Annotated in this window: 58 protein-coding genes (1 of these 58 cut by a window edge); 10 read left to right on the top strand and 48 right to left on the bottom strand. The window is 53.2% G+C overall.

The genetic code is table 11. The features are described from left to right. On the bottom strand, positions 1-301 hold the start of the coding sequence (locus EVJ21_RS00290; protein WP_131489697.1) for an AAA family ATPase. The gene continues 2,711 nt to the left of window position 1, outside the view; only the first 301 of its 3,012 coding nucleotides appear in the window; it begins with the start codon at positions 299-301; its stop codon lies off the left edge, out of view. Continuing rightward, positions 298-1,404 carry an exonuclease SbcCD subunit D gene (locus EVJ21_RS00285; protein ID WP_131489696.1) on the bottom strand — a complete coding sequence of 369 codons (1,107 nt, stop codon included), beginning with the start codon at positions 1,402-1,404 and terminating at the stop codon, positions 298-300. The genes EVJ21_RS00290 and EVJ21_RS00285 overlap by 4 nt, the downstream gene beginning before the upstream one ends. A 105-nt stretch (positions 1,405-1,509) precedes the next feature. Here EVJ21_RS00285 and EVJ21_RS00280 point away from each other — a divergent pair, with 105 nt between their 5' ends. Genes EVJ21_RS00280 through EVJ21_RS00270 form a run of 3 tightly spaced genes read left to right on the top strand, consistent with a single transcriptional unit; the run spans position 1,510 to position 4,391 of the window. Continuing rightward, a complete protein-coding gene (locus tag EVJ21_RS00280; RefSeq protein ID WP_131463615.1) occupies positions 1,510-3,243 on the top strand; it encodes an ABC transporter ATP-binding protein in 1,734 nt (577 codons plus the stop codon). Continuing rightward, positions 3,240-4,112, top strand: coding sequence for an NAD(P)-dependent oxidoreductase (locus EVJ21_RS00275; RefSeq protein ID WP_070327165.1), 873 nt, complete (start codon positions 3,240-3,242; stop codon positions 4,110-4,112). The genes EVJ21_RS00280 and EVJ21_RS00275 overlap by 4 nt, the downstream gene beginning before the upstream one ends. Positions 4,113-4,154: 42 nt before the next feature. Next, positions 4,155-4,391, top strand: coding sequence for a DUF2188 domain-containing protein (locus EVJ21_RS00270; protein WP_070327164.1), 237 nt, complete (start codon positions 4,155-4,157; stop codon positions 4,389-4,391). Positions 4,392-4,413: 22 nt separating this feature from the next. Here the strand turns inward: EVJ21_RS00270 and EVJ21_RS00265 are convergent, their stop codons facing one another. The 12 genes from EVJ21_RS00265 to EVJ21_RS00210 form a co-directional block, all read right to left on the bottom strand. Continuing rightward, the gene (locus EVJ21_RS00265) at positions 4,414-5,061 is read right to left on the bottom strand and encodes a DUF975 family protein (RefSeq protein WP_070327163.1); all 648 of its coding nucleotides are present in this window, start codon (positions 5,059-5,061) and stop codon (positions 4,414-4,416) included. Positions 5,062-5,120: 59 nt separating this feature from the next. Continuing rightward, positions 5,121-5,783, bottom strand: a complete 663-nt coding sequence (locus EVJ21_RS00260; protein ID WP_131489695.1) for a copper homeostasis protein CutC — start codon at positions 5,781-5,783, stop codon at positions 5,121-5,123. 18 nt (positions 5,784-5,801) lie between these two features. Continuing rightward, on the bottom strand, positions 5,802-6,572 hold the full coding sequence (locus EVJ21_RS00255) for a DeoR/GlpR family DNA-binding transcription regulator (RefSeq protein ID WP_131439717.1): 771 nt from the start codon (positions 6,570-6,572) through the stop codon (positions 5,802-5,804). Positions 6,573-6,797: 225 nt separating this feature from the next. Then, complete coding sequence (plsY, locus tag EVJ21_RS00250) at positions 6,798-7,412, bottom strand: glycerol-3-phosphate 1-O-acyltransferase PlsY (RefSeq protein ID WP_370251742.1); 615 nt, start codon at positions 7,410-7,412, stop codon at positions 6,798-6,800. A gap of 11 nt (positions 7,413-7,423) precedes the next feature. Further along, positions 7,424-8,308, bottom strand: coding sequence for a M15 family metallopeptidase (locus EVJ21_RS00245; RefSeq protein WP_236636538.1), 885 nt, complete (start codon positions 8,306-8,308; stop codon positions 7,424-7,426). A gap of 76 nt (positions 8,309-8,384) precedes the next feature. Then, positions 8,385-8,804 carry an acyl-CoA thioesterase gene (locus EVJ21_RS00240; RefSeq protein WP_071397620.1) on the bottom strand — a complete coding sequence of 140 codons (420 nt, stop codon included), beginning with the start codon at positions 8,802-8,804 and terminating at the stop codon, positions 8,385-8,387. 30 nt (positions 8,805-8,834) lie between these two features. Beyond that, positions 8,835-11,096, bottom strand: a complete 2,262-nt coding sequence (locus tag EVJ21_RS00235; protein ID WP_131489693.1) for an AAA family ATPase — start codon at positions 11,094-11,096, stop codon at positions 8,835-8,837. A gap of 57 nt (positions 11,097-11,153) precedes the next feature. Next, complete coding sequence (locus EVJ21_RS00230; protein ID WP_071397622.1) at positions 11,154-11,843, bottom strand: hypothetical protein; 690 nt, start codon at positions 11,841-11,843, stop codon at positions 11,154-11,156. Positions 11,844-11,946: 103 nt separating this feature from the next. Next, positions 11,947-13,512, bottom strand: a complete 1,566-nt coding sequence (locus EVJ21_RS00225; protein WP_131489692.1) for a BCCT family transporter — start codon at positions 13,510-13,512, stop codon at positions 11,947-11,949. Positions 13,513-13,639: 127 nt separating this feature from the next. Then, a complete protein-coding gene (locus EVJ21_RS00220; protein ID WP_131463629.1) occupies positions 13,640-14,128 on the bottom strand; it encodes a DUF3939 domain-containing protein in 489 nt (162 codons plus the stop codon). Between the two features lie 106 nt (positions 14,129-14,234). Beyond that, positions 14,235-16,949 (bottom strand): aconitate hydratase AcnA, encoded by a 2,715-nt coding sequence (gene acnA, locus EVJ21_RS00215; RefSeq protein WP_131489691.1) that lies wholly within the window; start codon positions 16,947-16,949, stop codon positions 14,235-14,237. A gap of 201 nt (positions 16,950-17,150) precedes the next feature. Further along, positions 17,151-18,746 carry a peptide chain release factor 3 gene (locus EVJ21_RS00210; protein ID WP_131458805.1) on the bottom strand — a complete coding sequence of 532 codons (1,596 nt, stop codon included), beginning with the start codon at positions 18,744-18,746 and terminating at the stop codon, positions 17,151-17,153. A 180-nt stretch (positions 18,747-18,926) separates the two neighbouring features. Between EVJ21_RS00210 and EVJ21_RS00205 the strand changes: the two genes are divergently transcribed. Beyond that, positions 18,927-19,358 (top strand): DUF2621 family protein, encoded by a 432-nt coding sequence (locus EVJ21_RS00205; RefSeq protein WP_070327153.1) that lies wholly within the window; start codon positions 18,927-18,929, stop codon positions 19,356-19,358. A gap of 45 nt (positions 19,359-19,403) precedes the next feature. Here the strand turns inward: EVJ21_RS00205 and EVJ21_RS00200 are convergent, their stop codons facing one another. Together EVJ21_RS00200 and EVJ21_RS00195 are read right to left on the bottom strand one after the other, a co-directional pair. Further along, the gene (locus EVJ21_RS00200; protein ID WP_174545499.1) at positions 19,404-19,862 is read right to left on the bottom strand and encodes a CcdC family protein; all 459 of its coding nucleotides are present in this window, start codon (positions 19,860-19,862) and stop codon (positions 19,404-19,406) included. Between the two features lie 13 nt (positions 19,863-19,875). Continuing rightward, positions 19,876-20,574, bottom strand: a complete 699-nt coding sequence (locus tag EVJ21_RS00195; protein WP_016510637.1) for a cytochrome c biogenesis CcdA family protein — start codon at positions 20,572-20,574, stop codon at positions 19,876-19,878. Positions 20,575-20,763: 189 nt separating this feature from the next. On the opposite strand from EVJ21_RS00195, the gene EVJ21_RS00190 reads away from it, so the two are divergent. After that, a complete protein-coding gene (locus EVJ21_RS00190; RefSeq protein WP_070327150.1) occupies positions 20,764-20,943 on the top strand; it encodes an aspartyl-phosphate phosphatase Spo0E family protein in 180 nt (59 codons plus the stop codon). An 80-nt stretch (positions 20,944-21,023) separates the two neighbouring features. Here EVJ21_RS00190 and EVJ21_RS00185 read toward each other — a convergent pair whose 3' ends face one another. The 7 genes from EVJ21_RS00185 to EVJ21_RS00155 all read right to left on the bottom strand — a co-directional run bounded on the left by EVJ21_RS00185 (position 21,024) and on the right by EVJ21_RS00155 (position 28,457). Beyond that, positions 21,024-22,787: an ABC transporter ATP-binding protein gene (locus EVJ21_RS00185; RefSeq protein WP_131463633.1), complete on the bottom strand. Its 1,764-nt coding sequence runs from the start codon at positions 22,785-22,787 to the stop codon at positions 21,024-21,026. Next, positions 22,777-24,531, bottom strand: a complete 1,755-nt coding sequence (locus EVJ21_RS00180; RefSeq protein WP_070327148.1) for an ABC transporter transmembrane domain-containing protein — start codon at positions 24,529-24,531, stop codon at positions 22,777-22,779. Before EVJ21_RS00180 ends, EVJ21_RS00185 begins: the two co-directional genes overlap by 11 nt. Before the next feature lie 123 nt (positions 24,532-24,654). Then, positions 24,655-24,888 (bottom strand): YneF family protein, encoded by a 234-nt coding sequence (locus tag EVJ21_RS00175; RefSeq protein ID WP_070327147.1) that lies wholly within the window; start codon positions 24,886-24,888, stop codon positions 24,655-24,657. Between the two features lie 129 nt (positions 24,889-25,017). Further along, complete coding sequence (gene tkt, locus EVJ21_RS00170) at positions 25,018-27,009, bottom strand: transketolase (protein WP_070327146.1); 1,992 nt, start codon at positions 27,007-27,009, stop codon at positions 25,018-25,020. Between the two features lie 199 nt (positions 27,010-27,208). After that, complete coding sequence (locus tag EVJ21_RS00165; RefSeq protein WP_070327145.1) at positions 27,209-27,442, bottom strand: DUF896 domain-containing protein; 234 nt, start codon at positions 27,440-27,442, stop codon at positions 27,209-27,211. A 60-nt stretch (positions 27,443-27,502) separates the two neighbouring features. Then, positions 27,503-28,147: a YneB family resolvase-like protein gene (locus EVJ21_RS00160; RefSeq protein ID WP_035386380.1), complete on the bottom strand. Its 645-nt coding sequence runs from the start codon at positions 28,145-28,147 to the stop codon at positions 27,503-27,505. Positions 28,148-28,220: 73 nt separating this feature from the next. Beyond that, the gene (locus EVJ21_RS00155) at positions 28,221-28,457 is read right to left on the bottom strand and encodes a hypothetical protein (RefSeq protein WP_070327144.1); all 237 of its coding nucleotides are present in this window, start codon (positions 28,455-28,457) and stop codon (positions 28,221-28,223) included. A 200-nt stretch (positions 28,458-28,657) separates the two neighbouring features. Between EVJ21_RS00155 and lexA the strand changes: the two genes are divergently transcribed. Both lexA and EVJ21_RS00145 read left to right on the top strand, forming a co-directional pair. After that, positions 28,658-29,278, top strand: coding sequence for a transcriptional repressor LexA (gene lexA / locus EVJ21_RS00150; protein WP_070327143.1), 621 nt, complete (start codon positions 28,658-28,660; stop codon positions 29,276-29,278). After that, positions 29,278-29,718 carry a metal-binding protein gene (locus EVJ21_RS00145; protein ID WP_131463638.1) on the top strand — a complete coding sequence of 147 codons (441 nt, stop codon included), beginning with the start codon at positions 29,278-29,280 and terminating at the stop codon, positions 29,716-29,718. The genes lexA and EVJ21_RS00145 overlap by 1 nt, the downstream gene beginning before the upstream one ends. A gap of 103 nt (positions 29,719-29,821) precedes the next feature. On the opposite strand, the gene glnA is transcribed toward EVJ21_RS00145, so the two are convergent. From glnA to hflX, 4 genes are all read right to left on the bottom strand, one after another. Beyond that, a complete protein-coding gene (gene glnA, locus EVJ21_RS00140; protein ID WP_131489690.1) occupies positions 29,822-31,162 on the bottom strand; it encodes a type I glutamate--ammonia ligase in 1,341 nt (446 codons plus the stop codon). Between the two features lie 45 nt (positions 31,163-31,207). Further along, positions 31,208-31,612 carry a MerR family transcriptional regulator gene (locus EVJ21_RS00135; RefSeq protein ID WP_131463640.1) on the bottom strand — a complete coding sequence of 135 codons (405 nt, stop codon included), beginning with the start codon at positions 31,610-31,612 and terminating at the stop codon, positions 31,208-31,210. A 93-nt stretch (positions 31,613-31,705) separates the two neighbouring features. Beyond that, on the bottom strand, positions 31,706-33,001 hold the full coding sequence (locus tag EVJ21_RS00130) for a methionine gamma-lyase family protein (RefSeq protein WP_131439743.1): 1,296 nt from the start codon (positions 32,999-33,001) through the stop codon (positions 31,706-31,708). A gap of 3 nt (positions 33,002-33,004) precedes the next feature. Then, positions 33,005-34,249: a GTPase HflX gene (gene hflX / locus EVJ21_RS00125; protein WP_070327140.1), complete on the bottom strand. Its 1,245-nt coding sequence runs from the start codon at positions 34,247-34,249 to the stop codon at positions 33,005-33,007. Positions 34,250-34,353: 104 nt separating this feature from the next. Here hflX and EVJ21_RS00120 point away from each other — a divergent pair, with 104 nt between their 5' ends. Further along, entirely contained in the window at positions 34,354-35,349 is a 996-nt protein-coding gene (locus EVJ21_RS00120; protein WP_070327139.1) for a tyrosine-type recombinase/integrase, read from the top strand. Between the two features lie 38 nt (positions 35,350-35,387). Here the strand turns inward: EVJ21_RS00120 and EVJ21_RS00115 are convergent, their stop codons facing one another. Further along, positions 35,388-35,936, bottom strand: a complete 549-nt coding sequence (locus EVJ21_RS00115; protein WP_131463642.1) for a GNAT family N-acetyltransferase — start codon at positions 35,934-35,936, stop codon at positions 35,388-35,390. Positions 35,937-36,083: 147 nt separating this feature from the next. Here EVJ21_RS00115 and EVJ21_RS00110 point away from each other — a divergent pair, with 147 nt between their 5' ends. Beyond that, positions 36,084-37,241, top strand: a complete 1,158-nt coding sequence (locus EVJ21_RS00110) for an MFS transporter (RefSeq protein ID WP_131463644.1) — start codon at positions 36,084-36,086, stop codon at positions 37,239-37,241. A gap of 64 nt (positions 37,242-37,305) precedes the next feature. Here EVJ21_RS00110 and EVJ21_RS00105 read toward each other — a convergent pair whose 3' ends face one another. Next, positions 37,306-37,833: a hypothetical protein gene (locus EVJ21_RS00105; RefSeq protein WP_131489689.1), complete on the bottom strand. Its 528-nt coding sequence runs from the start codon at positions 37,831-37,833 to the stop codon at positions 37,306-37,308. Next, a complete protein-coding gene (locus EVJ21_RS00100; protein ID WP_131489688.1) occupies positions 37,823-38,638 on the bottom strand; it encodes a hypothetical protein in 816 nt (271 codons plus the stop codon). The genes EVJ21_RS00105 and EVJ21_RS00100 overlap by 11 nt, the downstream gene beginning before the upstream one ends. An 87-nt stretch (positions 38,639-38,725) precedes the next feature. Here EVJ21_RS00100 and EVJ21_RS00095 point away from each other — a divergent pair, with 87 nt between their 5' ends. Further along, positions 38,726-39,274 (top strand): DUF4256 domain-containing protein, encoded by a 549-nt coding sequence (locus EVJ21_RS00095; RefSeq protein ID WP_131489687.1) that lies wholly within the window; start codon positions 38,726-38,728, stop codon positions 39,272-39,274. A gap of 24 nt (positions 39,275-39,298) precedes the next feature. Here EVJ21_RS00095 and EVJ21_RS00090 read toward each other — a convergent pair whose 3' ends face one another. The 18 genes from EVJ21_RS00090 to EVJ21_RS00005 all read right to left on the bottom strand — a co-directional run bounded on the left by EVJ21_RS00090 (position 39,299) and on the right by EVJ21_RS00005 (position 56,662). Next, positions 39,299-39,781, bottom strand: coding sequence for a hypothetical protein (locus EVJ21_RS00090; protein WP_131489686.1), 483 nt, complete (start codon positions 39,779-39,781; stop codon positions 39,299-39,301). After that, positions 39,781-40,026: a hypothetical protein gene (locus EVJ21_RS00085; protein WP_131463654.1), complete on the bottom strand. Its 246-nt coding sequence runs from the start codon at positions 40,024-40,026 to the stop codon at positions 39,781-39,783. The genes EVJ21_RS00090 and EVJ21_RS00085 overlap by 1 nt, the downstream gene beginning before the upstream one ends. Before the next feature lie 290 nt (positions 40,027-40,316). Continuing rightward, positions 40,317-41,498 carry a glycine C-acetyltransferase gene (locus tag EVJ21_RS00080; protein ID WP_070327133.1) on the bottom strand — a complete coding sequence of 394 codons (1,182 nt, stop codon included), beginning with the start codon at positions 41,496-41,498 and terminating at the stop codon, positions 40,317-40,319. A gap of 15 nt (positions 41,499-41,513) precedes the next feature. Next, the gene (gene tdh, locus EVJ21_RS00075) at positions 41,514-42,590 is read right to left on the bottom strand and encodes an L-threonine 3-dehydrogenase (RefSeq protein WP_070327132.1); all 1,077 of its coding nucleotides are present in this window, start codon (positions 42,588-42,590) and stop codon (positions 41,514-41,516) included. A 169-nt stretch (positions 42,591-42,759) separates the two neighbouring features. Next, positions 42,760-43,020: a stage V sporulation protein S gene (locus EVJ21_RS00070; RefSeq protein WP_016509762.1), complete on the bottom strand. Its 261-nt coding sequence runs from the start codon at positions 43,018-43,020 to the stop codon at positions 42,760-42,762. 26 nt (positions 43,021-43,046) lie between these two features. Then, positions 43,047-43,841, bottom strand: coding sequence for a TIGR00282 family metallophosphoesterase (locus tag EVJ21_RS00065; RefSeq protein WP_035386387.1), 795 nt, complete (start codon positions 43,839-43,841; stop codon positions 43,047-43,049). 48 nt (positions 43,842-43,889) lie between these two features. Next, on the bottom strand, positions 43,890-45,452 hold the full coding sequence (gene rny / locus EVJ21_RS00060; protein WP_370246299.1) for a ribonuclease Y: 1,563 nt from the start codon (positions 45,450-45,452) through the stop codon (positions 43,890-43,892). A 189-nt stretch (positions 45,453-45,641) separates the two neighbouring features. Beyond that, a complete protein-coding gene (gene recA, locus EVJ21_RS00055) occupies positions 45,642-46,691 on the bottom strand; it encodes a recombinase RecA (protein ID WP_070327130.1) in 1,050 nt (349 codons plus the stop codon). A 76-nt stretch (positions 46,692-46,767) separates the two neighbouring features. Beyond that, complete coding sequence (locus EVJ21_RS00050; protein ID WP_131489685.1) at positions 46,768-47,994, bottom strand: competence/damage-inducible protein A; 1,227 nt, start codon at positions 47,992-47,994, stop codon at positions 46,768-46,770. Positions 47,995-48,056: 62 nt separating this feature from the next. Then, the gene (gene pgsA / locus EVJ21_RS00045) at positions 48,057-48,635 is read right to left on the bottom strand and encodes a CDP-diacylglycerol--glycerol-3-phosphate 3-phosphatidyltransferase (protein WP_035386389.1); all 579 of its coding nucleotides are present in this window, start codon (positions 48,633-48,635) and stop codon (positions 48,057-48,059) included. Between the two features lie 29 nt (positions 48,636-48,664). Beyond that, the gene (locus EVJ21_RS00040; protein WP_233589550.1) at positions 48,665-49,519 is read right to left on the bottom strand and encodes a helix-turn-helix domain-containing protein; all 855 of its coding nucleotides are present in this window, start codon (positions 49,517-49,519) and stop codon (positions 48,665-48,667) included. Between the two features lie 48 nt (positions 49,520-49,567). Next, a complete protein-coding gene (locus EVJ21_RS00035) occupies positions 49,568-50,344 on the bottom strand; it encodes a YmfK family protein (RefSeq protein ID WP_071397654.1) in 777 nt (258 codons plus the stop codon). Between the two features lie 99 nt (positions 50,345-50,443). Next, positions 50,444-51,139, bottom strand: a complete 696-nt coding sequence (ymfI, locus tag EVJ21_RS00030; protein WP_131489684.1) for an elongation factor P 5-aminopentanone reductase — start codon at positions 51,137-51,139, stop codon at positions 50,444-50,446. Next, a complete protein-coding gene (gene yfmH, locus EVJ21_RS00025; RefSeq protein WP_131489683.1) occupies positions 51,136-52,395 on the bottom strand; it encodes an EF-P 5-aminopentanol modification-associated protein YfmH in 1,260 nt (419 codons plus the stop codon). The genes ymfI and yfmH overlap by 4 nt, the downstream gene beginning before the upstream one ends. Beyond that, positions 52,392-53,630 carry an EF-P 5-aminopentanol modification-associated protein YfmF gene (yfmF, locus tag EVJ21_RS00020; RefSeq protein ID WP_131463662.1) on the bottom strand — a complete coding sequence of 413 codons (1,239 nt, stop codon included), beginning with the start codon at positions 53,628-53,630 and terminating at the stop codon, positions 52,392-52,394. Before yfmF ends, yfmH begins: the two co-directional genes overlap by 4 nt. A gap of 7 nt (positions 53,631-53,637) precedes the next feature. Further along, positions 53,638-54,189 (bottom strand): cob(I)yrinic acid a,c-diamide adenosyltransferase, encoded by a 552-nt coding sequence (locus tag EVJ21_RS00015; RefSeq protein WP_131439764.1) that lies wholly within the window; start codon positions 54,187-54,189, stop codon positions 53,638-53,640. A gap of 53 nt (positions 54,190-54,242) precedes the next feature. Further along, positions 54,243-55,946: a HAMP domain-containing sensor histidine kinase gene (locus tag EVJ21_RS00010; protein ID WP_071397658.1), complete on the bottom strand. Its 1,704-nt coding sequence runs from the start codon at positions 55,944-55,946 to the stop codon at positions 54,243-54,245. After that, on the bottom strand, positions 55,946-56,662 hold the full coding sequence (locus EVJ21_RS00005) for a response regulator transcription factor (RefSeq protein WP_070327120.1): 717 nt from the start codon (positions 56,660-56,662) through the stop codon (positions 55,946-55,948). Before EVJ21_RS00005 ends, EVJ21_RS00010 begins: the two co-directional genes overlap by 1 nt. Positions 56,663-56,935: the final 273 nt, after the last annotated feature.

The following is a 56,935-nucleotide window of genomic DNA, read 5'->3' as shown; positions in this document are numbered from 1 at the left end:
GGTGCGGTTGTTGGGGCTGGCGGACGATCCGGTACCGCTCCTCACGAATCGTGAATGAGAAATCGATCTCCGTCTTTCGTTCCGGTTCGGCGTATTGGCTTCTAAAATCGCTGGCGTTCCGGAGGGCACCGCTCGCCCGTCCATACAAGGCGAACGTCATCGCGTCAAAAATCGTCGTCTTGCCGGCGCCGGTTCGTCCACTGATGACGAACATCGAGCGCCCTTCAAGCTGTGTGAAGTCGATCTGTTCCGTCTCGGCATAAGGACCGAATGCGGTGATCGTCAATCGTTCAGGTCTCATATCGGTCCATCTCCTTCCACGAATCGTCGTACCGTCTCATCGGCGTCTCGGCCATGGACAGCTTTAAAAAACTCCATATAGACGTCCTCGATTGACTGCCGTTCGAGCGTCTCACGCTCGAAGCGGGACGTCTCGTCTTGGCGGCGCAACAGTTCAAGCTCGAGATGCAAAATGTTCGGATAGACGGTCCGCAGTTTCGCCATCGGGTCGAATAACGCAGACTCGTCGGTCAAGACGATTTTCAAGTAATCATCCGTTTTCTCGTCTTGATAGAACACCGGATCGAGTAGTTCATTCAACGTGCCCGTCAAGATGCGCAAGTCGCGTCTTGCTTGAAGCGGACGACGGCGGCGCGTCCATCCTCCGTCCCATTCGATGACGTCGACCGATTTCACGTGGTTCGCCTCAGAGAATGAATATTTCATGAGCGAACCGCTATAGGCGATCTTATCATTGCGGAGCGCGTCGCGGTTATGGAGATGGCCGAGCGCCGTATAACCGAACGGTTCGTATAGTCCTTTGGCGACTTGTCCGGCCGTGCCGACCGACAGTTGCCGCTCAGAGTCGGTCTCGAGACCGCCGGCGACGAAGCTGTGGCCGATCCCGACCGCTCGGGCATCGATGGAACCGAACGATTCGACGACGGCCGTGAGCGCGTCGTGATGGGTCCGAATCGTCTCGTCTTGCAGCGTGTAGCGGATCCGGGCCGGTTCTAAAAACGGCATCAAGTAAAACGGGATGCCCGCGACGATGATCGGTCCCGCACCCGGCTCATATTTCCCGACGATATGGAGCCCGACTTTCGTCAACAGTTTCGAACTATATTGGAGCCGTTCGGCCGAATCGTGGTTGCCGGCGATTGCGAGCACGGGGATGTTCCGCTCGAGCACGAGCGCTTTCCACATCTCATCGAGCAAATCGACTGCTTCAACCGGGGGAACGGACCGGTCGTACAAGTCGCCTGCGACGACGATTGCGTCCGGCTTCTCTTCGTCGACAATTTGTAAAAACGATTCAAATAAAATGATGCGTTGATCTTCTGTCATGTGGCGGCCGTGTACGATTTTTCCTAAATGCCAATCGGCCGTATGTATCCATTTCATTCGTTCTCACCTCTTTTTCCATTCTAGCATTTTTCACCGCAACGATTCGACGTCTTGACACTTGTTTTCGAAACAGCGACAGTTAATAGGAAAGGGGGACGTTCGATGGAGTCCACAACTACTTGGCAAGCTTTCCTTCGCTTGTTCCGAGTCGCAAAACCGCCGAAACAATTGTTTATCGGTGCCGTATTGATTTCTTTAGTCCAAGCGATGGCGGCCCTCGCCATCCCGCTCATTTTGCAACGTGTCGTCGACAATTGGAGCGAGGCCGTGCTCGACGCCCGGCTCGTCGCCATTTTTGTCGTCGCTTTTCTCGTCCAAGTCGTCTCGAGCGCCATTTCCATCTATTGGCTACATATCGTCGGACAACGCGTCGTCGCCAATCTCCGGACGACGTTATGGGAGCACCTCGTCGCGTTGCCGATCCCGTTCTATGACGGTGTCAAATCGGGGGACCTCGTCTCACGCCTGAACAACGATACGACGACGCTGCAACAGCTGTTGTCGGAACAGAGCGTCCGCCTGCTCACTTCGTTCGTGTCGGTCATCGGGGCCGTCGGTATCTTGTTCACGCTCGACTGGCAGATGACGCTCGTCATCTTGTTCTCGGTCCCGACGACGCTCGTGATCGTCATCCCGCTCGGCCGCAAACTTCGAACGATCGCCAAGAAGACGCAACACGAACTTGGCGGGTTGTCTGGATTTTTCGCCGAGCTGCTCGGTGAGATCCGGCTCGTCAAATCACAGGCGACCGAACGTGAGGAAGTCGCCGAAGGGAGCCGGCGGATTGAACGCTTGTTCGATTACGGTGTGAAAGAAGGACGGATCCAAGCGATCTTGATCCCGCTCTTGAACGTCACACTGACGGCGATGCTGATCGCCATCCTCGGTTTCGGGGCGTACCGTGTCTCGACCGGGGCGTTATCGACCGGGGCGCTGCTCGCTTTCATGCTCTACTTGTTCCAAATCATCACCCCGCTCATCACGATGACAGAATTTATCACCCGCCTGCAAAAGGCTCGCGGCGCGACCGAGCGCATCTCTGAACTGCTCGCGGTCGAACCGGAACGTTACGCCGCTGCCACGGAACACATCCAACAGTCGACACTGACGTTCGAGGACGTCACGTTCCGCTATGATGAGCAACCGGTCATCGACGCCATCTCGATGACCGTTCCGTTCGGGGCGACGACCGCGATCGTCGGACGGAGCGGTGCCGGCAAGACGACGCTGTTCGCGCTCGTCGAACAGTTTTACGTTCCATCGTCGGGGCGCATCCTTTATGGCGACCGCGACATCGATTCGTACGGCCGCGACAATTGGCGGCAAGTCATCGGCTACGTCGCCCAAGACTCGCCCGTCCTCTCGGGAACGGTCCGCCAGAACATCTTGTACGGCCTGAAGCGTGACGCGACCGAGACCGAGATTAAAAACGCCTGTGAGATGGCGAACGCTTGGTCGTTCATCGAGGTGATGCCGAACGGGCTCGAGACCGAGATCGGTGAACGCGGTGTCCGTTTATCGGGTGGCCAACGGCAACGGCTCGCCATCGCCCGGGCGCTGCTCCGCGACCCCCAAATCTTGTTGCTCGATGAAGCGACGTCGAGCCTTGATTCAGAGTCCGAGCGTGTCGTCCAAGAGGCGCTCGACCGGCTCATGCGAGGACGGACGACGCTCGTCATCGCCCACCGCCTCTCGACCGTCCAACACGCCGATCAAATTATCGTCCTCGAGAACGGAGGAATCAGCGGACTCGGTACGCACAAGACGCTGCTTCAAGATAACGAATTATATGAACGGCTCGTTAAACAGCAACTACTAGGAGGAAATCAACCATGAAGACAATCGGATTTATCGGACTCGGCGTCATGGGTCAATCGATGGTCAGAAACTTAATGAAGGCAGGCTATACCGTCCAAGCGTACACGCGGACGAAAGACAAGGCCGCCGACCTGCTCGCGGAAGGTGTGACGTGGTGTGACTCCATCGAAGCGGCGTGTCAAAACGCCGATGCGGTCATCACGATCGTCGGCTATCCGTCAGACGTCGAAAGCATCTATTTCGGTAAAGGGATGATTCTCGACTCCGCCGAACCCGGCACACTCGTCATCGACATGACGACGTCGTCACCGAAGCTCGCCGAACGAATCGCTGAGGCCGCGATCGACCGCAGCCTACTCCCGCTCGACGCCCCGGTCACGGGCGGCGATGTCGGCGCCAAGAACGGGACGCTATCGATTCTCGTCGGCGGTGGCGAATTCGCGTTCACGAAAGCAATGCCGCTGTTTGAAGCGATGGGGCAAGCGATCGAACGGATGGGATACGCCGGGAGCGGCCAGTACGCCAAACTCGCCAACCAGATCGCGATCGCCGGCATCATGATGGGCAACGCCGAACTGCTCGCCTTCACGAAGCGTGCCGGGCTCGACCCCGATCAATTGCGCCAGACGATCCGTGGCGGCGCGGCCGGCAGTTGGACGCTCGAAAACCTGGTACCTCGCATGATCGTCGAAGATTATTCCCCAGGCTTCTTCATCAAACACTTCATCAAGGACATGGCGCTCGCCCTCGAGAGCGCGCAAGAGTTAGGTGTCAAACTGCCGAGCCTCGAGCTCGCATACCGACTCTATTCGATTTTAGAAGAGAACGGATATGGTGAGAACGGGACGCAGGCGCTCATCGAATACTACATGCACCAGGACGTTTGAATCGACGTTGTTGTGGAATTAGTAGTACAGAAGGGAGTGATCATGATGCCTTGGAATATGAAAGATTATCCAGAGTCACTGAAAAACTTCGACCCGCTCGTCAAAAAGAAAGCGATCGATATCGCCAATGCCCTCATAGCTCAAGGGTATTCCGATCAAAAAGCGATACCGATCGCGACAGAACAGGCTAAAAAGTGGCATGAACATGCGACGAATGAAGAGAGACAAGACTTTAAGGATGCGCCCGATCCACAGAAGTCGGATCGGCACGGATCATAAAAAAACCACGGTCGGCTGAGATTCAGCCGGCCGTGGTTTCGTTTGCTTGTCTTTCTGCTTTGATTTCAAGGTAGAGCCCGCCGAGCGCCGTATGAAGATACGGCTGGACGAAGATATAGGCGATCCCGCCTGTCATGAGGACAAGCACGTACCAACCGATAAAGCTTGCATACAGCCTGAGCATGATCTGTTTTTTCCCGCGCATGAGGCGTCGGCTCTCACGCATCGCCGTGAACGCCGTCAGTTCGGGCTGATCGCGCAGGATGAACGGGACCATTCGATACGTCAAGTAAAACCAAACGCCCGGGACGATCAAAAAGAGCATGAGCACGTTCAGTCCAAGATAGAACACGGCGTAATACGTGACGGCACGGACGTAGTCTTTAACGGACCCGAACGACTCGAGCAAAAGACCGAACCTTGGTTTTTCCGCTTTGGCGATGTCGAGGAAAATCCAGTTTCGTCCCATTTCGAGCGGGGCGAGCAAGACGGTCGCACCGTACAAGAGACCGATCGAGACGAGCATGACGGACGGGTCCGTCGATGACAAATCGAGTTGCGTCGTGATCATCGCTTGAACGAGCATCGTCGAGAGCACGGCAAGGAGTGAGATCCCCCAGTTTCCGGACAACATCCGGAGCGCAAATTGTTTATAGACTGCTGATTGCATGACGTCACCTTCATTATCGTTTTTTTCATTATAGCAAAAAAACAGTCATCCGACTGTTTTTAGCGTGTCATTTGCTCGAGCAGGTTTTGAAATTTCGCCTCGTCGAGTCTCCCGTCCGTCCGAACGCCGTTGCCGACATGGACGAAAGGAACATCGAGTCGGGCGACGAGTTGAGCGACGTTGTCCGCCGTGATCCCGGCTCCAGGCAGTATCGTCATCGTCGCCGTGTCCCGCATCGCTTCGAGACGTTCGATCCCTTCAACGGCCGTCACCGCTCCCCCGGACGTCAAAATTTGATCAACTTCCGGAAATCCGTTCAACACGTCCAGCGCTTGAATGAGATCAGCCGCCTCGTCGATCGCCCGGTGGAACGTGAGCGCCATGTTACCTTTATGCTTGATGACCTCGCCGAGCAGCCGTTCATCGATTCGTCCGTCTTCCATCAATGCGCCGAAGACGATCCCGTCGGCCTCGAGCTCACGGCATAGCCCGACATCCGCCAAAATCGTCTCACTATCATCTTCGCTGTAGACGAACGAGTCGGTATGCGGCCGGATCATGACGTGGACAGGGATCGTGACGTTCTCCAATACGTTACGGATCGTCCCGAAGCTCGGGGTCGTCCCACCGGCACGCATATCGGCAATCAGTTCGAGCCGATTCGCCCCGTATCGTGCCGCTGCTTTCGCTTCGTTTAACGTCGTGACGATGACTTCGATCATAAATGACTCCTCCTTTAGTTATGGAGCGAAACGCCATTCGACCTCGTGTTCGGCCAACGTCCGCTTCCAATCGGTCGGTTCTGGAAAATCTGAGATAATCGTCGTCACCGTCGAGAAGTCGGAGACACGATATCGTTTCTGTTGATTGAACTGGGTGTGGTCGGCGAGCAGATAACACATGCGGCTCTGCGTCATGACGGCTTGCGTCACAGTCGACAGCCCATGGGCGTCACACGTCAGCCCGAGCGTCGCGTCGACCCCTTCGACAGACAAGATCGCCATATCGAACACGTACGCTTTCAGTTGTTGAAGCACTTGTTCGCCGACGGTAACGAGATGTTTCGGGTCAATCGTACCTCCGAGCAATTGAATATCGCCCGTGAACACACCTTTGGCCCGCTGCTCGAATAGCGCTTTCGCGACCATGAGTGAAGGCGTGACGACCGTCAAGTTTCGCCCGCGGAGCCTTGACGCGACTTGCTCGGGGGCGACACCATGCCCGATGTAGAGTAGCATGTCGTCTTCGACAAGTTGAAACGCCGTATAGGCGATGCGACGAATCCCGTCCATGTTCGAAATCGTCATCGGCTGGAACGAGACGCTTTGATGCAAGACGGCTCCCCCGTATACCCGTTTGATGCGATGTTCTTTCTCAAGCTCTTCTAAGTAGCGGCGAATCGACTCCCCCGAGACGTTCAACCGTTCGATCAGTTCACTCGTCTTCACTTTACCTTCCCGCTCGATCCACTCGACAATCTTTTGTTTACGTTCTTCTCCAATTAACGACACAAGCCTGCCTCCTCCGCAAAAATCGCTTCCTCTCTCATTTTAGCGAACGGATGTAAATTTAACGTAAACTGAAAGTAAAGAACGGGCAAATCCAACACTTTTTTCATTCTTTTTAGCAAAAATCCACGGAAATCCACAACAATTGGTCGGTCGTTCGAAATCGTTTCGTCGCAAACGACAAAAACCGAACAGAACCTGATAGACAGGTCCCGTTCGGCAACATCTTTATTTTTTCTTTTGGAACAGCGGCACTTTCGGTTCGGTGCCCGCGCGGATCCGTTGCCAGTTCGTACGGTGCTTGATGATGATGAACAAGGCGAGCGGCACGATGACGATGAGCGGCAACCAATCTTTCGTGATGACGCTATACGTCACGACCGTCACGAGTCCGACGGCTGACGCCGCCATCGACGAGAGCGACACCATCTTCGAGATGAGGAGCGCCACGATAAACGTCCCGACGACGACGAAGAAGAACCAGGGGAACGCCGCGAGTAAGATCCCGGCGCTCGTCGCGACCGATTTTCCGCCTTTGAACTTGGCGAAGATCGGGTACGAGTGGCCGATGATGGCTGGAATCCCAGCGAGCAAGAGACTCATGTCGCTCCCGAACAGGAGCGGCAACAGCGCCGCGACCAACCCTTTCCCCATATCTCCTAACAATACGAGCGTCCCCGCTTTTTTTCCGAGCACGCGGAACGTGTTTGTCGTCCCTAAGTTCCCGCTCCCATGCTCCCGCACATCGACTCGATAACCGAGCTTTCCGACGATGAGCGCAAATGGGATCGAGCCGAGCAAATAGCTGACGATGATGATCATCACTTCTGTCATGTAAGGCATCGCAATTCCCCTTAGTCCATTAATTGCTCGAGGTAGCGCTCGAACGGAACGTTCGCTTTATGAACGTTCGTCGCATGGTCTACCCCGATATATCGTAAGTGCCACGGTTCATACATATAACCGGTTTCCGCTTCGTAAGCACGTTGGTAACGGACGATAAACCCGTACTTGTGTGCATTGTCGGCAAGCCACTTGCCCTCTGTCGTCTGTTCAAGCTCTTGCGTCAGTTGATAACCGACCGATGCGCTCGAGACGTCGATCGCGAGCCCTGTCTGATGCTCAGAGTGTCCCGGAGGCGCCGAGTACTTCATGGCCTGCTCCTTGCCGTCACGCGCGACGTAGGCGTTGAACAACTGCACTTGATACGCATACGTCCGGAACGCGCTCGTCCCTTTCAAGTCAATCCCGGTCGCTTTCGCGTCCTTCATGAGTGACTCGATGGCACGGGCCGCTTCTTTACGCAACATTCTACGCTCACCGGTCGCCGAATCGACGAAATCGATGTTCGCCGGCACCAAATCGGCCGGTTGATAATCACTCGGCAAGGCAATCTGTTTATTGACGAGGACAAGTGCGTCCAACTCAAGGTTTGCTTGCCCGTTCAATTCGATCGGTTGACTCGGGTCGTCTGGTTCGGCCACTGGTTCTTCCTCGACCGGCGGCTCTGGTTCGGTCGCCGGTTGTTCGTCCTTATCCGTTTCGGCCGGCTCTTCTGCTTCCGGAGCTGGCTCTGCCGGTGCCGTCTCGTTATCAGTCGGCGTTTCCGCCGGGTTCTCCGTGTCAGACACGGTCGGTTGCTCTATCGGTTCGTTCGGATCAGCTTGTTCGCTTGTCGTACATCCCACTAACGTGAGCGTCAAGGCGCAGCACACCATCAACATAGATGGTTTTCGCATGCGATCTTCCCCTTTCTTCATACAAAAAAATACCGTCAAGATATGATACCACACTGACGGTACAAAGGAACGACTGTTATTGAACCGGGCTCAAGACTTTCAAATACATATTGTGCCATGCCGGGAATTCCCGGTCGAGCCGGATCGGCTTGAAATCGCCGCGCTTCACGACGACATGCGTCGTCTTCGCGGTCCCGACCAAATCGTTGTTTTGGTCGGTCAACTCATATCCGTAGACGGTACGGATCTTCGAATAACTGTCGACCCAGACGCGCACGTTGACCGTGTCTCCGAACGTGACGCTCTTCTTATAGTCGACCGTCACGTTCGTCACCGGCGACACGAATCCGGCCTGTTCCATGTCTTTATATTCCACTCCGAGTTGTCGTAACAACTCGGTTCTCGCGATCTCAAGGTAGACTAAATAATTCGCATGATAGACGATCCCCATCATGTCCGTCTCTTGGTATCGTACAGGAATCTGAATCGTATGCATCAAATCGCCCTCTTTTCAGTATACAGTATATTATAACTTACTATTAATATCTACTACTAAAATCTGATTTAACTCGCTATCTTCGGCGTTCTCGGCGATGAGCCGGTACGATTGCCGGGCGATCGCCTCATCGACGAGCGACAGCGCTGTCCGTGCGTTCGGTTTATCTGCATGCTTCAGTCGTTCGGCCAGTGCGGCTTCGACACCGTCCCCGAACGCATAACCGAACTTCTCGGCATAGCTGTTCGCGATTTGGGAAAGTTGGGCGAGTGAATAGTCGTCGAACTGAATCGTTCGTTTGATCCTACTGCTCAGTCCTGGGTTCGAATCGATCAACCGGCGCATCGGCGCCTCATAGCCCGCCAAAATGACGACGAGGTTCTCCCCGTGCTTCGGCATCTCGTCGACGAGCGTATCGATCGCTTCGCGTCCGTAGTCGTTCGGACCGCCGTTCAAACTGTACGCCTCATCGATCAGCAATACCCCGCCGAGCGCGTCGCGGATGGCTGCTTTCGTCTTTTGAGCCGTCTGTCCGACGTAGCCGCTGACGAGGTCGGCACGGCTGACGACTTTCAAATGTCCCCGTTTCAAGTAGCCAGTCTTCTTCAACAACTGAGCGTACACGTGCGCAAACGTCGTCTTGCCGGTACCGCTGTTGCCGACAAGCGCGGCGTGAAGTTGGACCGGAGCCGTCTTCAGCCCGAGCTCGCGCCGCCGTCTTTGAATCGTGATCAACGCCTCGATCTCCTGAAGCTGTCGTTTCGCTTCTTCCATCCCGATCATGTCATCAAGCGTCGGAGCCGTGCCATCTTCGCTCGTTGCCTCTTCAAAGTCGAGCTCTGTCAACAAAGCCATCTCATCGAGCGGGGCGTCGGCACCGAAACGAGATCCTTTTTTGAACATCGCATCGAGCAAGATGTTATGGACGGTCCGGGCGTTCCCGAACGTCGCATCGACTCGTTCCCGGTCAATCCGGGCGATGAGGGCGCGCTTGGCATCGGTCGTCAGCACATAGTTGTTCTCCTCGGCCACTTTCTCACCGATCGCGACGAGCTCTTCGTCGCTGTAGTTCGGCAGCTCGTAATGGTTCGATTCAGGGAACCGCGACCTGAGTCCTGGATTCGCGAGTAAGAAGTGGCGCATCTCTTCCGGATAACCGGCCAGGATGACGACGAACTTTCCGGCATATTCCCCGCTCGTCATAGCGGCGACGAGTGTGTCGATTGCCGCTTGTCCATAATCGCTCCCGCTCGCATCTTGCCGTTTGAGCGCGTATGCCTCATCGATGAACAAGACGCCCCCTTCGGCTTCCTTGACTTTATTCATGACTTGTTCTTCCGTCTGGCCGACGAAAGCACCGACAAGGCTCGAACGGTCTGCCTCGATAACATCAGGCCGTCCGAGAAGACCGAGCTCGAAATAGATCTCGGCCATGAGCCGGGCGAGCGTCGTTTTGCCGGTACCGGGGTTCCCTGTGAAGACGAGATGGAGCGATGGTTGATGTTTCGACGAGAAACCGGCCTTGTCCCGTTCTTTTTGGAACAACAAGAACCGATACCACGCTTTTACCCGCTGCTTCACTTCCGTTAGACCGATCATCGACTCGAGCGACTCGATCGCACTCGAACGGACCTCCCGTGGGCGTTCCGGCAACAGCTCGCAAATCGCATCGATCCGTTGTTTGACGAGACCGACCCGCTCACCGAAACGACGGAACGCCTCCCGGCTGAAGTAGTTGCCTTGCATCGACGCGAGCAGTGACGCGGTGTCATCTTCGAGTGACGCGACTTCTTGCATCGCTTCGATGACGACCTCGAACAAACGCTCCAATTGATCTTTGAACTCGGAGTCCCGCAGATCTGACTTGGCCCGTTCGATTTCGTCGTGTAACCGATCGAGCTGATCGAGCAGTTCGGACGTCTTCGCTTCGTACTCAGTCAAAATTTGGACTTTCATCGAGGCGTAGTCGGCTTCGCGAAGAGTCGGCCAGTCGACATGGAGCGATTGTCTGAAACGGCGCAACTTCTCATTCAGTTGGCTGACCCTCAGTTCGGCCGGTAAAGCGCCGAGCGACTCGAGTTCCTTCACCCAGCGATTGAGGAGCGGATCGATCGTTCGGTTGTGCTGCAACCGTCTCGTCGAAAGCAGTGTCAACGTCCGGATCAACTCGTCGTTATGCTCTGTCGCACGCGACCAGTGGGCATAGGACAAGAGCGCCGCTTCATCGACCTTGTCGCCTTGTTCCCACCGTTCCAAGTCATGTTGAACTTGTTCCAAATGGATCTGTTTCATAAAGTTCTCCCTTTCAGACGACAAAGGAGCCGACGTCTCAGTCTGCTCCTCGTCGGGTTATAGTGCTTCAAAAGAAGTCATGCGAATTGAGTGGAACAAGTTCCCGTTGTTGCGTGACTCGGCAGCGAGCAGGATCCGTTCGTTCACATCGACGTAATACGTCACCGCTTCCTCATTTTCGTCTTCGTCGAAGATCGATGGGTATTTCTCGACCCACTCCGCAGGTACCGCCTCGGCGGATTCCGTTTTGACGAACGCCTGAGCTGTCCGACCGATGATATTGACGTCACCTTCACCCGTGCCTAGCGTCCCGTCATCAAGCCACTTGCGAATCTGTTCGTTCGTCGCCCGCGACAAGAACGGATGGGGTGCGACTGCACCCGAACTCGTCTCTTGACTGTTCGTTTCGTCGCCTTCCGGATTGAACTCACGGTACATCGTGCCATCCCATTCGGCCCGGGCACCGGCGTTCGGTCCCGATACGACCTCGGATACGAAATGTCCGTTCTCATCGTACGTGACGAGGTAGTTGCGAACTTCGAGTGTCTCCCCGTTTTCCGGCAACTTCTTCTCTTCATAGCCGATTTCGACGGACGTGTAGAACGGTTCGGTCCGATTCTCACGACCATTGTCATCATCATCATTCAAGTTGGTGACCAAATAAAAATTATAAGCGAGCAGAGCGCCGACGATGAGGATGCCGGCAAAAATGATCCAACTGAGCCGCTTTTTCACTTCTCGTTTCATAACATGCCCTCCCAATATTCTTCACTTACTATCCTACACTAGCGAGGGTGCCATGCAAAACATTTACAACTAAAAAAAGGGCCTCGACTGAGACCCTATAATTTTATCCAAGTTTATCTTCATCACGCTTATAGCTTTCAATCCACTTATCCCGTTCGTCCGGTTCATCGGCCAAGTCCTTGAACAAGGCGACGATCATCAGAATCAGCACGAAGATGAACGGGAAGGCGACAAGGATCGCGACGGCTTGAAGCGCGCCGAGACCACCCGCATACAAGAGCACGGCTGCGATCGATGATTGGATGAAGCCCCAAATCAACTTGATCCGCATCGGCGGGATGAGTTTCCCTCCTGTCGTCAACATCCCGAGCACATATGTCGCCGAGTCGGCTGATGTGATGAAGAACGTCGAGATCAAGAAGATGGCGACGATGCTGAGCACCGTCCCGAATCCACCGAACGTCTCGAACAAGGCGAACAGTCCGACTTCCGTTCCGATCTCGTTGACCGCGTCGATCAAGTTCGCCCCGCCGAACAAGTCAGCCCAAATGGCCGATCCGCCGAAGACAGAGAACCAAAGCAGTCCGAACGATGTCGGCACGAGCAAGATTCCGATGATGAACTCACGGATCGTCCGACCTTTTGAGACACGGGCGATAAACGTCCCGACGAACGGTGACCATGAGATCCACCACGCCCAGTAGAAGATCGTCCAGCCGTTGATCCACTCGCGCTCGACCGGTTCAAAAGCACCCGTTCGGAAGCTCGTCGTCGGCAATTGTTGCAAGTACGTCCCGATTGTCTGCGTGAACAAGTCGAGAATGAACGCGCTCGGTCCGGCGATGAGCGTCGCGACGAGCAAGACAATGGCGAGGAAGATGTTCGTGTTACTGAGAATACGAATCCCTTTATCTAATCCGGTCGAGGCACTGAACATATACAGCACCGTCACGACGGCGATGATGATCAACTGCGTCGAGAACGCGTTCGGTACGCCTGGAATTAAGTAGTGAAGCCCACCGGCAATCTGCTGGGCACCGAATCCAAGTGACGTCGCGACCCCAAACGCTGTTGCGACGACGGCCAAAATGTCGACCGTCTGTTTGACCGGACGTTCATAGCGGTCATTGACGAGTGAACCGATCGTCTCCCCGATCGTCGCCGGACGCCCTTTGCGGAACGTCGAGTAGGCGATGGCGAGAGCGATCATCGCATAAATCGCCCATGGGTGGAAGCCCCAATGGAAGAAGGCGTAACGCATCGCCGTGCGCGCATCACCTTCCGGCGTTGGCGACTCGAATGGTGGCGCATGGAAGTGAAGCAACGGTTCCGCCGCTCCCCAGAAGATGAGACCAATTCCCATCCCGGCACTGAACAGCATGGCGAACCATGTCAAATATCCAAAATCTGGTCGGTCTGTATCTTTTCCGAGCCGAATCGACCCGAAGCGCGAAAAGATTAAAAAAATCGCGACGAGTAAAATCCCGGTCGCGCTGAGCAGGTAGAACCAGCCCATCCCGTTCGAGAGCAAACCTTGCAGTTTCGTCGTCACGTTGATCAAGCTTGCGTTTCCGAGCAAGCTTTCAGGGAAGATTCCCCAAATCGTAAAGAGGACCGTAATGATGGCTGATACGATAAATACGGTCGTCACTCGACTTTCTCTTTCCATAATCTCACTCCTATTCAATTTTCTTATTTTCATATACGTTTTCCACCCTAACACAGTTTACAATCTCGGCACAACCCGAAAACGTGTTCGCTCGTGTCACGATGAAAAAAGTGACGATGGAATCTCGTCACTCGGTCGACTTCGGTTCTAACGATACGATCAACGTCTCATCGACGACGTAATAGGGCCGTTTTGGCAACACTTTCAAATAGCCGCCTTCACGCAGACGCGTCAAATCAAGTTGCGCCGTCTGTTGGAATTTACGTAGCGGTAATTTTTTTTCTTGCTCGAAATATAAGTCGAGCGCCCGCTGCACCTGGTCCATCTCATAGACGACGTCACGCTCGTCCTCTGGGGCGATGTGGAACGTCTCTTTTGACATGTAAAACCGCTGTCTTGGCTTGCCTGGCAAGTGACGTTTCAAACGTCCGAGATCGATCTCTTGGGACTCGTCCAACAGCACCGTCCGGTTGACCCCTTTCGGTAACGTCTGTTCATACTCATGGATGGCTTCTCGTAGCTGCGGCAACGTGATATCGACTTCTTGCTCGACCACGTCTTCTTTTTGCGTCAGACGCTGCCACCAATTTTTACCTGACCGTGTTTGTCGCTCCATACACTCCCCCCTCTCCCCGTTCCTTTCCCGTTATCTTTGACCATCTCACCTTATATTCGCATATTCACGAAAAAAACCTTCCTTTTTTCAAAGGAAGGTCTGACGCTTATTTCAATTTGTTACGGAGGACCATCTGGAGGATCCCGCCGTGACGGTAGTAGTCGATCTCAATTTCCGAGTCGAAGCGGGCGACGACTTTGAACGATGTCACCGTGCCGTTTTCATGCGTGGCCGTGACGTTCAAGATGTCGCGCGGACGTACCGACTCATCGACTTGGATATCGAGTGCCTCTTCGCCTGTCAGTCCGAGTGATTCCGCAGACTCACCGTCCATGAACTGGAGCGGTAACACACCCATCATGACGAGGTTTGAACGGTGAATCCGTTCGAAACTTTGGGCGATGACGGCACGAATACCGAGCAGGTTCGTACCTTTGGCTGCCCAGTCACGCGACGAGCCCATGCCATAGTCGTTTCCGGCGAGCACGATCAAGCCTGTGCCCTGCTCTTTATATTTCATAGCCGCATCATACATCGGCATGATCTCACCTGTCGGCCAGTACGTCGTGTATCCGCCTTCTGTGCCAGGCGCGACTTGGTTACGGATACGGATGTTCGCGAACGTACCGCGCATCATCACTTCGTGGTTACCACGACGCGACCCGTATGAGTTGAAGTCGAGCGGCGCGACGCCTTTCGACTGCAGGTATTGCCCAGCTGGTGTCGTCTTCGAGAACGCTCCTGCCGGCGAGATGTGGTCAGTCGTAACCGAATCGGCGAACTTACCGATGACACGAAGACCATTAAGTGGGAGCACAACGCCCGCTTCCGGTTCAAGGTTTTCGAAGAACGGCGGGTTTTGGATGTACGTCGAGTCGTCCGAGAAGTCGTACAAGTTACCTTCTGGGACGGCGAGTGCGTTCCAACGTTCGTTGCCTGTGAACACCGTGTCGTACTCTTTACGGAACGCTTCCGGCGAGACGACGTCTTGGACGACCATCTTGATCTCATCGTTTGACGGCCAGATGTCTTTGAAGAAGACTTCGTTGCCGTCTTTATCCGTCCCGAATGATTCGTTCATGATGTCGAAGTTGACCGACCCTGCGAGCGCGTAAGCGACGACGAGTGGCGGTGACGCCAAGAAGTTCGCTTTGACGAGCGGATGGACGCGGCCTTCGAAGTTACGGTTACCCGAGAGCACGGACGACACGAGAAGATCGTTCGACGTGATCGTCTCTTCGACTTCGCGGTCGAGCGGCCCAGAGTTCCCGATACATGTCGTACAGCCGTAACCGACCGTGTTGAACCCGAGCTGGTCGAGGTACGTCGTGAGTCCGGCTTTATCGAGGTAGTCAGTAACGACTTTCGAGCCCGGGGCGAGCGACGTCTTCACGTATTTCGGTACCGTGAGTCCACGTTCGACGGCTTTCTTGGCCACGAGGCCAGCGCCGACCATGACGTAAGGGTTCGACGTGTTCGTACAGCTCGTGATCGCCGCGATCGCGACGTCACCCGTCTGCATGTCGACCGATCCATCCTCATAATGGATGGCAGCTTTCTTGTCGAGCTCGGCACGGTCGAGACCGAAGCCGCTGTGTCCGGCCGGTGCGCTCAAGCTGTCAATGAACGCCGTATGCAAGTCAGACAAGTTGATGCGGTCTTGCGGACGTTTCGGGCCTGCGAGTGAAGGTTCTACTTTAGACAAGTCGAGTGTGAGCGTCTTTGTGAACGCCGGATCGGCTTGATCAGGTGTGTAGAACATGTCGTTCGCTTTCGAGTAGGCCTCGACGAGGTCGATCAACTCTTCTGAGCGACCTGTCGTACGCATGTAGTTCAACGTTTCCGTATCGACCGGGAAGAAGCCGCAAGTCGCCCCGTACTCAGGCGCCATGTTGGCGATCGTCGCCCGGTCAGAGAGCGGCATCGTGTGGAGTGACGGTCCGAAGAACTCGACGAACTTGCCGACGACTTTCTCGTTACGAAGCATCTCGGTCACGACGAGCGCGACGTCTGTCGCTGTGACACCTGGGTTGACCTCACCGATGATCTTGACGCCGACGACGTCTGGTACCGGGAAGTATGACGGTTGGCCGAGCATGCTCGCTTCGGCTTCGATTCCGCCGACGCCCCAGCCGAGGACACCGAGTCCGTTGATCATGGTTGTGTGCGAATCCGTTCCGACGAGTGAATCTGGATACGCGACATTACCTGTTCCATCATTCTTTTCAAGCACGACCGACGCCAAGTACTCGAGGTTGACTTGGTGAACGATTCCCGTCGCCGGTGGTACGGCACGGTAGTTGTCAAACGCAGTCTGAGCCCAACGCAAGAATTTGTAACGCTCTTCGTTCCGCTCGAACTCGATGTCCATGTTTTTCATGAGCGCGCCGGCGAATCCGTAGGCATCGACTTGGACCGAGTGGTCGACGACGAGATCGACCGGGATTTCCGGGTTGATCTTGTTCGGGTCGCCACCAAGGTCAGCCATCGCTTTACGAAGTGAAGCGAGGTCGACGACAGTCGGGACACCCGTAAAGTCTTGCAAGACGACGCGAGCCGGTTTGAACGGTACGTCAATGTCTTTCGAGACTCCGGCAGTACCCCATTTTGCCAAGTTCTCGACGTGTTCTTTCGTGATGGCACGACCGTCTTGTTGACGCAAAACTGATTCGAGCAAGACGCGAATCGAATACGGGAGGCGGCTGAGTTCCGTCACCCCATCTTCCTCTAACTTTTTAAGCCGGTAATAATCGTAAGCTTGTCCGTTGACCTCGAACTGTGTCCGAGATGAAAAAGCGTCTACTACGTTCGTCTGTTCCATACAATTTCCCCCTTTTTGAAAGCGACGACCACAGCAGTTGCCGTAATCGCTTACTTATCACATGTTTATCATAATACAACTATAGCGTGACGTAAAATACATTCCGTCACAAATTAGTCATAAGTAAAACTTATCAATTGCTCCGATCGTCTCAAAACACGAAAAAAAGACGGCCATCTAAGGCCGTCTTTACAATCTAGCTTATTCGGCACCGATCTCGACATTGACATCGAGTGCGTCGACGAGCGTCAACTCATCTTCATAGCGTTCTTTGAAACGGTCAAACGTGAACTCGTTGGCGAACAAGAACACAGGGCGTTCCCAACGGTCGGTCACGAGCATGTTCCGTGAGTCTTGGAACGGCTTGAGCGCCTTCAATTCTTTGTCTTTCACCCAGCGAGCGACACTGTACGATACCGGCTCCATCCGGATGTCGACCCCGTACTCGTTATTGAGACGATATTCGAACACCTCGAACTGGAGTTGACCGACCGCGCCGAGATAAATCTCGTTATACTCGTTGCGGTACACTTGGATCGCTCCTTCTTGGGCGAGTTGCTCGACACCTTTGTGGAAGTGTTTCGACTTGAGCGAGTTGATCGGCGAGACGCGCATGAACAATTCCGGCGGGAACGTCGGCAACGCCTCGAACGCGATCTTTTGCTTCGACGTCGTGATCGTGTCACCGATTTGGTACGTCCCAGAATCGTAGATCCCGATGACGTCACCGGCAAACGCCTTATCGACAGTCTCCCGGTCGTTGGCCATCAACTGCGTCGATTGACTCAGTTTGATTTTCTTGCCGGTCCGCGTCAACGTGACGTCCATTCCCCGTTCGAACACACCCGAACAGATGCGGACGAAGGCGATGCGGTCACGGTGGGCCGGGTTCATGTTCGCTTGAATCTTGAAGACGAAACCACTGAAGTCTTCAGACGTCGGGTCGATCGGACCGACGTTCGATTTACGGGCCTCTGGGGCCGGCGACATATCGAGGTAGTGGTCTAAGAAAGACGTCACCCCGAAGTCGACGAGCGCCGTACCGAAGAAGACAGGTGTCAGCTTACCTGATTGGATCGCCTCGACGTCGATGTCGTTGCCGGCACCGTCTAACAGGTCGATCTCGTCGCGCAAGTTCGTCAAGTTTTCTTCTGTCAAGTAGTCGGCGAGCACAGGATCGTTGACCCCGTCCTCGTTCAACGTGAGCTTGCCTTTCTCGCCACGGAACAAGTGGATCTCGTTCTTGATACGATCGAACACACCTTCGAACTGCATCCCGCTGCCGATTGGCCATGTGACGGCGACCGAAGGCATACCGAGCACTTCTTCAAGTTCTTCCATGAGCTCGAGCGGATCTTTCGCCTGACGGTCCAACTTGTTCATGAACGTGAAGATCGGGATACCACGCATACGACAGACTTGGAATAATTTCTTCGTCTGTGTCTCGATCCCTTTGGCGGCATCGATGACCATGACCGCGCTGTCGACAGACGTCAAGACGCGGTACGTGTCTTCTCCGAAGTCGTTGTGACCCGGCGTGTCCATGATCGAGACGACCTTGTCGCGATAGACGAACTGCATGACAGACGACGTGACAGAGATGCCCCGTTGTTTCTCGATCTCCATCCAATCGGACTTGGCGTGTTTTGAGTTTTTGCGGGCTTTGACCGTCCCCGCCTCGCGGATCGCTCCCCCGTGTAAGAGCAATTTCTCCGTGAGTGTCGTCTTACCGGCATCCGGGTGGGAGATGATACCGAAAATGCGGCGTTTCTCTACTTCTTGTTTTAATTGGTTCATATATTGTCCTTTCCCTTCCAGACTTTCAACTTCATTCTCATTTCTGACTGCAACGCTCTCTATTCTAACGAAATGGTGTCGTTTCGTCCATCATTATAGGATGCTCATGCTTTTGTATTCGCGGTCTTTTTTGTATACTAAGCTTGAATGATTGTGAAATGAAAGAACGGGGGAAAGACGATGCCAGAAAACTTGATGATGTATTTCATTGTCTTCTGGGGATTTGTGATGATCGGGTTGATGACGATCGGCGGATACTTCATGTTCCGTAAGTTTTTAAAACGGATGCCAAAAGAAGACGGCCGCTCTCTCCTAGATATCGAGGACGATTACATCGCGAAGACACGCCACCTGTGGACGCCCGAGACACGGACGCTACTCGATCGGCTCGTCACACCAGTGCCTGAGCTGTTCCGCGATGTCGCCATTCGCAAGATCGCCGGCAAGATCGGACAGTTCGCGCTCGAATCGAGAGCGAAAGTGATGACGACGGAACTCGTCGTCAAAGGATATATCGCCGCCACACCGAAGCGGGACCACAAGTTTTTGAAGAAAGCGCTCGAAGAAGAGCAAATCGATTGGATGACTTATAAACGTTATTTCCAACAGTGAAGATTCGAAAAACAACGGCATACCTCGCTCGAGGTATGCCGTTGTTTATGTCGTCGCGATGCGCTTATATTTTTGATACATGGCGATCCGCCACGGCACGATCATGCCCCAGGCGATCAAATAGAACAAGCCGCCCGTCGCGAAAATGTTGACCTCATCGCCGAGGAACGCTTTCATGACCGTCCTGATCGCGAGTAAGGCGAAGACGACGATGAAAAACGCTTTCGAGCGGGATAAATAAACCTCACCATCACGTTTTTCAAAATTGGACGTCTTGATCAAAAAGATACTAAAAATCAAGCCTACGACAAGCGCCTCACCGACTTCGAGCCATGTCAGACGAAAAGCCGGCACTAAAAATTGAAGCATGCCCGTCGACATCGCGAGCGGTGGAATCAAGATTTTTTTCGCATTCGTCGGTCGGGCCGATGCCTTCACGCGAACGAAACTCGCGATGACCCCCATCAGCAGTGCGACGAGAGTCGATCCCCAAAATATCGACATATGGTCAGCCCCTTTAGAATCCGGTGAATCCCACTAGTTCGCTCATCCAGGCAGCGAAGCGGTTCATTCCATCAAAATATAATACGACTCCGAAAGCCATCATCAAATAGCCTCCGAACTTTGTTACTTTCGCGCTGTTGCGCGCCAAATATTTGATTTTGCCGACGAAACCGGCCATGACGAGAAACGGGATCGAGAACCCGATGACGTAAGCGAGCATATACCCCATGCCTTGGCTCGGGTTAGACGCAGCCAGTGCGATCACCCCGGCGAGAATCGGTCCTGTGCACGGCGTCCATCCGGCTGCGAACCCGATTCCGATCAACACGGTCCCAAAATACCCGCTCTTCCGTTCTCCAAGTGCGAGTTTCTTTTCGCGCATCATGAAGCGCGGTTGCCATAGCCCCGCTAAAAAGACCCCGAACACAAAAATAAGGATTGCCCCGAACATGCGTAGACTATCTTTAAATTGAATGAAGAAGTCGGCGATCAACGAAGTTGATAAACCGAGGACGAGAAAGACGATTGAGAATCCGAATAAGAATGAGAACGTATGAAACCAAGCCGTCCGTTGCCGGAGCCCTTCGCTTTTCAAGTCAGAGACAGATACCCCTGTGATATACGACAAAAAGACCGGATAGAGCGGCAGCGTACACGGTGATAAAAAAGACAAGACGCCCGCCCCAAAAGCGAGCCATAAAGTGACTTCCATGCGTTTTTCCACCTTTCAGCCCCATTATAGCGAAAACCATTTCAAAATGCTCGCATCTTTTCTCCATCCACTTCGTCCGATTTTGTAATCATTGAAATGGAAATGTAACTTGTGATGTGTAGTGTTGAATGCTAAGATTTGGATATTCTACTTCACCAGGTTCTATTTTAATATGATGGGGGAAATACCGTGGCGGTCATCACAGCTGAAACCTTACACTATGCCATTGAACAAAAACGCGATGAACTGTATGAAATCGCCTCGCAGTACAGTTGGACGTCTCCAGAAGTGATTCATGTCAGCCAAGAGCTAGACACGTTAATCACGTCTCACGTCCTCTCGAAACACCTAGCAGACAACTTAAATTGATCATCAACTCCAGCTCGTCACTTTCTAGTGGCGAGCTTTTTCCATGGAAAAAGGACACCCCTACGGGTGTCCTTTGCAAATTATGACATCAGACGTTGTCCTGATTGTAACTCGTACATTTTTTTGTACAATCCATCATGCTTCAATAAGGCCTGATGATTGCCCCGTTCGACGATCTCGCCGCGATGTAAGACAAGAATCAAGTCGGCATCCTGTATCGTCGACAAGCGGTGGGCGATTGCGATCGTCGTTCGTCCACGACGCATCCGGTCGAGGGCGAACTGTACCCGCTCCTCCGTCTCCGTGTCGATCGAGCTCGTCGCCTCGTCCAAGATCAGGATTTTCGGATCACGGGCGACCGTTCGGGCGAAGGCGAGCAACTGCCGTTCCCCGCTCGAGAACGTCGCTCCCCGTTCGCCGACTGTGTGACCATACCCCGTCTCGAGTTTTTCGATGAACGTATTGGCTTGGACAAACTCCGCCGACTGGCGTACTTTATCGGAATCAACTGTCGGGTTGAACAATTTTAAATTATCTTCGATCGTGCCGCTGAACAGGAACGGGTCTTGTAAGACGAGACCGATCTTATCGCGAAGTTCCACTTCTTCGAACTGCTCGAGTGGGTGTCCGTCGATGGTGATCCGTCCCCCTTCATACGGATAAAACCGAGTGAGCAAGTTGATGATCGAGCTTTTCCCGCTCCCCGTGTGACCGACGAGCGCGACCGTCTCACCAGGCTTGGCAACGAACGAGATGTTCTTCAAAACATCGACTTCCCCGTCATAACTGAACGTGACATCGTCAAACCGAACTTCTCCTGCCTCGATCGCTGCCTCGCCAGAGAGACTTTTTCCTGGCGCCGGTTCATCGGTGTCGAGCACTTTGAAGACGCGGTCTGCCGAGACGACCGCTTGTTGGAACTCACTCAGCCGTTGCATGATATCGAGCACGGGGCGGAAAATGCGCTCGATGTAACTGATGAACGCATAGACGACCCCGACTTGAACTTGTTCCGTCATCGACAGGAAGCCATAGTAGCCGAGCAAACCGATGATCGAGAACGCAAGCAACAGCTCGATGATCGGGCGGAGCAACATACTATCGAGCTTCAAGTTCTTGAAGCGCGCTTCTTGATGCGCCTCGTTCGTCGCTTCGAACTGACGGACGAGACGCTCTTCTTGACGGAATTGTTGAACGATACCCATCCCGTTGATCGACTCGCTCAACTGCGCGTTCAGTTGCGATAACAAATCACGGACTTGGGCAAAGTATTTAGTCGAGTACCGGCGATACGCCCAAATGATGAGCCAAAACAACGGGAGGAGGACGAGCCCGATCGTGGCGAGCGTCGGCTCTAAAATGTACAGGAAGATGTACGTCCCGAGCAATTGAACGCCCGACTGGACGAACGTGCTCATCACGCCGACGTACAACTCTTTCACCGCTTCCGTGTCGTTCGTGATCCGGGAGACGAGCACACCCGCCGGCGTCCGGTCGAAATAGGCGAGACGCAGCCCCATCACATGGCGGAAGATGTCCATTCGAATATTTTGGACGATTTTAAGGGCGATCTTCTGAAACGCAATCGATTGTAAATAGTCGAAGATGACGGCTGAGATGTGTAACACCATATAGACGACGAGCAGCGTGACGACCCAATTCGTCGGATAGACGCCCGGTGTCACGAACTCATCGATGAACACTTTGATTAAAAACGGTCCGGCAAGCTTCGCTCCCGTCGCAAGAAGCAAAAAGACGAAGGCGAGGCTGAGCGGCCGGCCGTATCGTTTCGTATAGGCCAATAACCGCTTGATGACCGCCCATTCTTGAATATCATGCTTCATGGTGGCCCCCTCCTTCCACGATCGCCTCAAGTTGTTGGCGGTCGTACGTTTCTTTGTACCAGCCCGGTTCTCGAATGAGATCATTGTGTCGGCCTCGCTGAATGACTTGGCCATCAGCGAGTACGAGAATCTCATCGGCATGCTCCACTGCCGACAGACGGTGGGCGACGATCAATCGAGATTGCTCCGGATTGCCGACACGGAAATGTTCGATGATGGCTTCTTCCGTCTTCGCATCGACGGCGGACAACGCGTCATCAAGGATTAATAGATCGGCCTCGATCATAAGCGCCCGGGCAATCGAGATACGTTGCTTCTGTCCCCCCGAGAGCGTCACGCCGCGTTCACCGACGAGCGTAGCATACCCTTCCGGCAACCGTAAGATGTCGTCATGCACTTCGGCGATTTTGGCAGCCTCCATGATCTCATCCATTTTTGCTTCCGGTTTTCCGAAGGCGATATTGCTCGCAATCGAATCCGAGAACAGGAAGTGGTCTTGCGGGACGAGGGCGACTTTATCTAGTAGAAGTGATTTTTTGACTTGACGAACATTGACGCCGCCGATTTTGATTTTACCGTCGGTCACGTCATATTCACGGGTCAACAATCGAACGATCGTCGTCTTACCAGAACCGGTCCGACCGACAATCCCGAGTGTTTTGCCACGCTCGATCCGGAACGTGACATCACGCAGCACGGTCGTATCGTCATAACGGAACGAACCGATATCCGCCTCGAGCTCGGAATGATCCAGTTTCGTCGCCGCCATCGGATCGTCTTGGATCTCCGGCTTGATGGCGAGCATGCGCTCGATCCGGTCGTACGAAGCCCGACCACGTTCGACGATATTGAACAACCAACCGAAGGCGAGCATCGGCCAAGTGAGCAGACTAAGATAAGCGGTAAAACTGACGATTTGACCGATCGTGAGCTCGCCTTGTTCAATCAAGTAGGCCCCGTAGCCGATCGACAATATGTAAGATAATCCGACGATCCCGAAGATTGTCGGGTCGTACAAGGCGTCAATTTTAGCGACACGGACGTTTTTTGCCATGACTTCATCTGACAACTTCTCGAACGATTCGACGTCGTGGTCGACTTCCCCGGTCGATTTCAAGACGCGAACCCCACTCACACTCTCCTGAACCTTGTCATTCAATTCGGAAAATGCCGCTTGGGCGACACCGAACCGGCTATGGAGCATCTTTCCATATCGTGTCGTCAAAATGACCATGATCGGCAGCGGCAGTAAAGCGACGACCGTCAGCTTCCAGCTGATCGTCGTCACCATCGTGATGATGACGAACGTACCCATCGTCACACTGTCGACGAGCGTCAAAATACCCGCCCCCGCCGTCGTCGAGACAGCCTGGACATCGTTCGTCGCGTGCGCCATCAAATCGCCGACACGCGACTTTTTATAAAACCGTTGATCCAAATCCGTGAAGTGACGATACAGTTGGCTCCGGAGCAGGCGTCCGAGCCGGATCGAGGCCCCGAAAATGAAATAGCGCCAAAAAAAGCGCGCCACATAGTTTCCGATCCCGACAGCCGCAAGGCCTCCTAACAGCATCCACAGCAAGTCCGCTTCGAGCGAACCTTGGTTCATCCCATCGATGACTCGACCGATGATGCGCGGCGGTATGAGCTCGAGTGCGGCGACAAACATGAGCAAGACGATACCGACTGCATACGTCCGCCATTCGAGCCTGAAGAACCAAGCTAATTGTTTAAATACACGAATCTGAAACGCCCCCTATATCTTGAAATAAGACTATTCATTTATGGTAGCGAAAGTTTGTTCGATTGTCGAACAAAAGATGAATAAAAAAAGCACTTCGCGGGTGCGAAGTGCTTCGGTGACTCATTATGATTTTTTTTCGTTCTTCGCTTGAACGTTCATGGCACGCATCACTTGGTTGACTTTTTTCTGTGACGGCTTTTGACCCATCTGCATCATTAACGTACGAATCATGTCTTCGTTGATTGGTGGGTTCTGTTCAAGGTAGTTCATCATGTATTTACGAGCGATGAAGAACCCGATCGCGATACCCCCGATAAGTGCTGCCACGACAAGAAGAATCCAAATAAATGTACTCAAGGTTTTACCTCCTCTACCATATGAAACATCGTTTTTTACTATACACTATATTGCGCTAATTCGCTAGTCGTCAGAAAAAAAAGTGATGACCTAGACATCGTCTAGGCCATCACACGTTTTTAATGATAATTATAGTGATTTGACAGCGTCGACGACGTTCTCGACCGACATGCCGTATTCTTTCATGAGGAGGTCTCCAGGAGCCGAGGCACCGAACTTGTCGATTCCAAGCACTTTACCGCCGAATCCGACGTATTTGTACCATCCGAGCGTCGAACCTGCTTCAAGCGAGACGCGTTTCGTGATCGACGAAGGAAGAACTGATTCCTTGTACTCTGCCGATTGGGCTTCGAACAGTTCCCATGACGGCATTGAGACGACAGCAGCGTTCACGCCTTCAGCAGCGAGTTGCTCGCGTGCTTCGACGAGGACATGGACTTCTGAGCCTGTACCGAGAAGAAGGACGTCCGCTTCGCTAGACTTACCTGCGACGACGTAGGCACCTTTCGCCGCGTCTTCGACAGATGTTCCTACGAGTTCTGGCAACGCTTGACGTGTCAAGACGAGAAGTGACGGAGCTGACGTCGTCGTGATCGCTTGTTTCCAAGCGGCGATCGTCTCTTTACCGTCTGCCGGACGGAGAACTGACAAGTTCGGCATCGCCCGGAAGCTCATCAAGTGCTCGACCGGTTCGTGCGTCGGACCGTCTTCACCGACTGCGATCGAGTCATGCGTCAAAACGAATGTCGACGGAATTCCCATGAGTGCAGCGAGACGGACCGCTGGACGGAGGTAATCCGAGAAGACGAAGAACGTTGCGCCGTAAGGAAGTACGCCACCGTGAAGTGCCATCCCGTTGACAGCTGCCGCCATTGCGAATTCACGGACACCGAACCAGATGTTACGGCCAGCCGGGTCTTCGTCGAAGTCAGCCGCGCCTTTAATCATCGTGTTGTTCGAGCCGGCGAGGTCAGCCGATCCACCGAACAATGTCGGTACCGCTTTCGCAATCGCGTTCAAGACTTCTCCGCTCGTTTGGCGCGTCGCTTTTTTCGAACCGACTTCAAACGTTGGCAACTCGCTATCCCAACCTTCAGGAAGTTCGTTGTTCATCGCACGTTCGAACTGAGCACCGAGTTCAGGATGAGCCGATTTGTAGGCTGCGACGAGCTCGTTCCAATCCGACTCAGCTTTAGCGCCAGGCTCAACGACTTTATCGTTGAACAAGTCGTACACTTCGTTCGGGACGTAGAAGTTCTCGCCTTCCCATTTATAGAACTGTTTCGTGAGCTCGATTTCTGCTTCTCCAAGTGGAGCGCCGTGTGATGCCGATTTACCTGATTTATTCGGTGAACCGAAACCAATGACCGTCTTCACTTCAATCATCGTCGGTTTAGACGTCTCAGCTTTCGCCTCGTCGATCGCTTTGGCGATCGTATCGATGTCCGTTCCATCCTCGACGCGAATGACTTGCCATCCGTAAGCGTTGAATCGATCTTCTACGCTTTCCGAGAACGACTTATGGAGATCCCCGTCAAGCGAGATGTCGTTTGAATCATACAAGACGACGAGTTTACCGAGTTTCAAGTGACCGGCGAGTGAGGCAGCCTCAGCCGACACACCTTCCATCAAGTCACCGTCTCCACAAATTCCGAACGTATAGTGGTCAACCACGTTGAACTCGTCGCGGTTGTATGTTGCTTCCAAATGCTTCTCAGCCATTGCCATACCTACAGCCATCGCAATCCCTTGACCGAGTGGTCCCGTCGTCGCGTCTACACCAGCCGTGTGACGATACTCAGGGTGTCCTGGCGTCTTCGAGTCTTTTTGACGGAACGACTTGAGGTCGTCGAGTGAAAGGTCGTAACCAGACAAGTGAAGCAGCGAGTACAACAGCATCGAACCGTGTCCCGCTGAAAGGACGAACCGATCGCGGTTGAACCAGTTCGGGTTTTTCGGGTTGTGACGCATTTTGTCTGTCCAAAGCGTGAACGCCATCGGGGCCGCACCCATCGGCATACCTGGGTGACCTGAGTTCGCTTGTTGGACAGCATCAATCGAGAGCGTCCGAATCGAGTTAATCGCTAATAATTCTTTAGTAGTTGTTTCCACTAATTTCATCCTCTCTGTTGTTAAGAAAGTTTCTACCCGTCATATTTTAGCACACTCAATCGTGTGTCACAACTAATTAAATAGTATGTCACATTGATTGGAATCGTTTACTTCCATACGTCTGTTTTCGAGGGAATGGTCGAACCTTATCGAGCTTCGTGTATAACAAACATGCACATCCTATACGAAATAGGATGTGCATTCGAGTTCATTCAGAACGGTGTCGGTTCTGTTCGTCTTTTAGTTTTTCTGGTGTCACGTCGTTGCCTTCCGGATCGACGACTTTCATGCCCATCATCTGGGATTTGAACGATTGACGGAACGCTTTTAAATATTGTTGACGTAACGCTTGTTGCTCGTCCATCTCTTGTTGTGACAAGCCGTCTGTCTTTGCCTTGTTGGCGAGGAAGTTAATCCGCTCCAATTGTTCGGGTGCTAACATGAGGTTCGCCCCCTCTCTACTGAATTTGTAGTTCTACTGTACAAAATCAGGGCGCAGGAATCAAGTTTCTGGCACTGCCACATGTTCCAAATAGCGACGGTTCACAGTCGCTTTCGAGACTTCGTAGCCGAATCCGCGGAGCGTGGCCGCGATCTCAGCGAAGGTGAGCCCCCGCTCCCGAAGTTGGACGATCTCCTCGATCGGCACTTCGATCCGGCTCCTCCCACCTTGGTCATGGTGCTGAATATTGCGTTGCGGGTTGAAGCCGTTCGCGACCGCCCGGCGCATACCGCGCGATATCTTGGCGTTATGAATCTTCCGTTGATACTCCTCGACGACGCTGACAATCTCAAGCACCATCTTCTCGGCGTCAGAGACGACGTATTCGTCGGACGACTGCATCGTCAACAGCCGGACGTTATGCTTCATGAGCGTATGCAAGATGGCGATTTTTGCATTCCCTCGGCCGAGGCGACTGTCATCGCTCACGAGCACGGCATCGAGCTTTGACGCCGACACATGCTCTAACAGATCGAGCAGACCCGTCCGATTGACCTCGAAACCGCTCTCTTGTTCGGTGATCACATCGATCACTTCCGCATCGAGACGTTTGGCCATCTGTAACAATTCCGCTTCTTGCCTCGTGAGCGAGGTTTCCTGAGTTGACTTGTTCGTCGATACGCGACAATAAATGACGACTCGCATCTCGTCACTCCCTTTCTTTCCAGTCATCCTTTTACGATACACAGGATGAGCGGGTGTTCGCAATCCAAATCGATCATTCAGCGGCGAACCACGTCGTTTTCCGTTCTTCTTTTTCCGCACGTTCCGCTAACAGCTGGGCTTCGAGCGTTTCCGCTTCGTTGAACGCAACTTCTTGTTCGATACTTCTTTCGACCGTCATCACTGTCGGCTCGACAACTTCGCCTTGGCGAAACTCGCCGACTAAGTAAAAGGCGAACATCCCAAGCACTACCATTCCGACCAATATGAATCCGTTGATTGTATCTTTCATTTGAACCGCCTCCAAATATGAGAATATGCGTTCTTAGGAACGTCTGTTCGTTTATCTGTTCTCATCATAAAACAAGAACTTCTGTTCGGTCAAGAAAAAACGAACGAATGTTTGTACGCTCATATGTTCTTGTGTTAAAATAAATCCATAAAGAATAGGATGCGTTCGCAGGTTATTCGACATAAACGAGGTGAAATCCATTGAAAAAAATGTCAGCAAGACAGCAACAGATTCTTGATTTTATAAAAGCTGAAGTTCGGACGAAGGGTTATCCGCCGTCAGTCCGAGAAATTGGTGAAGCCGTCGGTCTCGCATCGAGCTCGACCGTGCACGGTCACTTGGACCGTCTTGAAAAACGTGGATTGATTCGGCGCGATAAGACAAAACCGCGCGCGCTCGAAGTGTTGAGCGAGGACGCCCCGTCAATCGAGGAGCGTGAGACGGTCATGTACGTCCCGGTCATCGGGAAAGTTACGGCCGGAACACCGATCACGGCGATCGAGAACGTGGAAGAACACTTCCCGCTCCCGGCCCATATCGTCGGTTCGGATAACGTGTATATGCTCTCCGTCTCTGGCGATTCGATGATCAACGCCGGAATCCTCGACGGGGACCGCGTACTCGTGAGACAACAGAACACGGCAGACAATGGAGAGATTGTCGTCGCGATGACGGACGAGGGTGAGGCGACCGTCAAACGGATCTACAAAGAGGCGTCGAAAGTCCGACTCCAGCCGGAGAACGATGAACTTGAGGCGATGTATTTCGATAACGTATCCATTTTAGGGAAGGTCATCGGTGTATACCGGACGATCCATTAATGGCTAGCGGCAAGACACATACGCGTACGAACCTCGTGGCAATCGGTGCTTTAGCGATTGCCACGCCTTTTATTGATGTCGATATCCCGACTACCCTTTTCCTCGGTGCGCTTATCGGGACGTTCTGGCTCTCCCCGGACCTCGATTTAAAATCGGATGCATACTATCGGTGGGGACCGCTGCGTGGCTTTTGGCTCCCTTACGTGAAGCTGATGCCGCACCGGTCTCCGCTGTCGCACTTGCCGGTGTTGAGCGATCTCATTCGTGTCATCTACCTTGGCTTCCCGCTCGCGCTCATCCTTACGTTCACTCCGTATGAAGCGGTTGTGAAGACGTGGCTCGACTTGAACGGCATCCCGTTCTTCCTCGGTCTCGTGTTCGCGACGACACTCCATACGGCGCTCGACTACGCGTCCACGTTTTTCAAGCGTGCGTTCTAATCCCAAAACAAGCGACCACTCAATTTCGAGTGGTCGCTTGTTTTGACTAAAAAAACGCCCGATCCAAGAAACTGGATCGAGCGTTTTTTCAAGTTCATTCGACTTAGTAGAGCGTCATGTACTGATCGCGTTCCCACTCTGTTACTTGCGTGCGGAACATGTCCCACTCGATCTCTTTCAACTCGAGGAAGTGTTCGCCGATGTGGTCACCGAGCGAATCCATGACGATTTTGTCGGCGCGGAGTACTTCGAGCGCGTCGAAGAGTGTCGCCGGAAGATCGTCGATGCCGTTCGCAACACGCTCTGGCTTGTCCATCACGTAGATGTTGCTGTCGATCGGTTTCGGTGCTTTCAAATCTTTCTCGATGCCGTCAAGACCAGAAGCCAAGAGGGCCGAGAGCGCGAGGTACGGGTTCGCCGCCGGGTCGACCGAACGTACTTCGATACGTGTCGAGAGGCCGCGGGCAGCCGGTACACGAACGAGCGGTGAACGGTTACGAGCGCTCCATGCGACGTAGCATGGTGCTTCGTATCCAGGCACGAGACGCTTGTACGAGTTGACCGTTGGGTTACAGATCGCCGTGAACGCACGTGCGTGCTCAAGGATACCAGCTGTGAAGGCGCGTGCCGTATCCGAGAGCTCCATGTCACCGTTCGGGTCGTAGAACACGTTCGTGTCGCCTTTAAAGAGTGACATGTTCGCATGCATCCCTGAACCGTTGACACCATAGAGTGGTTTCGGCATGAACGTCGCGTGAAGGCCATACTTCGCCGCGATTGTCTTGACGACGAGTTTGAACGTTTGGATGTTGTCGGCAGTCGTTACCGCATCCGCGTATTTGAAGTCGATTTCATGCTGTCCTGGTGCGACTTCGTGGTGTGACGCTTCGATCTCGAAGCCCATGTTTTCGAGCTCGATAACGATTTCTTTACGGCAGTTCTCGCCTGAATCGACCGGTGCCAAGTCGAAGTAACCGCCTTGGTCGTTCAATTCGAGTGTCGGCTGTCCGTTCAAGTCTTTCTTGAAGAGGAAGAATTCTGGCTCTGGTCCGACGTTGAACGCTGAGAAGCCGAGCTTTTGCATGTGCTCGAGGTTGCGTTTCAAAATACCGCGCGGGTCACCGCTGAACGGCGTGCCGTCCGGATTATAAATATCACAAATTAAGCGAGCGACTTTACCGCTGCCGTCTGTCCATGGGAAGACAACCCACGTGTTAAGGTCTGGATAGAGGTACATGTCTGATTCCTCGATGCGTACGAACCCTTCGATTGAAGAGCCATCGAACATCATCTTGTTATCAAGTGCTTTGTCCAATTGGCTGATCGGCACCTCGACGTTTTTAATCGTACCGAGGATATCCGTGAATTGAAGACGAATAAAGCGTACGTCCTCTTCTTGTGCGATCCGTTTGATGTCTTCTTTTGTGAACGTTTTTCTGGCCATGGTAAAAGTCCCCTCTCACATTGTGTAATGGTTTGTGTACTGGCGTCATCGATAAAAACGTGACAACTCTCCTTGGATGAGCGACGTTTTATTGAAACGACCAGCTTCTTGAAGCTGCGTTTTCAATAATTGATGTAACTCTTTCTCGGAAATCTTTGGCGGTTCGCTTGGCGGGGCCGTAGAAGCAGATTGTTCTGTCTCTTTGGCACCGTCGTTGTCGAGCATATGGCGAATCGCCGCCAAGTTGAAGCCTTGGTCAATGAAATCTTTGATTGCGAGTAAACGTTCGACATCATTAAAGGAATAAAGTCGTCGTTTCGATTCCGTCCGACTAGGCGAAACCAGACCCTGTTCTTCGTAATATCGAATCTGCCTGCCTGTCAGTTGCGTCAGATCTTGGACGATCCCAATCGGAAACAACGGGTTGGAGCGACGAAATTGATCGGCCATCCCTTACCCCTCCTTTTCTGTCTCACACTGTGAGAATAATACATGACAACTTTCCTGTCAATAGATGTTAAGAAAGTTAACATGACATTTCGGTTACAACGTTTGAGTTGAATTTTCACGGTCAAATGTGACGAGCCCTTTCGTCCGCAATTGGCTCAAGGCGAGCATTAACGCGACTTTCACGTGCGCATAGGTCAAGCCGCCTTGGACGTATGCCGTGTACGGCGCCCGGAGTGGTCCGTCCGCTGATAGTTCGATCGACGAGCCTTGGATGAACGTCCCGGCCGCCATGATGACGTCGTCCTCATAGCCTGGCATATAGGCCGGTACCGGCAACGCGTGGGCGTTGACCGGGGACGCCATCTGAATGCTCTGACAGAACGCGATCATCTTGTCGCGGTCGCGGAACGTGACCGATTGAATCAAATCGGTCCGCCGTGACGTATAATGCGGATCGGTCTCGAAGCCGAGCAGGCCGAGCAGGCTCGCCGTCAAATGGGCCCCTTTCAACGCTTGGGCGACCGTGTGCGGCGCCATATAAAAGCCTTGATACATCTCCTGCAGCGAATAGAGCGACGGACCGGCCTCGCTGCCGATGCCTGGCGTCGTCATCCGGAACGAGCATCGTTCGATCAATGCTTTCGTCCCGGCGATATAGCCGCCCGTCTTCGCCAAGCCACCGCCCGGGTTTTTAATGAGCGAACCGGCCATGAGGTCGGCCCCGACATGTGTCGGCTCAATCGTCTCGACAAATTCGCCGTAGCAGTTGTCGACGAAGACGAACACGTGCGGGTGCGCTGCTTTGATCGCCGCGATCGCCTCGCCGATTTCTGTGACTGGGATGCTGCGTCGATTGGCGTACCCTTTCGAACGTTGGATGCCGACGAGCTTCGTCTCGGGGCGGATCCGTTCGATCGCAGCCGCGACATCGATTTGATCGTCTTTCAACTCGACCGTATCGTAGCCGACACCGAGTTCTTTCAATGAACCGCGGCCGTCGCCACGGATGCCGACGATCTCTTCGAGCGTATCGTACGGTTTACCCGTGATATACAAGAGTTCATCTCCCGGTAACAACACACCGAACAAGGCAATCCCGATCGCGTGTGTCCCCGAGATGATTTGCGGACGACAGAGGGCGAGTTCGGCCCCAAACACGTCCGCATAGATCGACTCGAGCGTGTCGCGCCCGATATCGTCATAGCCGTACCCGGTCGTCGGATTGAAATGAAAATCCGACACTTTATGCTTCTTGAACGATTCGAGGACACGGTATTGGTTGAACTCCGCCGTTTCCTCGATCGCTTCAAAATAAGGTTTCACCCGTTGTTCCGCTTGCTTGACGAACGGGGCCAATTCATCGTAATGCTCAATCTTTTCTTGCCACATCATTCACACCTCAAATGGTTTCAGCGTCGCATATAGACGCGTGTCTTCTCTCATATAACCGACAAGTTCGACCGAGCCGTCGTCAAGGAAGTTCTCCTCGAGCCGGTACATCGAATCTTTGGCCGGATGGTAATGTTCGAACGAGCTGACCGGCAAGACGACGTGCACTTTCGTCAACACGTCCGAAATCTTGTCCTCGATCGCGCCGATGAGCGTCTCGATATCGGCCGAGTCGAGCGCCGAGATGACGAGCGGTCCACCGACGAAGTCAGCCGTCAAGCGATCTTTCTTGTTGTACACTTCGAGCTGCGGCAACTCACTCGCGCCGAGATCAGACAAGACCGAATTGGTCGTATCGATCTGGTTCATGTAGTGCGGGTTTGACGCGTCGATGACATGAAGCACGAGATCGGCCCCGAGCACTTCTTCAAGCGTCGAGCGGAACGCGGCGACGAGTTTCGTTGGCAAGTCGCGGATGAACCCGACCGTGTCGGTGATCAGCACTTTCCCGCCGCGCGGCAGTTCGAGCTCACGCGTGAGCGGGTCGAGCGTCGCGAACAGTTCGTCCTGTTCGTACGTGTCGGCATCGGTCAGACGGTTGAAAATCGTCGACTTGCCGGCGTTCGTGTAACCGACGAGCGCGACTTGGAACACACGGTTCTCTTTCCGGCGCACACGGTAGCGGTCACGGTGCGCGACCGTGCCTTCAAGTTGCTTCTTGATCTCATCGATGCGGCGCTTGATGTGACGACGGTCACTTTCAAGTTTCGTCTCACCCGGTCCACGCGTCCCGATCCCGCCTCCGAGTCGTGACAACTGTGTGCCTTGCCCGATCAGGCGTGGGAGCAAGTAGTTCATCTGGGCGAGCTCGACTTGGAGCTTCCCTTCCTTCGACTGGGCCCGTCCGGCGAAGATGTCCAAGATAAGTTGCGTCCGGTCGATCAATTTCATCTCGTCCGGGTCGTTCAACGAGATCCGAATGTTTTTCGATTGGGCCGGTGACAGCTCAGCGTTGAAGATGACAATATCCGGCTCGAACTGTTCGATGAGTACGGCGAGCTCCTCGACTTTCCCTTTCCCGATAAACGTCCGGCGGTCGACTTGTTGCCGTTTCTGGTCGAGTCTTGCGACGACCTCACCTTTTGCTGTATCGACCAACTCGACGAGTTCACCCATCGATTGTTCATATGTCCAATCGTCGACGGTCGGTAGCTGACACCCGACGATAATCACTTTCTCTCGTTCCATATACATCCCTCATTCCTAATAAGTCTCATCCTCCATCTTACCACGAATCCATGAATGGAGAACGTCCGTTTGTGGTACGATATGAAGAGAAGGAGGGACGTCCCATGACGAAACGCAGAAAAGAGTACTCGCTCCCCGAGTATATCGAAACGTATTTATATCATCTCGGTGCGAGCGGCCGCCAGCCATCGACGCTGAAACGCTATCGCTACGACTTGATCGACGTGCACAAATACTTCAGCGACCATAACGTCGAACTCGTCACCCCCGAGGAATGGCTCGCCGTCCCGCTCGAGTCATGGAAGACGTTCATCAACGATTTTTTGATCGAAGAGAAACAGTACCAACAGGCGACGGTCGCCCGCATCGTCACCGTCATCAACAGCTTGACCCAGTTTTTGAACCCGCTCCGCAAAAAGATGCTCGCCTATTCGCAACCGGCGCACACGCTCACCATCGACCAGATCGCGTTACAGTCCGAGTTCGACAAGCTCGTCCGGACGATCCGGTCGCCGCGGGGATTGAGCGAGAACCAGCTTCAGGCCCATCCGTACCTCGTCAACCGCAACGCGCTCATCGTCACACTGTTCTACAAATACGGTTTGCGCGTCCATCATATCATCCGTCTGAAAATGAACGACCTACACTTGGCGAGCTACGAGTTCGATGTCTATGACCGGCTCGGTAACAAATTCACGCTGAAGCTGACGCCTGAGGACCAATCACTCCTCATGAACTATCTCGCTGACATCCCGACACCGGTGCGCCCGCGCTGGTACTCGGAAGATCCCGTCTTCGTCTCGTTCGACTTTGCCCGGATGACGTTCCGCTGGGTGTACGCCAAGAATCAGCCGAAACAGCTGACGATCGTCATGATCACGAAGATGATGCGCCAGTTGAACGAGCGCAGCGGCGTCACCCGCTCGGTCACCCCGTCGATGCTCCGGAACGCCCATGTCTTGAAGACGTATGCGACCGACATGACCTCTCTCGAGCGGATGAACGTGACGTGCATGCATAAAGAGTCGTCGCTCCGCCGTTATGAGCAGGCGTATGCCGAGTTCGGTGCCGAGCTGTTCGGTGAAAATGTGACGAACTAAAACCCGCCCTTTTCCGAGGACGGGTTTTGCTTTGTCGATCAATGGGCCCATTCATCTTCTAGTAACCCGTAGACGACATGGTCGACGTACCGGTCGTACAGCCATTCGGCGTCTCGAAGCACGCCTTCTTGTTTGAAGCCGAGCCGTTCCGGCAGCGCCCGGCTCTTCACGTTCCCGGTCGCGACACGGATCTCAATCTTATGTAAGCGGAGTTCCTTAAATCCGTACTCGATGATCGTTTCAAGTGCTTGGCTCATGATGCCATGCCCTTGAAAGTCTTGGCCGAGCCAATAGCCGACCGTCCCGCACTTGATGCCACGATCAAGATCGTTGAAGCCGATCGTCCCGGCTAGCTCGCCTTGATACAGAATCGCGAACGATTTTGGATAGCCACCCGTCTCGATCAATCCTTTGATTCGTCCTTCGATGTTCTGCCGCGAATCCTCAACCGTCTCCGTGTAATCGAGCCACCCGAGCCACTCGCGAAGATATGGCTTCGATGCCATCGTCAGTTCGAACAACGCCTCCGCGTCGTCGACGGTGAACATCCGTAGCTGTAATTTTTCATCGATATTATAAGCCAACATGTTACCGTCCCCCCATCCATCTCCCATTTATTGTGTTCACTGATGATTTATTGTAAGCTATCTGTAAATAATTTGAAAGCGGTGAAAATATGTAATCTGGCTTCATCCATCCCATCCAAAATTGAATAGTCCTGGGGGAGATTTGTGATGAAGTCATTTTACACGCTCTTGGTCAGTCAATGGCTGGCCAACATCGGTGACGTGCTCTATATCGTCGCCTTGATCGCCTTATTGTATCAACAGAGCGGTTCCGCCCTCGCAGCGGCTAGTTTCCCGATTGCCGTCACGATCGGCATGACCGTGAGCGGTCTGTTCTTTGCCCGCGTCCTATCTCGGTTCACGCTCGGTCAGACGCTACTCGTCACGCAATTACTGAAAACAATCCTACTTCTTGCGGTGATTCAGACGGAATCGGTCTACGTCCTCGGTCTTGTCGTACTAATCGCTTTCTTAGACGGGTTCGCCCGTCCGGTCCAGGCGTCGTTCATTCCCCGGCTGACGACAAATCGCCAACAAGCAAACAGTCTCGTCCAAGGGTCGAACCAGTTCATCCAGCTGGCGATGTGGCCGCTTGGGACGATTCTTGTCGCTTCGTTTTCAAGCGAGGTGGCTCTAACCGTCGCTTTGATTTTGTTCACGCTGTCAACGCTCGTCACGTTTCAATTCGTCCATTCGCTCGACCACGATGTGACGGAAACAGAGCTTGAATCGGACATTTCCCTAAAGGACAGCCTCGCCTTCGTGCGAACAGCACCTTATGCTCGACTGATCACGGTGTTCGTCACGTTCGAATCGTTCGTCAGCACACTTTGGATTTCAGCGCTCCTACTCGTCTATTTGGAGCGCCATCTCCACATCGATACGAGCTGGTGGGGAACGATGAACGCGAGCTTCTTGGTCAGTATGATCATAGCGAGCGCTTACCTGTACCGTGCAAAGCGCAACAGTTCGCTCGCCATCAGCTCCGTCTTGTCTGTAGGGGCCGCCCTGTTGTTCGGGCTGACGTCTCACATCGTGTTCGCACTCATCGCGCTCGCGATTCAAGGATACGCCACCCAGCTCCTCATCATCCAGACGAACACAGCGCTCCAAGAGACGACACCGGCCGCACAACTCCCGTACGTCTACAGCGTCCAACAGACGACCTACACGTTCGCCTTCAGCATCGGCAGCCTGACGTTCGGTATGCTCGCGGACGGATTGCCGATTGCGGTCGTCTACTTGATTGGCGCAGGTTTGACCATCCCACTCGTCTGGCTCGGCCGACAAATCGACCAGATGGACGACTTGGTCCAATCCGTGTAATAGTAAGGCGCCTTCTCAGTAGGAGATGGCGCCTATTTGTATTTTCGAATGTTCTACATATCGCTTACGACTTCTCGTAGTAATGCTCCCCGCCAAAATAGATGGTCGGGCTGCCGCGACGGATACAATTCAACCCAATCGCCGTCTCGACAGTCGGGTCCGATATAGTGATGATTTCGAGGACCGTATCCAATCCGCAAATCCGATAGTGACAAAATGTAGCAACATCCGATTTGATGCACTCCCACAATTGGAAATGCGTTTCTTGTAGCTGCTCGAGATAGCCTGATCTTGAATAGCGAACGATTTGATGCCCTTCACATTTGTCGTGAGGCGTCATCACCACCCCATCGGCATACGATTCATCGATGATTTCCATATAGATGACGTCTTTGAAGCAAAGCTTCACGTTCACCATCTCGCTTTGCGGATGAATCCCATTCGCCTCGAGCCGCTCACGGAAGGAGGCGTTCCGTTTCCTAGGGTGGTCGAAGAGCTGTAGATTGAACGTCAAAGTTTTGGGTCCGATGTCATAATTGAAAGCAAACACGTGCATCATCCCGTCATACAGAAACAAATCTTCAAATCTCATTTGAAACCACCTCACCAGGATGTTCATACTGAAACACACCGTACCCATACCCTTGCGTCAAATCGCCTCCGATGAACAATGAGACGGTTCCTGTCTCGGTTGGGATTAGGAATCGAACACCTTCCCACTCTTCATAGTGATCCAGAATTGACACAAGTTGATGGATAGCTTGTTCCGATTGTTGAGAGACATCACAGCTCACCTTATACGTTTTCGGCCACACCCATTTTCTACTAGATTCAACTGTATAATTGCTTCCCGTCCGCTTCGCCCATGACTCAATATCTGATAATAATTTATTTTTGTATAAGACGACTTGGAATGAGATAACACCGAATGTGGTTAATAAGTTCGCAATGAATGCCGCAGGGGCCTTCACTTTCGGTAAACCGAACTGTCTCCAATGGCTATCCGGTGACAAACCATAAGCATCCTCCATTTTCAAAGAATATGTATCCGGATCATGAAACGTTTGCCCGTGCGCGATTAAAAAATCGACAATCGATACGTTAGGGTGGTTTTGCTCGAGTATACCCCCTTCTTCCGTATGTAGCTCGCGAGCGTACGGATCATACAAAAAAACTAGTTTTTCATTTGAATAGATGCCGAACGGTAACGTCAAATCGATCCATCGAAGCTGAATCAATTGTGGCTTCGTCACATGTAAGTTCAGCTCTGAAAAGTCTGTCACCCGGTAAGACGCATGCGGCAGACAACCTGACCAAATCGTTTTGAGTTGAAACAAATCAATTTTCTGGAACGTCTTTGCGTGTAGTTGCTGAACATTTATGTTATCGAAGTTCATCGTGCGTTCTCCTTTCGCTCAATGAATTATAAATGATGACGAAAAATATCTTATACTAAGAGAAACTGCTGAAATGGAGTGAGAAACATGCCCAACCTCTCAAACGAAGAAACAATCGACTTGTTAAACACGCTCAAATCGCGCTTTCAAACCCACATGGAGCGGCATCCCGATGTCGTCTGGTCAGACGTGTTGACGAAGCTTGAGACGAATCCGGACCAGCTCCTTACACTCTCTGAAATGGAACGGACCGGCGGCGAACCTGACGTGATTCGACTTCCGAACGGTGACCTCGCCTTTTGCGACTGCTCACCGGAAACTCCGAGCGGACGACGGAGCCTCTGCTACGATGAGCAGGCGTTAGCCGCACGGAAGAAGAACAAACCAGAGGGGAGCGCCGTCGCGTTGGCCGAAGAGATGGGGATTGAACTATTGGATGAGGTCACGTATCGTCATCTGCAAACACTCGGCGCGTTCGACTTGAAGACATCGAGCTGGATTGCCACCCCGGGAGCGATTCGTCAAAAGGGCGGCGCCTTGTTCTGTGACCGCCGCTATGACCACATCTTCGTCTACCACAATGGTGCGGATTCCTATTACGCGGCCCGCGGGTTCCGAGGGATGTTCATTGTTTGAGCAAGGCCAAGTGCCTTGCTCTTTTTATGTGAATAGCCACTTGAAGACGAGCGGAATGTATTTGACGAAAAAGAGACTCACGAAGAAGAGCGACGGTGCTTTCAACAACCAGATGTACCAGGCATTCTCTTTACGCATCATAATCAACACGATGCCATTAATCAAAGCGTTCTGTGTAACATGAGGTTCGTGCATCCATTTACTTACTAACGTCCCCCATCCTGGAAAGGAATCCAGACCAAACGTTGCCGAAAAATCCGGCGACGTATCGTACTTAATTCGGACGTACCATGCCATCGCATAAACCGAAACGAAAACCGAGGCCCAAATCGTCATCCCTAAAAACAAGAAAAAGTCTTTCCATGACTCCACGTCGATAGAGAACACGACGACCAAAATCCCGATCCCAATCACAACGTTAATAATGAACAGCGGTGAAATCGTCAGAATAGAGAATTCTTCCGCTGTCATAAACGACCCTAAAACTAAACTTGAATGTTGGTCCATCAACGCATCCTCATCGCTTTCACGTGCGGTAACAATGCGTCATACAGTTCGACGTATAGTCCCATCCCCAAGCCGATGCCGATAAGTAACAAGATTGCCCCCAAATGTTTTGTCGTCATAAATATAAGGACAACGTGAATCACAATCGTAGCGATGATGCCATCCACGCTCCCTGAACTATCCGTGATCGCTTTTCCCGGTTTAATCAATAGATAAATGCCCGCTGTCGAAAAAAGTACACTCATACAGGCGATTCCGATAACATCAATCCATAATGACATTCTTTGAACTTTTTAATTCTAAATTCGGTATTTGAAATAAAATTAAATTCTAAATTATTCTTTTTCAAATTTTAGAGTCTGCACCCTCGAATGTCTACCAAAATTTTCAAGACGAACCAGTATAACTTGTTCAAATAGGTCATCTCTTACTCCACGGTTGATTAAGTTGACACGATATATTCATAGATTGAAGAGGATAGTATAGACGTTTTTGACACATAAAAAACTGCAGACAAATCGTCTGCAGTCCAATCTTACGCGTGAAGCGTGACGTTCAACTCTTCGGCGACCGCCTTGAAAGCGGCGAGCGCGCGTTCGAGGTCGTCACGGGTATGTTCCGCCGTCACGATCGTCCGGATACGGGCCTTGCCTTTCTCGACCGTCGGGAAGGCGATGCTCTGTGCGAACACGCCGTGGTCTTTCAGCTTGTCCGAGAACGTGTGCGCGAGCGTCTCCTCACCGAGCATGACCGGCGTGATCGGCGTCGTCGCGTGGCCGATGTCGAAGCCGAGGTCACGGAGACCCGATTTGAAGAACTCGGTGTTCGCCCATAGCTTGTCGAACAGTTCCTCTTCTTCTTTCATGACCCGGATCGCCTCACGGTTCGCCGCGACGACCGCTGGCGGGTGTGACGTCGAGAACAAGAACGGACGCCCTTTTTGGATCAAGAAGTCACGGACGTCGTTCGAACAGGCGACGTAGCCGCCGAGGACCCCGATCGCTTTCGACAACGTCCCGACTTGGAGGGCGACGCGGCCGTCGAGACCGAAGTGGTTGACCGTCCCGCGTCCATTCTGACCGAGGACGCCCGACGCGTGCGCGTCGTCGACCATGACCGCAGCATCATACTTCTCGGCGAGCTCGACGATCTCCGGGAGCGGTGCGATGTTGCCGTCCATCGAGAAGACGCCGTCCGTTACGACGAGCCGCGTCCGGTAGTCTTGCGTCTCTTTCAAGGCCGCCTCTAAGTCTTCAAGGTCGGTATGCTTGTAGATGCGACGGGCCGCTTTCGTCAGACGGATTCCGTCGATGATCGAGGCGTGGTTGAGCGCGTCACTGATGACGACGTCTTCCGGTCCGAGCAGCGCTGATAAGACGCCGAGGTTCGTCGCGAATCCCGATTGGAACACGAGTGCCGCTTCCGTATGCTTGAACTCGGCGAGCTCGCGCTCGAACGCTTCATGCATCTCGAACGTTCCGGCGATCGTCCGGACCGATCCCGTCCCGGCCCCGAACGCTTCGACCGCTTCAATCGCGGCTTGTTTTAAGCGTGGGTGGTTGGCGAGTCCGAGGTAGTTGTTCGACGATAATTGGACGAGCGACTTACCGTTGATCATGACTTCGTTCCCTTGCGCCGATTCGAGCGGCACGAGCGAGCGGAACGTGCCCGCTTGCTTCATTTCATTGACTGCTTCTGTAATATGTTCAAATGCCATATCGATTCCCCCTGTTTATGGTAGTAAGACGACTTTCCCGCATTTCCCGGCCCGCATGAGCTCGAAACCTTGCTCGAACTCCTCGAGCTTGAAGACGTGGGTGATGATCGGTTCGACGTTCAATTGGCCGGACGCGAGCATTGTCGACACTTGGCCCCACGTCTCGTACATTTTACGACCGGTTATGCCTTGGACCCGGATTCCTTTGAAGACGACGTCACGCGTCAAATCGAGCGCGACCGGTCGTGCCGGAAGTGATAACACGTTGACGTCACCGCCCGCCGTCACCATCTTGAACGCCTGGTCGATCGCGACCGGATGCCCGCTCATCTCACAGACGACGTCGATCCCGTCCCCGTCCGTCTCAGCCATGATCAGGTCGAGCGGATTTTGGTCCATGCTGTTGATGACGACGTCCGCTCCCATCTGTTCTGCGAGCTTCAACCGGTACGGATTGATGTCAATCGCATACACGCGGCTCGCACCGGCCGCCTTGGCGACGCCGACGGCCATGAGACCGATCGGGCCGCAGCCGACGATGGCGACAGATTGTGCCGTTACGTCACTTGCGAGCACTGTATGGACCGCGTTCCCGAGCGGTTCTTGAATCGACGCTAGCTTCGACGGCATCGTCTCCGGGTTGACCCATAAGTTCTCTTCCGGCATGACGACATACTCGGCGAAACAGCCTTGTGTGTCGACCCCGATGATTTTCGTATTTTTACAGATATGATACTGGCCACGCAAACATTGTTTACACTGATGGCAGACGATGTGCGTCTCAGCCGACACGGTCTGACCGACTTTGATGCGCTTCGCGCCTTCCCCGAGCGCCACGACTTCCCCTGAAAACTCATGCCCGAACACGTAAGGCGGTTTGACCCGGCTCTTTGCCCAGTCGTCCCATTCATAAATATGGACGTCGGTCCCGCAAATCGATGTCGCTTTCACTTTGATCAATACTTCACCGGCACCCGGTGTCGGAATCGGCACCTCGACCAGCTTTGCCCCAAATCCGGCCGTGTGTTTTTGAATCGCTTTCATAACAGGTGTCGTTGCTTCCTTCTCTGTCGTTGACACGAGCTGTTCCATCGAAAACGTCCCCCTCTTGTCTGTTTGTCGAACTTCACGTTCTCTTTCATCTTGTCATAAAATGACGAAACTGAGAAGATAGAACCTCATTTTTCAACAAAAAAGAGAAGCCATCCGCTCCGATGGCTTCTCTTCACAAGAATAGGACCTATGTCCCGACCGCACAAGCTCATCTAGGTTCGATGATGAGCTTGATGGCAGTTCGTTCTTCCCCGTCAATTAGAATATCCGTGAACGCTGGAATACAGATCAAATCAAGACCGCTCGGCGCGACGAAACCGCGGGCGATGGCGACAGCTTTGATGGATTGATTGAGCGCACCGGCGCCGATCGCTTGAATCTCACACGTTCCTTTTTCACGAAGAACGCCAGCTAATGCACCCGCAACGGAGTTGGGATTCGATTTTGCTGAAACTCTGAGTACGTCCATTCTTGTTTCCCCCTCGGGTAGGTTGTTCAATCAAACCAGACGGTCTGATCATCTAGGTGTATGCGTTCGATCTTGGTCGCTCGTTTCGACTGGTCGTCGATCGTGATTAAAACTCCATTAAGTTGTTCCCGTCCCTCGGCAACTTCAAACCGGACCGGGAGTTGTGTCACAAACTTTTTCAACACGACAGACGCGTCCATGCCGAGGACACCGTCGAGCGGACCGGTCATCCCGACATCAGTGATATACGCCGTCCCGTTTTTGAGCACACGCTCATCAGCGGTTTGGACATGGGTGTGCGTCCCGACGACGGCTTGGACACGGCCGTCTAGGTGATACCCCATCGCGATCTTCTCACTCGTCGCCTCGGCGTGCATGTCGACGAAGATGGCATCGACGTCGTCCCGCACCTCATCGACGAGGGCGTCGACTTTGCGGAACGGACAATCGAGCGACGGCAAGAACACCGTCCCCATGACGTTGATGACGGCAAGCTTCTTCCCGTTCTGCTTGAGCACCATCATGCCGACACCGGGCGTGCCGTCCGGATAGTTGGCCGGACGGACGATACGCTCGGCGTCGTCGATCCAATCAAAGATTTCACGGTTGTCCCATGTATGGTTCCCCATCGTCACGCCATGGAATCCAAGTTCGAGAAATTGTTGGTATATTTTTTTTGTGATACCGCGTCCGTTGGCTGCGTTCTCACCGTTGACGAGCATGAACGTCGGACTATATTTGCTTTTCAAGCGCCCGATTTGTGCTGCCAAGATGTCACGACCCGGTTTCCCGACGACGTCACCGATAAATAAAATCTTCATAAATATTTCCTCCTTCAAAACAGAAAAAGCGGAGAATGTCTCCGCTTTTTACTTCGCATAATCGACGGCACGCGTTTCACGAATGACCGTCACTTTAATTTGTCCTGGATAATCCAGTTCATCTTCGATCCGTTTGCAAATATCGCGGGCCATCTTGTTCGCCACGACGTCGTCGACGACGTCTGGGCGGACGATGATGCGGACTTCGCGTCCTGCTTGGATCGCATATGATTTCTCGACACCTTCGAACGACTCACAAATTGACTCGAGGCGTTCTAAGCGGCGAATGTAACTCTCGAGCGTCTCTTGACGAGCGCCCGGCCGTGCCGCAGACAGCGCGTCTGCCGCTGCGACGAGAACAGCGATCGTCGATGTCGCTTCGACGTCTCCATGGTGCGAGGCGATCGAGTTGATGACGACCGGATGTTCTTTATACTTCGTGGCCAGCTCAACGCCAATTTCGACGTGGCTGCCCTCGACTTCATGGTCGATCGCTTTCCCGATATCGTGGAGGAGTCCCGCTCGCTTGGCGAGCGTCACGTCTTCCCCGAGCTCGGCGGCCATCATGCCGGCGAGGTGGGCCACTTCGACCGAATGGGCGAGTACGTTTTGACCGTAACTCGTCCGGTAACGCATGCGCCCGAGTGTTTTGATAAGGTCAGGATGTACCCCGTGGATACCAGCCTCGAACGTCGCTTCCTCACCGTATTCACGGATGCGCTCATCGACTTCGCGGCGTGACTTCTCGACCATCTCTTCGATCCGGGCCGGATGGATCCGTCCGTCTTGCACGAGTTTTTCTAGCGTCATCTTGGCGATCTCACGACGGACCGGGTCAAATCCGGACAAGATGACCGCCTCAGGCGTGTCATCGATGATGAGATCGATCCCAGTGAGCGTCTCGAGCGTGCGGATGTTACGTCCTTCACGACCGATGATGCGCCCTTTCATCTCGTCACTCGGCAAGTTGACGACGGATACCGTCGTCTCAGCGACATGTTCAGCCGCATAACGTTGCATCGTGAGAGACAACAAGTGTTTCGCTTTTTTATCAGCTTCAAGTTTTGCTTTTTGCTCGATGTCTTTTTGAAGGAGAGCAGCATCGTGAAGCGCTTCCTGCTTCGCTTCGTCCATGATGATGGTTCGTGCTTCTTCTTTCGACAAGGCCGCCACGCGTACAAGTTCTTGACGGGCTTCCTCGTATAATTCCTCCACTTTGCTTTCGAGCGTCTCTGCTTCACGTTTCCGTTTCGCAATGCCCGCCTCGCGTTCATCCAAAGCATCTTCTTTCCGTTCGAGCATGTCTGCTTTCCGGTCAAGAAGCTCTTCTTTTTGAACGAAGCGATTCTCTTTCACTTTCTGCTCTTCGCGACGTTCACGTAACTCTTGTTCCGTCTCATTGCGAAGTTGAATCATCTCTTCTTTTACTTCAAGCCGTGCCTCTTTTTGCATCGCTTCCGATTGTTGTTTCGCTTGCTCCACAATCTTGGTCGCTTCCGTCTCAGCACCTTGAATCTTCGCTTCGGCGATCGATTTACGCACAAAAAAACCTGCAACAAAAGCTATCGGCAAAAGGAGGATCAGAATAAGCCAATTTAGCCATTCCATCATGTTCACCTCCCTTTCGCAAGGTTATTTTATTTTTTTAAGATTGAATGACACGGGGGGACCCGCGCATAGCTTTATTGTACTTATTTACTTGTTAGAATGCAATGCAAGGACAGGATAGAACTCCCAATTCCTTAAAAAATATTGTGATATACAAAAACCCCGCTCGGACGCATCCGGCGGGTCGCTTGCTTAATCTTCTTCGATGAGTGAGAGCACTTCATCACTGTCGGCTTCGACCGTGACCGTCTTCTCACCGTTGAGACCGTAGTGATCGCGAATTTGTTGTTCGATCGCTGCGGCGATTTGTGGATTTTCTTTCATGAACTGCTTCGCATTTTCACGACCTTGTCCAACGCGTTCTTCGTTGTACGAATACCAAGCACCGCTTTTTTGAACGATATCAAGATCGGCACCGATATCGATGAGTTCACCTTCACGTGAAATCCCTAGACCGTACATGATGTCGACTTCAGCTGTTTTAAATGGTGGGGCGACCTTGTTCTTGACGACTTTGATCTTCGTCCGGTTACCGACCATTTCTTGGCCTTGCTTCAACGTCTCTGCACGACGGACTTCTAAACGAACCGACGAATAGAATTTCAAGGCACGTCCACCTGGAGTTGTTTCCGGGTTCCCGAACATGACACCGATTTTTTCACGAATCTGGTTGATGAAGATGACGATCGTCTTCGATTTGTTCGTCGCACCCGACAACTTACGGAGCGCTTGGCTCATGAGACGGGCTTGAAGTCCCATATGTGAGTCACCCATCTCACCTTCGATTTCGGCTTTTGGCACGAGTGCCGCTACCGAGTCGACGACGAGGATGTCGACGGCACCAGAACGAACGAGCGCTTCTGCGATTTCGAGCGCTTGCTCCCCTGTGTCCGGCTGTGACAAGAGCAGTTCATCGATGTTGACACCGAGGTTGTGCGCGTACTTCGGATCGAGCGCGTGCTCCGCATCGACGAACGCTGCTTGGCCACCGCGTTTTTGGACTTCAGCGATCGCATGGAGCGCCACTGTCGTCTTACCTGAAGATTCTGGCCCATACACTTCGATGACACGACCACGTGGATAGCCGCCTGCGCCGAGCGCGATGTCGAGGGCGATCGATCCTGACGGAGTGACGGATACTTGTTGATCTGTATTTTCACCGAGGCGCATGATTGAGCCTTTACCGAATTGTTTCTCAATTTGGCGTAATGCCATTTCTAACGCTTGTTTACGATCACTCATAGATTAATGAGCCTCCTTTGATTTGTATCTTCATTATAAACGAACCCAACCTTTTACACAAGGTTTTTACGAACGTTTATTCGCCTTTTTTCATTCGTTGCCACAATGCCCATAACCCATCCTTGGCCGCGCGCGCCTGGATGACGTTCCGCTGTTGGTGTGGATAGACGCGTTCGATCACTTCCATACCTGACGGCGTCTTCACCCCGATGAACACGGTGCCGACCGGTCGACCCGAATTTGAGACGGGTCCGGCCTCACCGGTGAAGGACAATCCGTAATCCGAATTCGTCTGATCAGCGAGCCCTTGGATCATTTCTAAAGCAACTTGTTTTGAGACGACCGACTGTGACTCAATTGTAGCAAGGGATACCCCTAAAAACCTATTTTTTAGCTTGTCCGAGTATGTGACGACGCCTCCTAGAAAGACTTCTGACGCCCCTGGGACCGCCGTCAGCATCGCTTGGACTTGTCCCCCGGTCAACGATTCAGCGATCGATAGCGTCGCGTGGCGCCGTCTTAGCTCGCGAATCAAATGCGCAGCCAGCGTATCCTCGTCCGAACCGAAATAATAGGCGCCGACACGGGACAGAATGTCTCGTTTGACGCGGTCGATCATCTGCCGGGCCGCGTCCTCGGTCTCCGCTTTCGCGCTGACACGCAGTCGCGCTTCCCCTGATTCCGCGTACGGGGCGACTGTCGGGTTCACCCCGTCCATTAGATCGGATACCGCCTCGTCAAGCGCCGACTCACCGATCTCATAAAAACGTAGTGATTCAGAAACGATCGTCGCACCCGAAAACTTGCTCGGAAACGTCGCTTCGACAATCGCTGTCATCTCGCGTGGCACCCCGGGCAAGAGCAGCCACGTCGTCTCGTCCTCGACCCACATGCCGGGAGCGAGACCGGCCGGATTGTGGAGCACTTCAGCTCCTGATAAAACATCTGCTTGTCTGGCGTCCCCGTCGTTCATGGCTCGTCCCCGCGAGGCGACAAAGCGTCGGATCGTGTCTAAAGACGCTTCGTCCCGAACGAGCGGACGGCCGAGCAAGTCAGCGAGCACTTGTTTCGTGATGTCATCATTCGTCGGACCAAGTCCACCGGTGACGATCACGAGTTCGCTCCGCCGCTTCGCTTGCTCAAACGTTTCTCTCAGGCGATCGAAGTTATCCCCGACCACTACATGATACAGCACGGACAGCCCATATTTCGACAACTGCTCTGATAAGTAACGGGCGTTCGTGTTCGAGATTTCCCCTAAGAGTAGTTCAGAACCTACCGCAATGATTTCGGTCCGTTTCATCGAAGTTCCTCCTTTGATTCAAAAAAAAGACGAGTTGCTCCCACAACTCGCCTGTCGTCGATTTACATCGATTTTACAATGATCTTATAGTTTTGTGCGAAATACTCGGCCCCAGAATAAATCGTCAAGACGAGTGCGAGCCACATCGCCCACTCCCCGAACGGGATGCCGATATAGTTGAAAATCGGGTTGCCGAACAATAAGAAGATGATGGCAAAGAGCTGGACCCATGTCTTCGCTTTACCCGACTTACCGGCTGCCACGACAATTCCTTCATCAGCCGCGACGAGACGAAGCCCCGTCACCGCGAACTCACGTGACAAGATGACGACGACGACCCATGCCGCGACGAGGTCCATCTCGACGAGCAAGACGAGCGCCGCCGTGACGAGTAACTTGTCAGCGAGCGGATCCATGAACTTGCCGAAGTTCGTGACCAAGTTGTGCTTACGGGCCAAGTGCCCGTCAAGCCAATCCGTAATCGCTGCGATCGTAAACACGACCGCGGCGATGAATTGATGGAGCGGTACTTCCGCCCCGAGGAAAGCGATGTCTCCCCAGTTAAAATCTACAGCGAGCAAGACGACGAATACGGGGATGAGCAAAACCCGCAACATCGTCAGGCGGTTAGGTAGGTTCATCGAGAACTCCTCCTCTAGAAGACGTCGACTTATTCAGCGTCGACTCTCTTCACAAATATATTTTGTGTGACCGGAGAATCAGCAAGCTCAAGCTCACGGCCGTTGACGACAATCTTCTCGACGCCACCGATCAAACCGATCCGAATCCGAAGCGTATCTGTTTCGGCACCTTCGATGACGATCGGGTTTTGTTTCGATTGGTTCGGATATTCCGGTGCAAGGAACGCTCCTTCAAGCGATGTATCGCGAACGCCGACATAAGTCGCCGGTGATTCTTTGACGTGAATCTCGGTCGTCAGCTTGTCAGCTGTTGCGATCTCATACGTGAGGTCGGCCCCGTTCGTTTCCGTCACCGCGATCGGTCCGGTTTCTTCTGGCGGCTCTTCCTCGGCCGGTGTTTCTTCGACCGGCGCTTCTTCCGTCGGCTCTTCTTCAGGAACGTCTTCATTTTGATTGATCGTCACGCCTGAAGCCGGTGGTTCAGCCGGTGTCGCGTCCTGTCCGCCTCCAAAATCGAGATTTCTAACGACGTAGTAGACCGCTGTCACAAGCAAGAAGGCGACAAGCACGAGCATGATTTTCGGCACCCATCTTGAGACGCGGCTCGATGTCTCGGAAGCTTTTGAATAAGTTTGCTTACGTGATAATTGAGCGGTCGGTTGCGGTTCGATTTTCGGTAAATCTTTTGCATATGTCTCGTAAAGCTCATCGACATCAAGACCGAGCGATTCCGCATACGTTTTGATGAACGCCCGTGCATAAAACGAACCAGGGAGATTTTTATAATCACCTTCCTCGATCGCGATGATATAGCGTTTTTGAATCTTCGTCGTCTGCTGAATTTGGTCAAGCGTCAGACCGCTCGCCTCACGCCTTTGTTTCAAAAAAGTCCCTAGTTCTGTCAAAGGGGTCCACACCTTCCATTCAATTAATTATTCAAACCATTCTGCTTCACGATTCGTTTCTTGCGGAATGATGATGATTTCATCTTGGTTGTTTCGCAGTTCGATAATATAGTCAAAGTCCTCAAACACGCAATCGGTATTGCGGACGTAAAGATCGGGATGCTCGATCACTTTGACGGCAGGCAGACGCATGACTTCCCGGATCAACTGACGATGACGTTCGTCCATCGTCCGCGTCGAAACGGCGCCGTCGATTATGTAGACGTGATCGCCTTCTCGTTCTTCTTCAAACAGTGACGTCCGGACCGTCTGTTTCATGAGCGTCGACGAGAGAAACAGCCAACGCTTGTTTGCGCAGACGCTCGCCGCGACGATCGACTCCGTCTTGCCGACGCGCGGGTTGCCCCGGACACCGATCAACAGATGTCGTTCTTCTTTCATCAGTTCAGCGACAAAATCGACGAGTACCCCTAAATCTCCACGCACAAAGCGAAACGTCTTTTTGTCGTCGTTGTCGTGTTCGATATAGCGGCCGTGACGGATCGCAATCCGGTCCCTCAGTTTCGGGCGGCGGAGTTTGATAACGACGATTGCTTCCATCTTCCGCAAAATATGCTCGAGCCGATGGACGTGATCGGCGGCCGGTGCCTTGAGCAACATCCCACGACGTTGCAGATCGACCCCGTTGATGGTCACGATCGAGATTTGGAGCATCCCCATCAGCGAGGCGATATCGCCGAGGATACCGGGGCGATTTTGGCAAAGTTCATATTCGAGATACCATTCTTCGAACTTATGATCCATCTCGTCCACCCTTTCCGAATGTAGGCTCGCTACCTTGTTCATTCTAAATTATTTTAGAAGAATTGAAAAGAACTCGTTTCAACCGAGACGACAAAGTTTTTACTGCCAACCGCCATCGACCCGTAACACCGTGCCGGTCACGTAGGACGCGGACGGTGAACAGAGGAAACGGATCGTCTCGGCAACTTCTGTGACATGACCGAGACGGCCGAGCGGAATCTCATCTCTAACGTCTTGTTTCGTCTCTTCTACCGTATCATTCATCGGCGTCTCAATCCACCCCGGCGTGATGGCATTGATGCGAACATTGAACGGGCCGGCCTCGCGCGCGAACGCTTTGACGAAGCCGAGCTGTGCCGCTTTGACGGTCGAGTACATCACCTCTCCGGCCGCTCCGACTTCCCCCCAGACGCTCGAGACGATGACGATGTCGAGCGGGCGATCGTAAGCTTTTTGCCCGACGACGTGTTGAACGAGTCGAACCATCGCGCGCACATGAACGCGATAGAGACGATCGAGTTCAGTGATGTCCGCGTCGACGAGCAGCCCGTAGGCGTGGTTACCGGCGACGTGAATAATCCGATCGACCGCGCCGACCGTAGCGAGCCAGGCGTCTAGCTCCTGGTCGTCGCCGAGGTCGCACGTGACGACTTGTCCTGACAAACCCTCTGTCTTCACGAACGCTTCGAGCGCTTCCGTGTTCGCGTACGCATGTAAGATGAGCTCATCATCGCGAAAGGAAAGGGCGACGGCACGACCGATCGCCCCACTCGCCCCGGTGATGAGTGTCGTCATGGTTTTTTGACGACACAGACGGTCCGTTGATCCGGTTTGAACAATCGGTCATACGTGTCGTATAGGTCTTCAAGCGTGACCGCGTCTAGCAGCTCAGGCAAATCGAACATGTTCCCGCCCGTTAGCGCGTAGCGTGAAAATTGGTTGGCGATGAACTCGGGTGAGTTGAGCGCCTTCAAAAACTGCCCTTTCATCATCCGCTTCTTACGGTCGAGTGTCTCATTTCCAATGTCGAGCGGACGCTCGAGCACCTCGGTGATGCGGGCGACGAACGCATCGACATGCGGTGTCTCCATCGACAGCACGGCGAAGGCGAACGATTCTTCCGACGTATAGTCGAACGAGAAGGCATCATCGATCAACCCTTCGGCGTAAAGCTCTGCATAGAGCGGCGCCGTCGTGTCAAACAAGGCGTGCATGAGCAGTTCGACGGCCAGTTCTTGTTTCATCCCGTCTTCCCCGGCGCGTGGCGTGTCCTTGTAGCCGATCATGACTTTCGGGACTGATACGTCCATCTCGATGACACGCGTGGTTAAGCGGACCGTTCTCGGCTCTTGCACGTGTTCGCGTTCAGTGAGTACAGGCGGTTCGAACGTTTTCGCGGCCTGATTCGAACGGATCTGTTCGAGCACGATGTCAGGGTCGATGTTGCCGACGACGAACAGCGTCATGTTACTCGGATGATAGAACGCTTGATGACACGCATAAAGGTCAGCGGCCGTGATCGCGCTGATCGACTCGATTGTTCCGGCGATATCGATTTTGACCGGATGCGCTTCATACATCGCCTCGATCAAACCGAAATAAAGACGCCACCCTGCGTTGTCTTGATACATTTGAATCTCCTGGCCGATGATGCCTTTCTCTTTCTCGACCGAAGCCTCCGTAAAGTACGGATCTTGGACGAAATCAATCAACGTCTTTAAGCTTGCCTCGACGTTTGACGTGGCACCGAACAAATAAGCGGTCCGGGTGAATGATGTGAAAGCGTTCGCCGACGCCCCGAGCTGTCCGAACTTCTGGAACACATCGCCGTCCTCTTTTTCGAACATTTTATGTTCAAGGAAATGGGCGATGCCGTCAGGTACTTCGATCCAGTCGTCCGTTTTGAAGCGGCGGTCGATCGAACCGTATTTTGTCGTGAATGTGGCGTACGTCTTTTCATATCCAGCTTTCTTCAGCAAGTAGACCGTCAGCCCGTTATCGAGAACGACGTGATGAATCGTCTCACCGACGTTTGGAAAATCTAGTTTCATGCTGTCCCCCCCTTTAAACAATAAATCGCCTTCAGTTTGATTTGACTCGAGAGCGCGGCCACGTCTTCTCGCGTGGTCCGGGCAAGGATGGCCATCTCTTCTTCGAGTGAGAACGGACGGATGTCCGAGCCACTCATCCAGGCGATCAGTTGACGCGGACTGTCACCGAGTTGGCGCCGTTGATGGAACAACATCTCTTTCGTCTGCTCAAGCGTCATGTCATCGAACTCTCCTGCTTGCAGGTCGGCAAGTTGGTCGGCAATGATTTGTTCTGTTTTTACTTGGTTCAAGGCATCGATCCCGGCATAGACGAACAACATCCGGCTGAGCGAACTGTATTGCGACGCCGCATAGTACGCCAAGCTCTCCTTTTCACGGACGTTCATGAACAGTTTCGAGTGTGGGAACCCACCGAACAAGCCGTTGACGACTTGCATCTTGATCGCGTCCTCGCTGCGCGGGTCAACGTTGGCCTCATAGGCGAGGTGAAGTTTACTCTGCTTCACGTCCTGCTGTTCCTCAAGTCGTTGAAACTCTCGGTCGACCGGTTCAGGATACTCTCGGACGAGCGGCGAGCCGAGCGTCTCGAGTGGCAAAAACGCCTCGGTCACTTGGTCACGCGTGACGTCCCCGACGACGTAGACGTCGATGCGGTCGTGCTTGATCATGGACGTGTACGCCTCATAGAGCGATCGCGGCGTCACCTGGTCAAGTTGTTCGAGTGTCCCGAGCGACGGGATCGCGAGTTCTCCGCCGAGCAGTTCTTGCAATCGCTGCTGGGCGAAGCGCATTTTATCATCGTATACCGACTCGATACGTTGACGCTGTAGACGGGATTCTTGTTCGACGATGAGCGGTTGGAACGCGTCGTCGTAAACGTTCGGGCGGAGCAATACTTCTTCTAGTAGCTTGATCGCCTGAGACAGGACCGGTTCCCCGACGAGCCGGTCGTTCACGACTTCTAGTTGGAACTGGATGACATGCTCTTTCCCGACTTTTGACGCACCGGCGAATAGGCTAGCATCATATAATTGTTCGAGCGGTGTATGAAACAGTTCAATCGACGGATACGCCGCCGTCGCTTTTTCCATGACGTACGGCAGTAGCGCCCGGTCGGCAATCGTCTCTGCAGACAACGGCGCCGCGAACGAGACTAGGCACGTCGTCGTTTTGAATTTATCGGTCGGATAGACCGAGTAGTGGAGCTGGTTACGGAATTGTTCGATCCCTTTCATGAATCATCTACTCCTTTTTCGTTTTCGGTTGGAACACGGACGCACCGCGCGCATACTCTTGATCGGGTACGCCCGCCACCACGTTGGCATAACGGGCGGCCGTGAACAAGTAATCGCTTAAGCGGTTATAGTAAGACAATTGACGAACGGCCGCATCGATGTTGACGAGCTCGCGTTCGACGCGGCGACAGACCGTCCGGGCGACGTGCAGACTCGCCGAGGCCACGCTGCCCCCCGGCAGAATGAAGCGGACGAGTTCCGGACACTTCGTCTCTAGTTCATCGATCCACGTCTCGAGCTCGGTGACGATCGCTAAGTCGACTTGCTGCGGCGGATCTTGTTTGTACATCAGTTCTGAACCGAGGTCGAACAGATCGTGCTGGATTTTCGTCAGTTGATCCCGTAACGTCGCGTCCGTCTGGTGCGCGAGCGCGAGACCGATGTGACTGTTCAATTCATCTAACAATCCCATCGCCTCGATTTGCGGGTGTACTTTCAAGACGCGTCCGCCGATCAATGACGTTTCACCCTTGTCGCCTCCACGTGTATATCGCTTCATGTCATTTCCTCCTCTATGCCACAAATGGTGACCCATAGGAGTCACCATTGTCGTTATGATTGCGGTTGGTCGTAAGGGAGCCGAATCGTGAACGTCGTCCCTTCGCCGTACACGCTCGTGACGTCGACCGTGCCATGATGGGCGTCGATGACATTCTTGACGATGGCGAGTCCGATGCCTGTTCCGGTCTTCCCGCCGCTCGTCCGGGCCTTGTCCGCTTTATAGAACCGCTCGAACACAAACGGCAAGTCCTCTTTCGGGATCCCGCTGCCGGTATCGGTCAAACAGATCAAGAAGCCGTCCGCTTCTTCGGTCGCCTCGAGCCGAATCGCTCCGCTCTCGGTGTGGGCGATGGCGTTGCCGATCAAGTTCGTGAACACTTGTTCTAACCGGTCCCCATCCGCTTCAATCATCCGCTTCGGAGCCACGGTCGACAACGTGATCCCTTTCTCGTTCGCCATCTGGTTAAACTTGCGCATCACCCGAGGTAAAAATTCGCCGAAATCGAACGCCGCGAACTGCATCGTCTCTTTCCCTGATTCGATTCTCGCCAAATCGAGTAAATCGTTGACGAGCCGGGCAAGCCGTAACGACTCGTCGTAAATGATCGAAGCGAATTCTTTCGTCGCCTCGTCACTCTCGGTCATGCCGTCGATGATCGCCTCGGAATAGCCTTGGAGCGTCACGAGCGGTGTTCGCAGCTCGTGGCTGATGTTGGCGACGAAGTCGGTCCGCATCTTGTCGAGGCGGTGACTTTCGGTCGTATCACGGATGACGACGACCGCTCCCTCGAAATCTTCCTCCCCGAGGAGCGGTGTGACCGTCAACGTGTAGTAGTGATCGTCTTGCTTCACTTCAATCGTCTTCTCAGGCGCACCGCCGACGACGTCTTCGTAGAGCGCGAGCACGACTTCGTGCGGTTGATCGTCGTGCAATAACGGCTGTGCCTGCGGGTTCGTCACGATCACGTTCGCATGGCGATCGAGCGTGATGACACCGTCTGCCATCGAACGTAGAATCGAAGCGAGCTGCAGCCGTTCGCGGTCGAGCGCGTTCACGTATGTCGACAGCTGGCTGCTCATCGCATTGAATGAGCCGGCAAGTTCACCGATTTCGTCATTCGTCTTCTGGACGAGCCGCAGATCGAACTGTCCTTCACCCGTCTTATTGACGGCATCCCTCATCTCACGCAGCGGGGCCGTGATCCGGGTCGATAAGAAGAAAGCGAACACGGTCGTGACGATGATCGCCGAGGCGACCGTCCAAAAGATGATTGTCCGCGCCCCTTCATTCGCGCTTGAGATCGCATTGAGCGGCTCAATCAAATAGAGTGTATACTCGCCCGTCTCAAGAGAGAATGTCGTCCGATATGCCAAGGCAGCCTGGTCATCGAACGACGAGAAGTTCCCGATCGCCGTCTCCCCTACAGCTTGATAAGGACCCCATGACTGACGTCCGAGTTCGGTCATCAAGCCATCGACTTCCGTGCCGAAGTTCGAACGGACCGACCCGTTCTCTAAAATATAGTTCGCTCCGTACACTTCGATGATTTGGTCGACCGTCCGTGACGAATCGCCTTCCTCTAGCAAGACTGACTGGACTTGCCCACCGAGTTTCGCTAAATGCCCACGTTCCTGATCAATATGGAACGAGTTGAAGAACTCGAGCATTAGGACGGATACGATGAACAAAATCAGGCTGACCAACACGAGGATCGTCAGCCACAGCTTCGTGACAATACTATTGCGGCGGATCATCACTCACTGACGACTTCAAACTTGTATCCGACACCCCATACCGTCGTGATCATTTGGGCCGCGGATGGAGAGACACGGTTCAATTTCTCACGAAGCCGTTTCACGTGCGTGTCGACCGTTCGAAGGTCTCCGAAAAATTCATAGTTCCATACTTCTTTTAACAGTTGCTCCCGCGAGAACACTTTATCGACTTGTTTGGCCAGGAAGAATAATAGCTCATACTCTTTCGGCGTGAGGGCGATTTCTTCTCCGTCGACCGTGACGCGGTGTGCGTCATTGTCGATCGTCAAATGCGGGAACACGATCAAGTCTTTCGACTTTTCGGCCGTTTGCAAAAACTTTGTCGAACCTGAGCGACGGAGTAGCGCTTTGACGCGTAAGACGACTTCACGAGGACTGAACGGTTTGACGATGTAGTCGTCCGCGCCGACCTCGAACCCTTGAACCCGGTCGATCTCCTCACCTTTCGCCGTCAGCATGATGACAGGTGTCGCTTTCGTTTTACGGAGTTCGGTACACACCTCGACCCCGTCCATCTTCGGCATCATCAAGTCGAGCAAGATGACGTCAAAGTCGCCTTCAAGTGCGAGTTGAAGCGCTTCTTCACCATTCGTCGCTTCTTCGATCACGTATTGCTCCCGTTCTAGATACATTTTTAACAGTCGGCGAATTCTTTCTTCGTCGTCGACTACTAGAATTTTTGTTTTATCAGCCATCAACTAAACCTCCCAGAGAACCATTACAAGATGTAGCGAATGTTGCACAATTGTGAACATTTCGCTCTCTTTCATAACTATACCACTCTATTATTTCGCTTAACAACGGTGAGTTGTATGCCCTTACGAAAAAGAAGCCACCGAAGTGAACTGCCCCATAAAAGTTGGACATAAAAATCCAACTTTTATGGGGTGTTTTTATGGTCAAATTTACGAAGGCTTTCAAAATTCATGTGGCCGAACGCTACTTGACGGGCAAAGACGGATGCACAA

The organism is Exiguobacterium sp. SH0S2 (genome assembly GCF_004337185.1).
Taxonomy (GTDB): domain Bacteria; phylum Bacillota; class Bacilli; order Exiguobacteriales; family Exiguobacteriaceae; genus Exiguobacterium; species Exiguobacterium aurantiacum_A.
Note: the sequence above shows the minus strand (reverse complement) of the source record. Positions and strands in the feature narration are given on the sequence as shown.

Excerpts from the sequence above, each read along its gene's own strand:
- EVJ21_RS00285 (WP_131489696.1), bottom strand. The coding sequence starts at position 1,404 with ATGAAATGGATACATACGGCCGATTGGCATTTAGGAAAAATCGTACAC.
- EVJ21_RS00280 (WP_131463615.1), top strand. The coding sequence starts at position 1,510 with ATGGAGTCCACAACTACTTGGCAAGCTTTCCTTCGCTTGTTCCGAGTC.
- EVJ21_RS00275 (WP_070327165.1), top strand. The coding sequence starts at position 3,240 with ATGAAGACAATCGGATTTATCGGACTCGGCGTCATGGGTCAATCGATG.
- EVJ21_RS00270 (WP_070327164.1), top strand. The coding sequence starts at position 4,155 with ATGATGCCTTGGAATATGAAAGATTATCCAGAGTCACTGAAAAACTTC.
- EVJ21_RS00265 (WP_070327163.1), bottom strand. The coding sequence starts at position 5,061 with ATGCAATCAGCAGTCTATAAACAATTTGCGCTCCGGATGTTGTCCGGA.
- EVJ21_RS00260 (WP_131489695.1), bottom strand. The coding sequence starts at position 5,783 with ATGATCGAAGTCATCGTCACGACGTTAAACGAAGCGAAAGCAGCGGCA.
- plsY (WP_370251742.1), bottom strand. The coding sequence starts at position 7,412 with ATGCCTTACATGACAGAAGTGATGATCATCATCGTCAGCTATTTGCTC.
- EVJ21_RS00245 (WP_236636538.1), bottom strand. The coding sequence starts at position 8,308 with ATGCGAAAACCATCTATGTTGATGGTGTGCTGCGCCTTGACGCTCACG.
- EVJ21_RS00240 (WP_071397620.1), bottom strand. The coding sequence starts at position 8,804 with ATGCATACGATTCAGATTCCTGTACGATACCAAGAGACGGACATGATG.
- EVJ21_RS00235 (WP_131489693.1), bottom strand. The coding sequence starts at position 11,096 with ATGAAACAGATCCATTTGGAACAAGTTCAACATGACTTGGAACGGTGG.
- EVJ21_RS00230 (WP_071397622.1), bottom strand. The coding sequence starts at position 11,843 with ATGAAACGAGAAGTGAAAAAGCGGCTCAGTTGGATCATTTTTGCCGGC.
- EVJ21_RS00225 (WP_131489692.1), bottom strand. The coding sequence starts at position 13,512 with ATGGAAAGAGAAAGTCGAGTGACGACCGTATTTATCGTATCAGCCATC.
- EVJ21_RS00220 (WP_131463629.1), bottom strand. The coding sequence starts at position 14,128 with ATGGAGCGACAAACACGGTCAGGTAAAAATTGGTGGCAGCGTCTGACG.
- acnA (WP_131489691.1), bottom strand. The coding sequence starts at position 16,949 with ATGGAACAGACGAACGTAGTAGACGCTTTTTCATCTCGGACACAGTTC.
- EVJ21_RS00210 (WP_131458805.1), bottom strand. The coding sequence starts at position 18,746 with ATGAACCAATTAAAACAAGAAGTAGAGAAACGCCGCATTTTCGGTATC.
- EVJ21_RS00205 (WP_070327153.1), top strand. The coding sequence starts at position 18,927 with ATGCCAGAAAACTTGATGATGTATTTCATTGTCTTCTGGGGATTTGTG.
- EVJ21_RS00200 (WP_174545499.1), bottom strand. The coding sequence starts at position 19,862 with ATGTCGATATTTTGGGGATCGACTCTCGTCGCACTGCTGATGGGGGTC.
- EVJ21_RS00195 (WP_016510637.1), bottom strand. The coding sequence starts at position 20,574 with ATGGAAGTCACTTTATGGCTCGCTTTTGGGGCGGGCGTCTTGTCTTTT.
- EVJ21_RS00185 (WP_131463633.1), bottom strand. The coding sequence starts at position 22,787 with ATGAAGCATGATATTCAAGAATGGGCGGTCATCAAGCGGTTATTGGCC.
- tkt (WP_070327146.1), bottom strand. The coding sequence starts at position 27,009 with ATGAAATTAGTGGAAACAACTACTAAAGAATTATTAGCGATTAACTCG.
- EVJ21_RS00165 (WP_070327145.1), bottom strand. The coding sequence starts at position 27,442 with ATGTTAGCACCCGAACAATTGGAGCGGATTAACTTCCTCGCCAACAAG.
- EVJ21_RS00160 (WP_035386380.1), bottom strand. The coding sequence starts at position 28,147 with ATGCGAGTCGTCATTTATTGTCGCGTATCGACGAACAAGTCAACTCAG.
- EVJ21_RS00155 (WP_070327144.1), bottom strand. The coding sequence starts at position 28,457 with ATGAAAGATACAATCAACGGATTCATATTGGTCGGAATGGTAGTGCTT.
- EVJ21_RS00145 (WP_131463638.1), top strand. The coding sequence starts at position 29,278 with ATGGCTAGCGGCAAGACACATACGCGTACGAACCTCGTGGCAATCGGT.
- glnA (WP_131489690.1), bottom strand. The coding sequence starts at position 31,162 with ATGGCCAGAAAAACGTTCACAAAAGAAGACATCAAACGGATCGCACAA.
- EVJ21_RS00135 (WP_131463640.1), bottom strand. The coding sequence starts at position 31,612 with ATGGCCGATCAATTTCGTCGCTCCAACCCGTTGTTTCCGATTGGGATC.
- EVJ21_RS00130 (WP_131439743.1), bottom strand. The coding sequence starts at position 33,001 with ATGTGGCAAGAAAAGATTGAGCATTACGATGAATTGGCCCCGTTCGTC.
- hflX (WP_070327140.1), bottom strand. The coding sequence starts at position 34,249 with ATGGAACGAGAGAAAGTGATTATCGTCGGGTGTCAGCTACCGACCGTC.
- EVJ21_RS00120 (WP_070327139.1), top strand. The coding sequence starts at position 34,354 with ATGACGAAACGCAGAAAAGAGTACTCGCTCCCCGAGTATATCGAAACG.
- EVJ21_RS00115 (WP_131463642.1), bottom strand. The coding sequence starts at position 35,936 with ATGTTGGCTTATAATATCGATGAAAAATTACAGCTACGGATGTTCACC.
- EVJ21_RS00110 (WP_131463644.1), top strand. The coding sequence starts at position 36,084 with ATGAAGTCATTTTACACGCTCTTGGTCAGTCAATGGCTGGCCAACATC.
- EVJ21_RS00105 (WP_131489689.1), bottom strand. The coding sequence starts at position 37,833 with ATGAGATTTGAAGATTTGTTTCTGTATGACGGGATGATGCACGTGTTT.
- EVJ21_RS00100 (WP_131489688.1), bottom strand. The coding sequence starts at position 38,638 with ATGAACTTCGATAACATAAATGTTCAGCAACTACACGCAAAGACGTTC.
- EVJ21_RS00095 (WP_131489687.1), top strand. The coding sequence starts at position 38,726 with ATGCCCAACCTCTCAAACGAAGAAACAATCGACTTGTTAAACACGCTC.
- EVJ21_RS00090 (WP_131489686.1), bottom strand. The coding sequence starts at position 39,781 with ATGGACCAACATTCAAGTTTAGTTTTAGGGTCGTTTATGACAGCGGAA.
- EVJ21_RS00085 (WP_131463654.1), bottom strand. The coding sequence starts at position 40,026 with ATGAGTGTACTTTTTTCGACAGCGGGCATTTATCTATTGATTAAACCG.
- EVJ21_RS00080 (WP_070327133.1), bottom strand. The coding sequence starts at position 41,498 with ATGGCATTTGAACATATTACAGAAGCAGTCAATGAAATGAAGCAAGCG.
- tdh (WP_070327132.1), bottom strand. The coding sequence starts at position 42,590 with ATGGAACAGCTCGTGTCAACGACAGAGAAGGAAGCAACGACACCTGTT.
- EVJ21_RS00070 (WP_016509762.1), bottom strand. The coding sequence starts at position 43,020 with ATGGACGTACTCAGAGTTTCAGCAAAATCGAATCCCAACTCCGTTGCG.
- EVJ21_RS00065 (WP_035386387.1), bottom strand. The coding sequence starts at position 43,841 with ATGAAGATTTTATTTATCGGTGACGTCGTCGGGAAACCGGGTCGTGAC.
- rny (WP_370246299.1), bottom strand. The coding sequence starts at position 45,452 with ATGATGGAATGGCTAAATTGGCTTATTCTGATCCTCCTTTTGCCGATA.
- recA (WP_070327130.1), bottom strand. The coding sequence starts at position 46,691 with ATGAGTGATCGTAAACAAGCGTTAGAAATGGCATTACGCCAAATTGAG.
- EVJ21_RS00050 (WP_131489685.1), bottom strand. The coding sequence starts at position 47,994 with ATGAAACGGACCGAAATCATTGCGGTAGGTTCTGAACTACTCTTAGGG.
- pgsA (WP_035386389.1), bottom strand. The coding sequence starts at position 48,635 with ATGAACCTACCTAACCGCCTGACGATGTTGCGGGTTTTGCTCATCCCC.
- EVJ21_RS00035 (WP_071397654.1), bottom strand. The coding sequence starts at position 50,344 with ATGGATCATAAGTTCGAAGAATGGTATCTCGAATATGAACTTTGCCAA.
- ymfI (WP_131489684.1), bottom strand. The coding sequence starts at position 51,139 with ATGACGACACTCATCACCGGGGCGAGTGGGGCGATCGGTCGTGCCGTC.
- yfmH (WP_131489683.1), bottom strand. The coding sequence starts at position 52,395 with ATGAAACTAGATTTTCCAAACGTCGGTGAGACGATTCATCACGTCGTT.
- yfmF (WP_131463662.1), bottom strand. The coding sequence starts at position 53,630 with ATGAAAGGGATCGAACAATTCCGTAACCAGCTCCACTACTCGGTCTAT.
- EVJ21_RS00015 (WP_131439764.1), bottom strand. The coding sequence starts at position 54,189 with ATGAAGCGATATACACGTGGAGGCGACAAGGGTGAAACGTCATTGATC.
- EVJ21_RS00010 (WP_071397658.1), bottom strand. The coding sequence starts at position 55,946 with ATGATCCGCCGCAATAGTATTGTCACGAAGCTGTGGCTGACGATCCTC.
- EVJ21_RS00005 (WP_070327120.1), bottom strand. The coding sequence starts at position 56,662 with ATGGCTGATAAAACAAAAATTCTAGTAGTCGACGACGAAGAAAGAATT.